The following is a 50,378-nucleotide window of genomic DNA, read 5'->3' as shown; positions in this document are numbered from 1 at the left end:
CTAACCAAAAACAAACCAACCCACACCACAACCAAAAACAATCGCAGTGCAGGATTGGCAAATCCTCAAATTACTTTCAGTGCCGACCCAACCCGACGGGGCAAAAACAGGCCGACACAACAAAAAATATAGTTACAAAACGCGAATCAAATCACGCACCATAACCAGCAAACACCACCTGCAACTAGAGGTTCACAAGCGATGCTACCGGCACACACCAACCACACAAAACGTGCAGCCAGCACAACACAGGCACGCAACCAATCCACAAACAAAAGTACATTGGCACACTATCGAGTTCTCAAACAACACACGCACATTCACCCACCACCAGGCGAATCACCCAGCAGCTGTAAAAAGCGACTTTATCGACACTACACAAACCACAATCCGAAAGTCAAATCCTTGACTTAAACCGGACCGAAGTCCATATTTTCTTATGTCGGCCAGCGATCGTTTTCCTGACCGCCATCTCACCAGCTCAACCCCCTTGCGGAGTCTGTCTGGCGGGGCGCTGTCGGTCTCGCTGACTCACATAAAGTTACACACACCCAAACACCAACACAAATCCCCAGCGTATGGGGCCTAAATCGCGCGTTAAAGGTGTCACTTAAATGCGCTTACGCAAGCGAACGCTCGATCTTGCCGCCGAGCTCGTTGATCTGCTCGACAAACTTGGGATATCCGCGGTCAATGTGGTGGACATCGTGCACGGTCGTCTGTCCATCAGCGACCAGGCCAGCGAGCACGAGTCCGGCGCCGGCCCGAATATCACTGGACCACACGTCAGTCGATGAGAGGTTTTCCACTCCCCTGATCACCACGTGGTGGCCGTCGACATTGGCGTCGGCACCCAGGCGAAGCATCTCGTCGACAAAGCGGAAGCGGGCCTCGAACACATTCTCCGTGATCACGGTGACGCCCTCGGCGATCGCGCTGATGGCGATGGCCATGGGTTGCAGATCCGTCGGGAACCCGGGGAACGGCAAGGTCTGGTAGTCCACGGCCTTGGGGCGCTGGTCCATGCGGACGCGGAACCCGTTTTCGTAGGTTTCCACGTTGGCGCCCGCGAGCTTGAGCTTGGACAGCGCAAGGTGCAGGTGGCGCGGGGCGATACCGGTCACGGTGATGTCGCCGCGGGTGATCGCGGCCGCGTATGCCCAGGTACCCGCCACGATGCGGTCACCCACTACGGAGTGCTCGGTGGGACGCAGCTCGTCCACACCGTCGATGGTGATGGTGGAGGTGCCAGCGCCGCTGATCTTCGCGCCCATGGAGTTCAGCATGTCGCAGAGGTCGACGACTTCGGGCTCGCGCGCGGCGTTGTCCAGCACCGTTTGCTCCTCCGCGAGGACGGACGCGGTGAGGATGTTCTCGGTCGCGCCGACAGACGGGAAGTCCAGACTGATCTTCGCGCCCGTGAGCTTCTCGGCGCGCGCAACGACGGCGCCGTGCTCGATGTGCGTCGTAGCCCCCAGCTTCTCCAGGCCGGATTGGTGCATATCCAGCGGTCGCGAACCGATCGCGTCGCCGCCCGGCAGCGCCACGTATGCCTCATGGCAGCGCGCCACCAACGGCCCGAGCACGGCGACGGAGGCGCGGAACTGGCGTACTGCGTCGAAGTCGGCGCGGGGCGAGACGGTGGCCGGGGTGGTAATGCGGACGGTCGAGCCGTCGATGTCGACGTCACAGCCGAGCCCGATGAGCACGTCGCGCATGAGCGGAACGTCGAGGATTTCGGGGCAGTTGTGCAGCGTCGTCGTGCCCTCCGCGAGGAGTGCCGCAGCCATCAGCTTCAGCACACTGTTTTTCGCGCCGTCGACCTTGACCACGCCTTCGAGTCGGTTACCGCCTGTTACAAGAAATCGCTCTTTCACGGGGCCTACTGTACTCAACTCGGGGTGCGGCGTGGCGTCGATAAGCAAAAAGCGTTACGGCAAGGCACCGATGCGGCGCGCGGCGTTGACCGCCTCGTAGCGGGTGTGCGCGCCGAGTTTGCGCATCACACTGCGCAGGTAGGACTTGACGGTCTCGGCGCCGATGCCCATTTCCTCTGCCGCCTCGACGTTGGTGTGGCCGAGCGCGACGCAGGACAGTACGTCCAGCTCGCGGGCCGAGAGCTTGGTCGACTGCTTGACGCGGACGGGCGAGACCATTTGGTCACACAGCTGCTCGAGCTCCTTGCGGAGTGCGTCGTCGTCGACCCGGTTGGCCAGCATGCGCAGCTTGGAGTGCGTGGAGCGGATCTGCTCCCACTCCGCGCCGTTCATCACGCGCCCCACCTTGGCCGTTCCCTTGCCGCCGTCGGCATTGCGGAGCGCGGCGTTCACGGCCAGCTCCTGTTCGAGGGTGCGCGCCGTCATCGCGACCTCCTCGATCACCTTCTCCCCCAGCCGCACCGGCGAGTGGACGCCAACATAGAGGACACCGCGAATATCGCGCAGCACGATGACCGGGACAGCGACAACGGAGTGCAGCCCCTCGTCCTGAATCTGCTTATCGTACTCGTGCGAAATGACCGCCGCACGCGTGTAGTCCGAGACGCCAACGGCGCGCCGCGTACTCACCACGCGACCGCCGACACCGGAGCCGTTGTCCAGCACGAGGTCCTGCAGCGCGGGAGTGCGCAGCCCGATCCACTGGGTGATCTGCAGCCTGTTGTCCGGCAGCAGCGTGCCGTACATGGCAACGGGGATGCCGGTCGCCGTCTTCAGCGCCGTCAGGGCTGCCCGAATCGCGTCGTCATCGTCCTTGATCCGCTGTGCGTCCATGGTCATTGCTGTTGAGCCTTCCACCCATCTGAGTGTCCCCACGGGGCCACCCGCGAGTTGAACTTGACGTTGAATCCCAACCATCATAACGCGACTTTGGGGGTAGCCAAAGTTCACCCCTCCCGCTGTATTCACACGCGCGGGTGTGGTTTTTGGGGGCGGTGGGCCTTCGCTTATCAACGCCCCCGCGCCCCCTCCCCGCACCAACCAGACTGTGCAGTCTACTCCGGTGAGACTACATAGTCTGTTTTATCCGTGTATAGTTGGCCGCACAACGGATTTGGATATGAACAGCAAGGAGCTGATCACCATGGCAAAGATCGCCAACAACGTCCTCGAGCTCATCGGCAACACCCCGCTGGTTGAACTGCACGGTGTGTCCAAGGACTCCAAGGCCCGCGTGCTGGCCAAGCTGGAGTTCTACAACCCGGCAAACTCGGTGAAGGACCGCATTGGTAAGGCCATCATTGAGGCCGCTGAGAAGTCGGGCGACCTGAAGCCGGGCGGCACCATCGTCGAGGCAACCTCCGGCAACACCGGCATCGCCCTCGCCCTGGCTGGCGCGGCCAAGGGCTACAAGGTCATCCTGACCATGCCGGAGACCATGTCCATTGAACGCCGCGTGGTCCTGCGCGCGTTCGGCGCAGAGATCGTCCTCACCCCGGGCGCGGCCGGCATGAAGGGCGCCGTGGAGAAGGCCGACGAGATCGTGGCTAATGATGAAGGCGCGATCCTGGCTCGCCAGTTTGAGAACGAGGCCAACCCGGCCATCCACTACGCCACCACCGGCCCGGAGATCTGGAACGACACCGACGGCGAGGTCGACATCCTCGTCGCGGGTGTGGGCACCGGCGGCACCATCTCCGGCGCCGGCAAGTACCTCAAGGAGCAGAAGCCGGACGTGAAGAACGTGGCCGTCGAGCCCGCTGCGTCCCCGCTGCTGTCCACCGGCGAGGCCGGCCCGCACAAGATCCAGGGTCTGGGCGCCAACTTCATCCCGGGCACCTTTGACCGTAACCAGATCGATGAGATCATCACCGTCTCCAACGAGGACGCCGTGTCCACCTCCCGCGAGCTGGCTCGCGAGGACGCCGTCCTCGCCGGCATCTCCGCCGGCGCGAACGTGAAGGCCGCACTCGAGCTGGCCGAGCGCCCGGAGAACGAGGGCAAGACCATCGTGGTCATCATCCCGGACTTCGGCGAGCGCTACGTCTCCACCATCCTCTTCGAGGACATCCGCGACTAGCGGAGGCGTTGGCCGCGGACTGCGCGGCGTCGAAAAGCACCACCCCGTGGTGCTTTTTTTATTTGCGCGGTTGTCCGAAAAGAGTAGGTAGACTACCCGTCATGCTGAGCGTAATTTCCCGCATGAGAGAAGACCTGGCCAACGCCAGGGAGCACGACCCCGCAGCGCGCGGCGATCTGGAAAACGCGGTGGTGTATTCCGGGCTGCACGCGATCTGGGTCCACCGCATCTGCCACTGGATGTGGGAGCGGGAATGGAAGGGCGCGGCGCGCATCCTCGCTCAGGCCAACCGCTTTTTTACCGGGATTGAGATTCACCCGGGCGCGACCATTGGCCGCCGATTCTTCATCGATCACGGGATGGGCATTGTCATCGGCGAGACCGCCGAGATCGGCGACGGCGTCATGCTTTACCACGGCGTCACCCTCGGCGGGCAGGTGCTGACGCAGACCAAGCGGCACCCGACGATTGGAGACAACGTCACCATTGGCGCGGGCGCGAAGGTGCTCGGTCCTGTCACGATCGGGGCGAACTCGGCCGTCGGCGCGAACGCCGTGGTGACCAAAGACATCCCCGAGAACTCCATTGCCGTGGGCATCCCAGCGAAGGCGCGCGAGCGCAAGGATACGGAGCTGCGGCGCCTGGTGGACCCGGACAGCTACTTCGACAACGGGCAGTACGTCATCTAGGGGCGCTTACTCCACCAGGTCCTTGTACTCCGGGTTCTGCACGATGTAGCGGGCGACCGCCGGGCAGGACGGGACAACGCTGAGGTTGTCCCCGCGGGCATCATCAAGCGCGAACTTGATCAGCGGCTTGGACAGGCCCTCGCCGCGAAACTTCGGGTCCACGACGGTGTGCGGCAACTCGCGCGCAGAGCCGCTGTCCTTGTAGGTGGCAAAACCGGCGAGCTCGCCGTCCACGTGGATCTCGTACTGACTCTTGTCCTCATTCTTGGACAGTTCCACGTTTGCTTGTGAAGTCTCGGGCATGATCGCTCCTTCTGAGAAGTCCGTCAGAGAGTGTTCGCTCAATCGGTGGCCCAGCCTACCGAAAGCACGAAGCCCCTCCACATTGTGGAGGGGCTGGGGTGTGGCTAGAGCCAGGATCGAACTGGCGACCCCACACTTTTCAGGCGTGTGCTCTACCGACTGAGCTATCTAGCCAGAACTGCTCAGGCAGTTCAGCGACCCTGACGGGACTTGAACCCGCGACCTCCGCCGTGACAGGGCGGCGCGCTAACCAACTGCGCCACAGGGCCATTATTGTGTTGTCTGTGCGATTCCTATCAGTGCATTCACTGTGTTCTACACTGTCGCTCGCACGAGTTGATACATTACACAGACCCCGTGCGAGCAAGCAAATCGCCTGCGCATACCCCATTTCCGGGCGGCGCGCTAGGACTCCTGCATTGCGAGGTACCGCCCGGTCTCGGACCCGGTGTGCGCATGCTTGTCGACGAGCTCCCGCACCGTTCCCGCAGCCACCACCTTGCCACCAGCAGAGCCGGCACCCGGGCCCAGGTCGATGACGTAGTCCGCGCGCGAGACCAGCGCCAGGTTGTGCTCGACGACGATGACGTCGTGGGCGTCTGCTGCGGCTACCTGGTGGTTCACACCGTGGAGTGTAGCCGTCGCAGATGCTTATCGACGCCCACGCGAGCCGCCCCTACCCGTACACCTTCTTCCCGGCGACCCAGGTCTGCCAGGTGATCGGCATGCCGGGCCGGTACGCCAGGTTGATGGCGTTGTCGGCGTCCAGGATGTGCAGGTCCGCTGCCGCGCCCGGCGCGAGCGTGCCCTTCGCGGGGCGGCCCTGCGGGTCCTTGCCTCCGCCGACGTTGTGGCGCCGCAGCGCCTTCGCGCCGCCGGTGGTGGCTGCCTCGATGGCCTCGTCCAGGGTGAGGCGCTGCTGCAGGACCGCGGTGGTCACGCAGAAGTTCATCGAGGACGTGAAGGACGTGCCCGGGTTGAGGTTGGAGGCGATGGCGACGGTGGCGCCGGCGTCGAGAAGCGCTCGGCCCGGCGCGAGCTCCTCGCGCGTAGACAGGTCGCAAGCGGGCAGCAGCGTGGCGACAGTGTCGGAACCGGCGAGGAGCTGGATGTCCTCCTCGGAGAGGTAGTTGACGTGGTCGACGCTCGCGGCGCCCTGCTCCACGGCAAGCTTCACACCGGGGCCCTCGCCGAGCTGGTTGCCGTGGACGCGCACGCCCAGGCCCGCGGCCTTGCCGGCCTCGAGGACGCGGCGGGACTGCACCTCGTCGAACGCGCCGCGCTCGCAGAAGACGTCGATCCACTGCACGTGGTCCTTCACCGCGTCCAGCATCGGGCCGACGACCTGCTCGAGGTACTCGTCGGCCTCCTCCCCCGGCGGCACGAGGTGGGCGCCGAGGAAGGTGACTTCGTCGACGTGGCGCGAGGCCACGCGCGCGGCCTCCGCCTCGGACTCGACGTTGAGGCCGTAGCCGGTCTTGGTCTCGAAGGTGGTGGTGCCCAGCGCGTGAGCGGCCGCAACGCGCTCGGCCACCAGCTGGTCCAGGCGCTCCTCGCCGGCGGAGCGGGTGGCCTCCATGGTCACTGCGATGCCGCCGGCGGCGTAGGACTCGCCGGCCATGCGGGCCTCGAACTCCTCGGCGCGGTTGCCGTCGAAGACCATGTGCGTGTGCGAGTCCACCCAGCCGGGCAGGACGGCGCGGTTGCCCACGTCCACGGTTTCGGCGTTGCTTGCCTCCGCTGGGGCTTCGGCGGCTGGGCCGACCCAGGCGACCACGCCATCGTCGATAAGCAATGCGGCGTCTTTGATGGTCCCGAGCTCGGAGACGGTGCGGAGCTCTGAAATTCCGGTGATAAGGGTGCTCATGGGTTCCTTTCTACTTGTCGCGTGCGTGGAACTCCATGGGGATGCGCACGCCGCGCTCCTTGGCCACCTCGTCGGCGCGGGAGTAGCCGGCGTCCACGTGGCGGATCACGCCCATGCCCGGGTCGTTAGTAAGCACGGCCTTGAGCTTCGCCTCGGCGAGCTCGGTGCCGTCGGCGACGGTGACCTGGCCAGTGTGGATCGAGCGGCCCATGCCCACGCCGCCGCCGTGGTGGATGGACACCCAGGTCGCGCCGCCGGAGACCGCGGTCATGGCGTTGAGCAGCGGCCAGTCAGCGACGGCGTCGGTGCCATCGAGCATGGACTCGGTCTCGCGGTATGGGGAAGCCACGGAGCCGGAGTCCAGGTGGTCGCGGCCGATGACGATCGGCGCCTTGACCTTGCCCTCCTTGACCAGGTTGTTAAAGATGACGCCGGCTTTAGCGCGCTCGCCGTAGCCGAGCCAGCAGATGCGGGCCGGCAGGCCCTCGAACTCGACGTATTCCTCGGCGGCGTCGAGCCAGCGGTGCAGGTGCTCGTTTTCCGGGAAAGCCTCCTTGATGGCCTGGTCGGTGACCTTGATGTCCTCCGGGTCGCCGGAGAGCGCGACCCAGCGGAACGGGCCGAGGCCCTCGCAGAACAGCGGGCGGATGTACGCCGGGACGAAGCCCGGGAACTCGAAGGCGCGGGTGTAGCCGGCCTTGCGCGCCTCGTCACGGATGGAGTTGCCGTAGTCAAAGACCTCGGCACCCTCGTCCTGGAATTCCACCATGGCCTGGACCTGCGTGGCCATGGCCTCGCGAGCCTTCTTGGTAAAGGTGGTCGGGTCCTCGTCCGCCTCGGCGTTCCAGCTCTCAAACGGGATCTCAGTGGGCAGGTAGGACAGCGGGTCGTGCGCGGAGGTCTGGTCCGTGACGATGTCCACGGTCAGCTCGCCCGCGCGGTGGCGGCGCAGCATCTCCGGGAAGATCTCGGCGGCGTTGCCCACCAGGCCGACGGACAGGGCGCGCTTCTCCTCCTTCGCCTCGGTGACCAGCTTGATGGCCTCCTCGAGGTCGGTCGTCACCTCGTCGAGGTAGCGCTTGCCCTGGCGACGCTTCAGGCGGGCCTCGTCGACGTCCACGATGAGGCAGGCGCCGCCGTTGAGGGTGACGGACAGCGGCTGCGCGCCGCCCATGCCGCCGCAGCCGCCGGTGAGCGTGAGGGTGCCAGCGAGGGTGCCGTCGAAACGCTTCTTCGCCACTGCCGCGAACGTCTCGTAGGTGCCCTGCAGGATGCCCTGGGTGGCAATGTAGATCCAGGAACCGGCCGTCATCTGGCCGTACATCATCAGGCCCTCGTCCTCGAGCTTGCGGAAGTGCTCCCAGTTCGCCCAGTCTCCGACCAGGTTGGAATTGGCAATGAGCACGCGCGGGGCCCACTCGTTGGTCTTCCACACGCCGACCGGCTTGCCGGACTGCACCAGCAGCGTCTCGTCGGACTCGAGGTCCTTCAGGGTTTCCACAATCGCGTCGAACGCCTTCCAGCTGCGCGCGGCGCGGCCGGTGCCGCCGTAGACGACGAGATCGTCCGGGCGCTCCGCAACCTCTGGGTCGAGGTTGTTCTGCAGCATGCGCAGCGGGGCTTCAGTCTGCCAAGACTTCGCGGTGATGTCAGTGCCTCGCGGTGCACGGACCTCGCGCGCGCCTTCAGACCAGTTCTTCGCCATGGAAATGTCCTTTCGTGTTGTCCAACCGACTTACGGTAATGAGAGTAACGGTCATCACAAGAGGACAAAAGGGTGATATACGGTGGGGTGTCTCGTATGCGAGACACCCGCGAGCCCCTACCGCAGCTCGCCGACCACGGCCTCCACGGCCGCCACGTAGTCACCGCCCTTCACCAGCTGCACGGAATGCTCCATCTCCGGGGCGAGGAAACGGTCGGTCGCGGGGGCGTCGACAAGCGCACGAAGCGCCCCAATCGCTGCCGCGGTACCGGCTGCCGGCTCGCCCTCGCGCATGTCCAGGGCGCGCGCGGCGGTGAGGATCTCCACGGCCAGCACACGCTGCAGCCCGTCGACACTGCGGCGCAGCTTGCGCCCCGCGGCCCAACCCATGGACACGTGGTCCTCCTGCATCGCGGACGACGGGATCGAATCGGCGGACGCGGGCGTGGCGATGCGCTTGAGCTCGCTGACAATGCCCGCCTGCGTGTATTGCGCGATCATGTGGCCGGAGTCCACGCCAGGGTCATCGGCGAGGAAGGCGTTGAGCCCGCGGTTGCGGGCCGGGTCAAGGAAGCGGTCGGAGCGGCGCTCGCTAATCGACGCCAAGTCGGCGACCACAATGGCCAAGAAGTCCAACGCGTAGGCCACCGGCGCGCCGTGGAAGTTGCCGTTAGAGGACACTCGGCCGTCCTTGGTCACCACCGGGTTGTCGATGGCGGAGGCGAGCTCCCGGTTCGCCACGTTGGTGACGTGCGCGAGCGTGTCGCGCAAGCCGCCGGCAACCTGCGGCGTGCAGCGCACGGAGTACGCGTCCTGCACGCGGGTGGCCTTGAACTCCTCGCGCGCCGCCGCCAAGATCGGCGAGTCTGCAGCCACGGTGCGGATGTTGTAGGCGGCGTCGGCCTGCCCCGGGTGCGGGCGCAGCTGCTGAAGGTCGTCGTCGAACACGGTGAGCGTGCCGGTGAGCCCCTCCACGGTCATGGCGGTGGCGATGTCGGACACCTTGGCAGCTTCGCGCAGGTCCGCGATGGCCAGGCACAGCATGCCGAGCATGCCGTCGGTGCCATTGATGAGCGCCAGGCCCTCCTTCTCGCGCAGGACGAGCGGCTCAATCCCCGCCTGGGACAGCGCGTCCGCCGCCGGCACGACCTCGCCGCCCCGCACGCGGACCTCGCCCTCCCCCAGCAGGGCGAGCGCGCAGTGGGCCAGCGGCGCGAGGTCGCCGGAGCAGCCGAGCGAGCCGTACTCGCGCACGACCGGGGTGATGCCCGCGTTCAGCGCCGCCGCGTACGTCTCGGCAACGACGGGGCGAACGCCGGTGCGGCCCGTGCACAGGGTGGACAGGCGTAGCAGCATGAGCGCGCGGATGACCTCTTCCTCGACCTCGGGGCCCGAGCCAGCGGCGTGGGAGCGCACGAGCGAGACCTGCAGCTGGGCGCGCAACTCCTCGGGGATGTGGCGGGTGGCAAGGGCGCCGAAGCCGGTGGAAACGCCGTAGACGGGGGTGGGGTCTGCGGCGAGTTCCTCGATACGGGTGCGGGTGGTGGCGATTTCTTCGAGAGCGGCCGGGTCGATGGCCACCTCAGCGCCGTGGCGGGCGACGGCGACGACGTCCTCGATGGTCAGCGCGCCGATTCCTAGTGAAACTGTCTGCATATCTGTCATGGGCGCGATAATAGACCATAAATGTGTCACATCTCATAACTGCCCGAAGAAATGTGCGCGCAGGTGCGCGGCTGCGTCGCCCAGCGCGGACGTCAGCTTCCGCTCGTCGGCGCTGCCCACCGGGTACGTCACCGCCAGCGCGGCCGCCGGGCGCGAGAGGTGGTCGAGCACCGCCACGGCGACCGACTCCTGCCCGCGGGAGACATCTTGGGATTCTGTGGCCCACCCTTGGCGTCGATAAGCGTGCAGCTCCTCCTTGCACTCGCGGAAGCTGCGGCGCGACCCGGAAGCATTGAACACCGCGCGCAGCTCCGGCTCCGGCAGATGCGCAAGCATGATGCGCCCCGAGGCGGTGGAGAGCGTGGGCAGGCGCACGCCGACCTCCGTGACCAGCGAGGCGGCGCCCGGCGCGCGCACCTCGTGGAGGTAGACGGTCTCGGCGCCGGCGAGCCTGGTGAGGTGTGCCGACCCGCCGGCCAGCTCCGCAATCCGGGCGAGCGGCGCGGTGGCCAGGCGCACCAGCGGCTGCTGCGTGGTGTACGCCTGCGCCATGCGGTACGAGGCCAGCCCCAACCCGTAGGTGCCCGCCTGGCTCAAATGGACCACAAAGCCGGAATCCTCCAGCTCGCGGAGCAGGTGGTACGTACTCGAGCGCGGGAGACCCAGCTCGCGCTGGATGCGGGTGGCGGAAAGCGGCACGTCCGAGGCAGACAGCAGAGCAAGGATGCGCAAGACATTGTGCGCGGCCGGGACTTGTGGTGAATTCATCCCGCCTAGTATGCAACGGCGCTAGGCTCGGGTGGCATGAATACCGTTACCGCCCCTTTGTTCTCCCCCGCATCCGAATGGTCTGGCCGCAACGACGGCCCGGGCCCCGAGCACGCGCGCTGGCACAGCACCATCGACACCGCCTCCGGCCCCACCGCAGACGCCGTCCACCTCATCGGCTTTGCGTCCGACGAGGGCGTCGAGCGCAACGGCGGCCGCCAGGGCGCCGCGCAAGGCCCCGCCGCGTTGCGCGCCGCGCTCGGCTCGCTCGCCGTGCACGAGCCGCGAAAGCTTATCGACGCCGGCACCGTCACCACCCAAGACGACGACCTCGAGACCGCACAGCGCGAGGTGTCCGACCGCGTCCGCGACCTGGTCGCCGCGCAGGGCCCCGCCGGCATGACGGTCGTGCTCGGCGGCGGACACGAGACGTCCTTTGCCACCCACCGCGGGGCGTACGAGGCGCTCGGGCCGATGCAGGTGATCAATTTCGACGCGCACTTCGACCTGCGCACCGCCGACCGGCCGACCTCCGGCACGCCATTCAGACAGATCGCGGAGCTGGTGGGGGACGACTTCGACTACTCCGTCTTCGGCATCTCGCGACCCAACAACACCAAGGTGCTCTTCGATACCGCCGAGCAGCTCGGCGTGACCACGGTGCTGGACACGGAGCTGGCGGCAATGACGGTGCGCGAGGCCGCCGAGCGCGCCCTCGCCGCCGTGGAGGGGGACCTGCCGATCCACCTGTCTATTGACCTGGACGTGCTGCCGGCCGCCGTGGCGCCCGGGGTGTCCGCGCCCGCCGGGTTCGGGGTGGACTACGCCGCGTTGCGCGCGATGGTCGCCGCGGTGGCCTCCACCGGCCGGGTTGCGCTCCTGGACGTCGTGGAGCTCAACCCGGAGTTCGACGTGGATAACCGCACCGCAAAGGCCGCGGCGCGGTTGATAGATGACGCGGTGGTGGGGGCCACGGGGCGTCGATAAGCAAAAGGCCCCTAGAACAGCAGGTGGGCCACCGGCACCGTGATCAGCACGGTGAGCACGACGCGGATGAACCAGATGGCGATCATCTTCCCGATGTTGAGCGGGATGTCCGTGGCCAGCACCGCGGGCACCATCGCGGAGAAGAAGAAGATCTGGCTCACGCACACCACGGCGATGGTGAACTTGAGCACCATGTCGTCCGTGCCCGCGGTGAGCGTGGCCGGCAGGAACATCTCTGCAAGGCCCGTGGCGAGCGCGCCCGAGGTGGCCCACGGGTCCGGCAAGCGCAGTAGCCACACGATGGGGAAGAACACGACGCCCAGCGCCTTGAACACCGGCGTGTAAGTGGCCAGGACCAAGCCGATTGCGCCGACGGACATGATGCCCGGGGTGACCTGCACGGCCATGATGAGGCCGTCACGGAAGTTCACCCACAAGACCTTGTGCAGCGGCTCGGCGCGGTTGAGCTCCTTCTTCGCCTCGCGCCACGCGGCCTTGAATCGGTTGCCGGTAATTGGCTTCTCCGGGTGCGGGGTGGCGCCCGGCGCGTACTCCTCGGGGATGCGGGTAATCGGTGGGATGCGCACCACGATCGCGGTGACGATGAACGTGATGATGAAGGTGATGAAGAAGTACGCGTTCCAGTGCTCCATCATGTCCAGCGTCTTGGCCACGATGACCATGAAGGTCGCGGACACAGTGGAGAAGCCAGACGCGACGATCGCGGCCTCGCGGCCGTTGTAGCTGCCGTTTTTGTACATGCGGTCCGTGATGAGCAGGCCCAGCGAGTAGGAGCCGAGGAAGGACGCCACCGCGTCCACCGCGGACTTGCCGGGCGTGTGAAACACCGGGCGCATGATCGGCTGGACGAGCACGCCGATAAATTCCATCAGGCCGAATCCGACGAGCAGGCCGAGGAAGATCGCGCCGACCGGGATGAGCAGACCGACCGCGATGACGAGCTTGTCCAAGATGAACGGGCCGATGTCCGGGTTGAACAGCCAGGAGGGACCGAACCCGAAGGTGAGCATCGCGCACAGCACGATCGCCAGCACCGAAAGGAGGGCAAAGGCTGTGCGGGCGAAGTCCTCCTTCCACCTTCCCGTCACGAACTGGTAGACCGTGCCCACGATGATGGCCAGCAGCGCCAGGTAGTGGGTGCCATCGCCGAGGGTGCTGGTGATCCAGGTGACGATGTGGTCCAGCAGGATCGTCGACTTCGAGCCGCCCACGGAAAACGGGATGAAGAACGCGAACAGGCCGATCGCGCTATATACAAAGAAGCGCCAGACCGCCTTGGGCTTCGGGTCCGCGTCTGGGGCGCCGGCCGCTTCCGGTCCGTTTGGTCCGTCGTCGCTCAGTCCCTGGATGAGCACGCTCGAGCCGGCGGGCAAGTCCTTGACCGGCCAGGCGGGGCTAAACCGGCGCCGCGAGTGCGGCTGCGGTGGGGTTGTCTCCATTGAAGTCCTTTCACGTTCTTCGAGATCGCACGGCGGGCCCACCTCCGCGTGGTTTTCTACACCACAGATGACGCCCCGGAGTGATTGGCAATAATTTTTTCACGAAAGTGACCCACGGCACAACTCGATGGTTTAGATTCATGTGTACCGCACATTTACCCCAGGTCAACCCTGTAAGGAGGGCTCCATGGAAGGCTTTATTGACACCGTCAATAGCGTCATATGGTCCAACTGGCTCGTCTATCTCTGCCTCGGCGCGGGTGCCTATTTCACGCTCGCGACACTGTTTTTGCAGATCCGCTGCTTCCCCGACATGATCCGGCAGCTCAAGTCCGGCGAGAGCTCGGACCAGGGCATTTCGTCGTTCCAGTCACTCATGATCTCCCTGGCCGGCCGCGTCGGCGTGGGCAACATCGCCGGCGTCGCCACCGCCATCGCGTTCGGCGGCCCGGGCGCTGTCTTCTGGATGTGGCTGGTGGCGCTTTTGGGCTCGGCGACCTCATTCATCGAGTGCTGCCTGGCGCAGATTTACAAGGAGACCGACCGGGACACCGGCGAGTACCGGGGCGGCCCGGCGTACTACATCGAGAAGACGTACAAGCACACTGCTGCGAAGCCGTTCATGCTGGTCTACGCCATCATCTTCGCGGTCTGCATGCTGCTGGCAACCTCCTACTTCCTGCCGGGCATCCAGGCCAACGGTGTCGCGGCCGCCGTGGACAACGCCTGGGGCGTCAACGTGTGGATCTCCGCGACCATCATGGCCGTGCTCCTCGCGTTCATCATCATCGGTGGCGTGAAGCGCATCGCCAACTTCGCATCCATGGTCGTGCCGTTCATGGCGGGTATCTACATCATCGTCGCCATCGTGGTGCTCTTTGCCAACGCGTCGCAGATCCCCGAGGTCTTCGGCACCATCGTCCGTGCGGCCTTTGACAAGGAAGCGGCGTTCTCCGGCATGCTGGGCGCGGCCATTATGTGGGGCGTGAAGCGTGGCATCTACTCCAACGAGGCTGGCCAGGGCACCGGCCCGCAATCCGCGGCAGCCGCCGAGGTCTCGCACCCCGCCAAGCAGGGCTTCGTCCAGGCCTTCGCCGTCTACGTGGACACGCTGTTCGTCTGCTCGGCCACTGCATTCATCATCATTTCCACCGACATGTACAAGGTCTTCGAGGGACAGTCCGAGGATGGGGCCGTGCTTTACGACGGCTCCCTGCCCGACGGCGTCGCTGTCGGCCCCGGCTTCGTCCAGGAAGGCCTGAACTCCATCGCGTCCGGGCTGGGGCCAGCGTTCATCGCCCTTGCCATCATGTTCTTCGCCTTCACCACGGTGCTGGCCTACTACTACATGGCGGAGACAAACTTCACGTACCTGAACCGCTGGGTGAAGAACGAGGCGGCCCGCAAGGCCATCATCTGGTTGCTGCGCGCCCTCATCATCATCGCCGTCTTCGTCGGGGCCACCACCACCCCGGGCACCGCCTGGGCGCTTGGCGACATCGGCGTCGGCGCCACCGCGTGGCTGAACATTGTGGCCATCATCTTCCTCCAGGTCCCCGCCCTGAAGTGCCTGTGGGACTACCGCCGCCAGAAGAAGGCCGGGCTGGACCCGCAGTTCGACCCCGAGGCGCTGGGCATTCAGAACGCCGACTTCTGGGTGGAGCGCAAGCAGCGCATGATCGAAGCCGGCACCTGGCCGGGTGTCGAGGGCAAGGTGGTCACCTCCACCGAGTCCACGACCACCCGCTAGCTGGGTTCCCTACTGGCAGTTGCCCTACTGCCAGTTGCCTCGCTGCTTGCGGACGAGAACAACAACGACCGCGGCGATGATGAGCAGGAGGAGCAGCACCCCGCCGAGCAGCATCGGCACGAGTCCGATACCGCCGGACTCCGCGTCATCGTTAGCGGCGTTCACGTCCTCGCCGTCACCCGCGCCGTCTGTGGCAGTGGACTCATCGGCGTTCTTCTCGCTCGCCCCGTCCGTGGCGTCAAACTTGATCGGCTCGTCCGAGGGCTCCGGCCCGTTCTCGTGCGTCGGCGTCCAATCCGGGCCGCCGTTGGCTGGTTCACCGTCCATGACAACCTCGAACTCGTACGGCTGATCCACGCCCGCAATGTCGTAGCCATCGCTTACCCAGCCCATGCCGAACCAGACGTAGTAGTCGCCTTGGTACGGCGTGTGGCTGTCGTACCACACGTATTGGTTCAAGGTTTCCGGGTCGGACTCCTCCGCGTCATCGAAGAAGATGAGCTTGCCGCCCGCAACCTCGTTGCGCAGCGGGTCGAAAATTCCAAAGCCGATGTCGTCTGCGTTGCGCGCCACAGACGGCGGCGTCTTCGCCCTGAGGACGGGCCGCTGTCCGTAGGTCACCGGGATCTTGAAGAACTTAAACTCGCCCGGGATGATTGTGTCGGAGTACGAGCCCTCGGAGATCTCCACCGCATCGTTGAACCCGGTGCCGCCGGAAATGGGCTGCGGGTTGTCAATCGGCATCTCCCCGAGGTAGTCGCCGGCGCTGGTGATGCGGCGATCCTTCCACTCAGTCGCTTGCTCGTCCGAGGGGATCGGCTCGTAGAACACGTTGACCTCGAGCGCGATGTCGTCGCTCACCTCGTCGCCGTCGTTGGAAATCTGCATCTTCACCAGAATGTCGCTCATGTCGCATTCCATGTCGTCCTCGTCGTTGCGCTCGATCGAGGCGCGCGCGGAATCAATGCCAAAGCCCGGCCCACCGGAGTCGAACTCAGTGTGCGTGGTGGGGATCCAGCCGCACTCCGGGTCGCCCTGGTTGGTCACCTCGGCGGGGTCGATCTTCAGGTGGGAGTCCTCATAGATTCCTTCGGTCTGCCGAATCGGCGTGAACACCATGCGTGCGTGATGGCGCGGCGGCACGGAGATGCGGAAGTAACGGTCGGTCAGGGAGACGCGGTCCGGCGTCACCGTGGTCTGGTACTGCCCCTCCCCCAGCCATTTCGCGTCTTCAGGCGTGTCCGAGAATTCGAAGTGCGTGCCCGCCGTCTGGTACTTGGTTACCGAGCGCTGGGAGAGGAACTTCAACGACTCCGCCAAGCTCGTCGAGTCCGCTGCCTCGAGGAACTGCCCGCCGCCGGCCTCGGCAATGCACTCGAGTTCCGCGCGGGCATCCTCATCGGCCTTGAATCCAACGGTGTGAATGGTCAAGTCCACGCCCTGCCCCGCGAGCTCCTTGGCCACATCGCACACCTCAGGCGGCGCGCATGTATCAATGCCGTCGGAGACCAGGATGATCGAGCGCTCACCATCGTTGCCCAGTTCGTCCGCGGCCTTGCGCAACGCATTGCCCATCGGGGTGTAGCCCTTCGGCGTCAGCCCGTCGATAGCGGACTTAAATTCCGCCTTGTCCACCGTGTCCACGGGGACGAGCCGCTGGATGTCCTTGCAGCCCCGCTCCCTGTTGTCGGGCGCATTCGATTCCTGCGCGCCGTACGTGAATAGGCCCATTTTCGCCGTGTCCGGCAGGGAATCAACCAGCTCGTTCGTGGCCTTCTTCGCGGCGTCGATACGCGGCCCATCCGCGTCCTCCTCGAGCATGGAGAAGGACGCATCGAGGATGAGCGCCGCTTTCGCGTCGGCGGAGCCAGTGCTTGCCGACGCCCCCTCGCCCTCCTTCACCCGCGTCGTCGAGCTCGACAACGTCTTCGTTTCGGTGCTGACCGCCGTGCTCGATTCGGTGGCGAACGCTGGCGCCATCCACATTGCGGCGCACGCGATGGTCAGCAGCAACGCCACCACTGCCCGCGTGCGCCCAAACCGTATTGTGTGAGACATTCCCAAACTCCCATCCAGGTTATGACAAGTATCACAGACAACAGTAAAGGACTAGTCGTAGTGGTGCAACAGGTGTCAGAGACTTCTTTGGGTGACTAAACCAGGACCTCTGAAACGCAAAAAAGCCAGCTCCCCTGCTTGGGAACTGGCTTGATATTTGGCGACCCTGACGGGACTTGAACCCGCGACCTCCGCCGTGACAGGGCGGCGCGCTAACCAACTGCGCCACAGGGCCATCGCACTGCAACCCCCACCGTAACGGGGATCACTGGTACCCCCAACGGGATTCGAACCCGTGTTGCCGCCGTGAAAGGGCGGAGTCCTAGGCCTCTAGACGATGGGGGCTAGCGACTTGATCCAATCTAGTTCATCGCCTGTGACAATGGCAAAACGGCTGCGCACGCCATGTTTCTTACGGGCCGGTCGGTCGGTTAAGATGACCGCATGCAAGAAGACTCGTGCCAGCACGGCTACTTTGAAGAGAAGTCCCGCTACCTCGCCCGCCTCAAGCGCATCGAGGGACAGGTGCGCGGCATTCACCGGATGGTGGATGAGGACCAGTACTGCATTGACATCCTCACCCAAATCGCGGCGATCGACTCCGCCCTGGAAAACCTCGGCCTCGCCCTGTTGGAGGACCACCTCAACCACTGCGTGAAGGGCGCGCTCGCCGCGGGCGACGACCAGGCCGACGAGAAGGTCGCCGAAGCCATGCTGGCCATCAAGCGGATGGTGAAGTCCTAAGAGGCAGTCGCTTTTCGACGCCCACGCTGCCCTTCCGTGCCGGCCCGAGCCACGCCTGCGCGGGCCCGAGCCCACCCAAACGCTAGATACCGTTAGTAAGACCCCGACAATGCGCCCCTGGAGCTGCATCCTCGTCATCCTGGTATCGGTATCTGTGGCCAGAGCGCGGGCCTGCTCCACGAACTGCTCGCGCTGGACCTCGCTCATCGGCCGTCGAGGTCCCCAACATAAACCTGCTCCCCACCAGCCTGGGGCTGATTTCTCAGTCCAACCGGTGGGGAGCAGTTCATTCCCGGGCGAGTGCCCGGGTTTTGCCGCGCGACTTACTTCTCGGTCTTGCCGTCCTTCGAGGAAGAACCGCCGAAGGATGACGCCTCATCCGCGCCCTCCGGTCGCACGGTGGTCATCCGGCTATCGCCCTTGGACGAGCTGGTCCAGCCGTCGAAGCCTTCCGGCTTACATGCCTGGTTGATCAGCGCGATGCCGACGGCTGCCGCACCGATGACAGCCAGGCCGATACCCAGCGGGCGCAGCTGCTCGCCTACACCGGCGTACTGCTGCTGGAGGCCAGCAAACTGCTGGTTTACGGCATTCGCCTGTGCTTCGAGCTCGCGGTACCACTCGGGCTTGTTGTTGCCACCCATGCCCACGTCCGGCAGGTCCGGCGTGTTCTCGCGAATCTTCTGGTTGATCTGGCCGTTGATCTCGCCAAACGCCTGGTTGATCTGCGGGCCGAACTGCTGGGACAGCGGGCCGCCAACGGCAGCCAGCAGGCCGATCGGCACCAGCCACAGCAGCGGGCTGTTCGCAGCGAACGCGTTTGCCACGCAGCGCTGGAAATCCTCAGACGAGCCGGTTGTCCCCGGTACCGGGGTCGGCTTCGTCGTCGGCTCGGAAGGCTCCGTCGTCGGCTCCGAGGTCGGCTCAGTCGGCTTCGTCGGCTCCGAGGTCGGCTCCGTCGTTGGCTCCGAAGGCTTCGTCGTCGGCTCCGCCGGCTCGGCCTGCTTCCCGGAGACGCCAACCTTGACAAAGGTCTCGAGGACGCTGCCGTCCGCACGGGTCACCTTCACCGGGATGGTTGCGATGGTGCCCGGCTCGACGTCGTCCGGCGTGGTCACGGAGACCTCGCCGGTCGTTTCGTCGATCGTCACGTCCCAGCCTTCGGGGACGTCGCCGATCTCGTAGGAGTCGCCGTCGACGTGGCCGTGCTCCAGCTCGACGCGCTTGGTTGCGCCCTTGCCCAGAACGACCGGCGGGAAGTAGGGGCGATCTTCCGGCTTCGCCTGCTCGCCCGTGTGGGGCGTACCGGTGCCGACGCGCAGGATGCGGTTGGTCGGCTCCGTGATGGTCTCGGTGGAGACGGTCGGGTCGCCGGTGACGTGGCCGTCGACAAGCTTCCAAGTGCGCGTGGTGCGCTGCGAGCCTTGCTGACCGTTCTGCTCGGTGAAGACGGCGCCTGCCGGCAGGGTCGGATCCTCGATGATCTCGGTCTCGAACGGCAGCGCCGACTCGTTGACCTCGGTGATCTCGGATGCTTCGCCGCCGGTGCCGACCTCGATGACGTGGTCGGTGGCCGGGGTAATGACCTCGGTGAACTCCTTCGGCACGAGCTTGCCGTCGACGATCTCGTAGCGCACGCCACGCTTCTGCGTGCCGTTCTTGCCCTGCGTGATTTCCTCGACGGATCCGCGCGGCTTGTCCGGGTTTTGCTTCACAATCACCTTGAACGGCAGCGGCTCCTCCCAGGACACCTCCTCCGGGATCTCGGAGGTGCTGTCGGACGGCTTGGTGCCGATGCGCACGACCTCGTCCTTCGGCTCGACGCGCTCGACGTCAGTGCCGGTGACAGTCACGCGGCCCGGCACGCCCTCGGTCACGGTCGCCTTCTCGCCCGCTTCGAGCGTCGGGTCGAAGATGACCTTGGTACCAAACGGCAGGTCCGTAGTCACCGACTTGACCTCGGGTGTCTCGGCCGGCTTGGTACCCACGCGCATGACGCGGTTTTCCGGCTCCACCAGCACGGTCGAGGTGCTGGTCGGCTCGCCCGTCGGCTTGCCGTCCTTGTACTTCTGGGTGGTCACGGTCTGCTGCTTGCCGGGAGCACCAGGCTTTTCGACGATCACCTGCCCGGCCTCCAGCGCCGGGTCCTCAATGACCTCCGTGTCAAACGGCAGGCGCTCGATGGTCACGACCGACTGCTCGGTCTCCTGCGGCTCGCCCGGCTGCGTTGGCTCAGTCGAGGTGTCACCCTTAGTGCCGATCTCCACGATCTTGTTGACCGGCTCCTTGGTCACCTCGGTCGTTTCCTGCGGTGCGTACACGCCGTCCTTGAGCTCGAAGTGGACGGTGTGCGTCTCTTCGCCGCGCTCGCCGTCTTGGACAACGCGCTTTTCACCCTTCGGCAGATCGGGGTTCTCACGGATTTCCACGTCAAAGGCGGTGGACTCAGTCCAGGAGTAGTCCTTCGGCGCCTGAGTCTCCGGGTCCGTCACCATCTTCGTGCCGACGACGATGACGCGCGGCGTCGGCTCCTCGGTGATCTTCAGCTCGCCGTTTTCCACGACGCCCTTGCCGTCCTTGCCGGCCTGCTTCTCCTTTTGCTCGCCGGCCGGGAGGGTGTCGTCGAACTCGACGATCGTGGTAAACGGCACGCTTACCGACGCCGACGTTTGCGGCTGCTCGGGCTGCTTCGTGCCGACGCGCATGACGCGGTTTTCCGGCTCCACCAGCACGGTCGAGGTGGTGGTCGGCTCGCCCGTGGGCTTGCCGTCCTTGTACTTCTGGGTGGTCACGGTCTGCTGCTTGCCGGGAGCACCAGGCTTTTCGACGATCACCTGCCCGGCCTCCAGCGCCGGGTCCTCAATGACCTCCGTGTCAAACGGCAGGCGCTCGATGGTCACGACCGACTGCTCGGTCTCCTGCGGCTCGCCCGGCTGCGTTGGCTCAGTCGAGGTGTCACCCTTAGTGCCGATCTCCACGATCTTGTTGACCGGCTCCTTGGTCACCTCGGTCGTTTCCTGCGGTGCGTACACGCCGTCCTTGAGCTCGAAGTGGACGGTGTGGGTCTCCTCACCGCGTTCGCCGTCGCGGACAACTCGCTTTTCCCCCTTCGGCAGATCGGGGTTCTCGCGAATCTCCACGTCAAAGGCGGTGGACTCAGTCCAGGAGTAGTCCTTCGGCGCCTGAGTCTCCGGGTCGGTTCCCGGGTCAGTTGCCGGGTCCGTGGCTTGCTTCGTGCCGACGACGATGATGCGCGGCGTCGGCTCCTCGGTGATCTTCAGCTCGCCGTTTTCCACGACGCCCTTGCCGTCCTTGCCGGCCTGCTTCTCCTTTTGCTCGCCGGCCGGGAGGGTGTCATCGAACTCGACCTGCGTGGTGAAGGGCACGCTTACCGACGCCAACGGGGCCGACTGCTTCGTGCCGACGCGGATGATCTGCGTCTCCGGCTCCTTCGTGCGCTCGGTGCTGACGACTGGGTCGCCGGAGGGCTTGCCGTCGACAAGCTTCTGCGTCGACGTCTCCGTCTCCTCACCGAGCACGCCGGCCTTTTCAACTTCGGTCTTGCCGGCATCGAGGTTCGGATCGGCCTTGACCTCGGTGTCGAACGGCAGCTGCTTGGTGGTCTTGGTCACCAGCTCGGTCTCGCCAAGCTGGGGGCCGTACTCCACGATCCGCTCCACTGGGTCCGTCCGCTTCGTCGACTCCACGTGGCTGGCATGGTCGCCCTCAGCGTCAAACGTGGCGGTGTAGGTTTCCTCGCCGTTTGCGCCTTCCTGGATGACCTTGGTCTCGCCAGGCTGCAGGTCGGGGTTCGGGCGCATCGTTGTCGGGAACGGCAGCGGAACGGTCCAGGTCACCTCGTCGGTGGCCTTCGACTGCAGGGTGCCAACAAGCACGACCTCGTTCGTCGGCTCCTGAGTCCGCGTCCAGGTTCCGTCCTCGTTCTGCTTCTCCGCGCCAGCGGTACCTTCCTTCTCCACCTTGTACTGGCCCGCGGGGAGCGTGTTGTCGTACTTGTACTCGACCTTGAATGGCACCTCGCGGGTCGGCTGGTCCACCACGGTGATCGGTGCGGAGACCCTGTCCACGGAGCCGTCGGCGTACTTCACGGAGACCGGGACGTTAATCGCATCGCCCGGCTTCGCGGTTGCAGGGGACTCTGCGAGGACGTTGCCGTCCTTGTCCAGGCTGACAAGCCAGTCGCCGTTGGCGGTCTTGACCTTGTACACCGGGTTACCAAACGCGTTGACGTTGCCGGTGTCGGTGTAGTTCTTCGCGGGGCGGATCTTGTATGGATCCTGCGCCGCGACCTCAACGCCGTTCGGGTTGTCCAGCGTCAGCGGCAGCGAGGTCTTCGTGCCCGGGTACACGCTCTCGGCCGGGTAGGTCGGCTCGACCTCGAAGTTTTGGGTCAGGCTGACAATGGTGGTCACCGGCGCCTCGTCGGTCGAGCCGTCCGGGTAGGTCACCGTTGCGTTTTTCGTCTGCTTGGCGCCCGGCTTCGCATCGGCCGGCGGGGTGACGGTGATGTCACCGGTCTTCGGGTCGACGGAGTACTTCCAGCCGTTCTCCTCAGTCTGAGTGATCGGCGTGTCGCCGTCCATGCCGAAGGAGAAGGTGCTGCCTTCAGGCAGGTCCTTCGGCGTGATGCTGCGGGTGACTTCCTTGCCCGGCGTGGTCGACTCCGCGGGGTAGCCCGGGTCGTACAGTTCCGCCTGCTTATCGCGCACGACGAACGGGGCGTAGACGACGTCCTTGCTCCCGTCGTAGTACGTCACCGTCACCGGCACGTCAACATGGTCGCCGGCGCGGGCTCCCTCCGGAGCCGTCGCGTGGACGGTTCCGTCGTAGTCGACCGTGAACGTCCACCCGTCCATTTCCGCGGGGACCGAGTAGCGGTCGTCCACATTATCGGCGAGGTCGCGCCACGGGACGTCCGAGGCCTCCGTCGGCTTCGACGTCTGCGTGCCACCCGGAGACGTCCACGCCTGCAGGTAGTCCGGGTTGTAGATCTGGCGGGCCTCGGCGTCAACGATGAACGTACCGCTGGTCACGTCGGAGCTGCCGTCGTTGTAGGTCACCCGCACAGGCACCTGCGCGGAGGTACCCGGCTTTGCGTTCGGGCTGATCTTCATCGTGATCTCGCCCGTATCGGGATTAATCGTCAGGTCGTCCCAGGACAGGTTGCGCGGCAGCGGAATGTAGGAAGGATCGTTGGGATCCGTGATGAACTCGTACTTCGGCTCGTACGCCGGGTTCACGTAGGTGGTGTCGACTGGGCTCTTGACCTCGTCGCCCGGCTGGCCGTGCACCGTCTTGTAGTTCGGGTTGTTGGCACCAGATGCGGTGGACACCACGCTGAACTCGGCCGGAACCGTGGCGCTCGAGCCGTCCGGGTAGATCACGGTCACCGGGAGGTCTGCGGTTGCGCCATCCGGCAGGGACGCATCCGGTGTTGCGGTGACCGTGCCGTTTTCATCAATGTCGAAGGTCCAGCCCTTCGGCCGGTATTTCGGGTCCGGAAGCTTGTACTCAGCCTTGGTGGGATCCTGGAGCTGCGTGGAGATGTTCGAGGTAACGGCAACGCCCGGCTTAGTCTGGCGCGGTGGGTAGCTGGCCGCGTCTGCTCCCTGCTTGTCACCAACAACGTTGATGGTGCCGGTGGTGACCTGCGGAGTCGCGCCACTGGTGTAGTGCGCCTGGACAGGGAACGTCAGGCTTGCCCCCGGGAGCGCGTCGGCCGGGATCTCTGAGGTGACCTCGCCCGTCTCCGGGTCAATGGTCAGGAACCACTCGCCCTGCTGCAGGGTCGTCCCGCCGTCCGGGAAAGAGTAGCTCGACGGGGCCTCATCATCCTCCTCGCCACCGATGCCAATGTTGGGAATGGTCGGGGTCAGCGAAACCTTATCCTGTGCCTTGCCGGTCACGGCCTGGTAGTCCGGAACCTTCACGCTCGCGGCGACCTTAAAGTCGACGTTCGTCTCGTCCGTGGTTCCGTCCGGGTAGGTCGCGAGCACCTTGACGTTTGCGTGCGAGTTGTTCGGGGCATCGCTTGGCGACGTCGCCGTGACGGTTCCGTCCTCGTCGACCTTCACGTCCCAGCCCTCCGGAACGGAGGCAGGGTCGATTTCGAATTTCGCCGGCTTCACGGCGTCGTAGCCGCTCATCGTTGGCCGGTAGCCCACCTTTGACGTCAGCGGTTTACCCTGCACGCCGCTGACGGTCTCCGGGTCGGGGGCCAGCTCCGTGACCTGGGTGTTGTTGGGGTCCACCAGCACCAGGAGCGGGATCATGTCGGTGGAACCATTGGAGTAGGTGACAACCACACGGGGCTGCGCGAATGTGCCCGGCTTCGGGTTCGCCGGCGCAGTCACCGTGACGTTGTTCGTCTCCGGGTCCAGCGTTGCCTTCCAGCCTTCGTAGACGTAGCGGGTGTTCAGCTCCACCGTGGCGTTGTTACCACCGTCGGCCTTCTTCTTTATGAGTTCCGAGATCCGCGCACCGGTCTGCTCGAAGGTCACTTGCTGCGGCTCATTGGTGACCGGTCCGTTCTCGGATTCGGTGCCGGAGATGATCGCCTTATCGGCGGCGTCGTACTCGGGATCGTGGAACTTCGTGTCGTCCAGCGTGATCGTGGAGGTGCTCACCATATTCGGTGTGCTGTAGCGAGGCAGGCTGTTGGATTCCTCGCTGACCTTCGCGTATTCGGCGTTTTGCGCGCCTGCCTCTTGAAGTTGCCCCACGGTACGGGGGTTGGCAACAACGGTGAACGTGACGTTTTGGTCCCCGCTAATTGCCTTGTTACCCACGTACTTCGGGGAGGTGTACTTCACAGTCCCATCGTCCTCAACGACGAGTTTGGGTTCGTCACCATCGGTCGAACCAAGCAGGTTGCCCTGCTGGTCGTGAGCCTCCACGACGATGCGCTTAAGCGTGTTCGGCTGCGCGTTTATCTTGCCAACCGTGACTTGCTCGCCGGGCTCGATGACCATTTGCTTGATGGACTTCCAGTCCACCGTGATCGGCGAGCAGTCGTCGTTCTCACTCGGCCATGGGTTCACCGTCGCCTCAAAATACGTTTTGTTAAAAATCTGTGAGCCTTTATCGGTGTTGTCCCGCGTATACTGGTCCGTCCACGCGTACCTGACCGGATTCCCCGCAGTCGCAGTCGCGTACTGCGCGATCTTGGCCCCGTTCAGGTCCGCCACAATCATGGCGGTGAGAGGACCCCGAGATCCCTGCCTGCCAATATTCATAACCTCGTCGGCCTTCGCAGTCGGCACCAAATCGTCAATGGGGAATGTGTCTGACGGCTCCGCGGCACCAACCTTGTGCACAGTAACCGGGGCAGTATTGTTTGTCCCTCGGACCAGCCAATCGTTGAAGGTGCGCTGCTTGTCCCCGGTAAACTGAACTGCCACACCGAAGGCACGCCTGTCGGGACTACCGATCGAGGGCTCGAATGCCTCCGCCTTGAACCCTGCCTGCTCCAACGACTGCCCTTCGGCAGCCACCGTGCAGCTTTCGGCACCAAGGTCTGACGCAATGAGCTCCGAGCCCTGCATCACGCCCTTGCCGTCGGCACCGAAAACGCCACCTGTGTACTTGGCGGACGAGCCGGAGCCTTCCGCAGCCGCTGCCTCGGCTGCGCGGGCCGGGCCCGGGAGGTGCGCAGCCGACCCGAGGGCCAGCGAGATGACAGAGAGCATCGCAACACCTGTGCGGGCGCCGCGCTTTCCTGGCTTGCGGATCTGAAAAACACTCTTTGCCACGTGGATTCTCCTTAAAAACCACTTTGATGCCATGCAGTGCACACCGCCCGTCGGCCCGGGTGAGGTGCAATGTTTCTGCAACTCAACTGGCCAACAAGTGTACTCGGCTTGTACAGGGGTTTACAAGCAATTAGTCATACCTAATAAGTTTGGCATGTATGGGTGATGGCGGGATGGGATTACGGGGGCGTCGATAAGCACCTTGCCCCCTACATACGCGCAAACCCCCGGTCCAGGAAAGACCGAGGGTATTTACGGTGGGCCCTGCGGGGATCGAACCCGCGACCTGCGGATTAAAAGTCCGTAGCTCTACCAGCTGAGCTAAAGGCCCATGCGAGATATAGTAGCGGGCCACATACGCGGGGCGGAAATTGACCGACGCACGCAACCAAACGCCCGCGCTACCAGCATGAACCAAACGGGGGTAGCGCGGGCAAAAGGGTTCACCTTACTTCTGCATCGTGCCCGTCTCCATGATGCGGTTGTGGAAGTCGAAGGCATGGCGCAGGTCGTGCGGGGTGGCCTGGTACTTGCACTTGGCAGCCTGCTCCACGTACTCCTCAAGCAGCGGGCGGTACGACGGGTGGGCGATGGAGATCATCTTGGCCACACGGTCGCGCGGGGCCAGGCCACGCAGGTCGGCCACGCCGTACTCGGTGATGAAGACCATGGCGTCGTGCTCCGTGTGGTCCACGTGCGAGACCATCGGCACGATCGCGGAGATCGCGCCGTCCTTGGCCACCGACGGGGAGATGAAGGAGGAGATGTAGGCGTTGCGGGTGAAGTCGCCGGAGCCGCCCAGCGCGTTCATCAGGCGGGAGCCGTTGATGTGCGTGGAGTTCGCGTTGCCGTAGATGTCAGCCTCGATCATGCCGTTGGAGGCAATCAGGCCCGTGCGGCGAATGACCTCCGGGTGGTTGGAGATGGACTGCGGGCGCAGAATGATGGACTCGCGGTACCGCGCGGCCTCCTCGTTCATCTTGTGCGCGTAGTCCGGGGAGAGGGAGAACGAGGTCGCGGAGGCGACGGTCATCTTGCCCGCGTCGATCAGGTCGACCATGCCGTCCTGGATCACCTCGGTGTAGGCCTGGATGTTTTCAAACTTGGAGTCCATCAGGCCTGCCATCACGGCGTTCGGGACGTTGCCCACGCCGGACTGCATGACGTAGCCGTCGTACGCCAGGCGGCCGGCCTTGACCTCGTTCTCCAGGAAGTCCAGGAAGTTGCCGGCGATCTGCTCGGAGGTCTCGTCCGGGGCCTTGAACGGGGCGTTGCGGTCCGGGTCGTTGGTGTGGATCACGGCGACGACCTTTTCCGGGTCGATCTCGATGAAGGAGGTGCCGATGCGGTCGCCACACTTGGTAATCGGGATCGGGATGCGGTTCGGCAGCGGCGGCACAGTCCAGATGTCGTGCATGCCCTCAAGTTCCTCGGACTGCCACTCGTTGACCTCAATGATGATCTTCTTCGCGGCGTTGAGGAACTCCACGGAGTTACCCACGGAGGAAGACGGCACAATGTTGCCCTCCTCCGTAATACGGACTGCCTCGACGATGGCCAGGTCAACCTCGCCGAAGAAGCCCTGCTCCACCATCATGCCGGAGTGCGACAGGTGGATGTCCTGGAACTTCATCTCGCCGGCGTTGATCTTGCCGCGCATGGTCGGGTCCGACTGGTACGGCATGCGGTAGCGCAGCGCGCCCGCCTCCGCCATCACGCCGTCGCACTCCGGTGCCGTGGACGCGCCCGTGTAGACGTCAATACTGAAGTCCTGCCCCTTGTCGTGCGCGGCCTTCGCCTTCTCTGCGATGACGCCCGGCATGGCCTTGGGGTAGCCGGCGCCGGTGAAGCCGGACATGCCAACCTTGTCGCCGTGGTTGACAAACTGGCCCGCCTCCTCGGCGGTCATGACCTTGTCACGAAGCTTTGCGTTGGCGATACGGTCGCCCATGTTCATCCCTCACTTGTGTTCGTCGGTACGGAATAACAACTCCACTGTATTGTGACCTAGCCCGCATTGCCAGCACGTGAGCGCGCACACCTCTCCACTTCACATCACCCCAAAAATTGGTATTACCAGCAGCTTCGCAGGTCGCGGGGGCTTCAGGACGCTTATCGACGCCACACCACCCCCACAAACCAGACCCCTCATCCCCCGACGTCACCCCCAAAGGGGGTGGAACAGTACGCACTGCGACCCCTCTCGCCTCCACGCCACAGGGCCACCAACGAATTGCACTTATCCCCTCCCAACAGGAACAATAGAGAACCATGACAGCACCGACGACCAGCGCAGGCCCCGCGCTACGCATCGGCGGGATGGACCTGGACTCCCCCGTCATCCTGGCCCCCATGGCCGGGGTGACCAACATGCCATTTCGCGTCCTGTGTCGCGAGATCGAGCAGGAGCTCACCGGAACCAGCTCCGGGCTCTACGTCTGCGAAATGATCACCGCGCGCGCCATGGTGGCCCGCAACCCGAAGACACTGCACATGACCACCTTCGCGGACGTGGAGACGCCGCGCTCGATGCAGCTCTACACCGTGGACCCCAAGTTCACGTATGACGCGGTGCGCATGATCGTGGAGGAAAACATCGCCGACCACGTCGACATGAACTTCGGCTGCCCCGTCCCCAAGGTCACCCGCAAGGGCGGCGGCTCCGCTATCCCCTACAAGCGCCGCCTGTTTGGCAACATCGTCGCCGCCGCCGTGCGCGCCACCGAGGGGACCGACATCCCCGTCACCGTGAAGTTCCGCGTGGGCATTGATGCTGAGCACCACACCCACCTCGATTCTGGCCGCATTGCCGCCGAGGAGGGCGCGGCCGCCGTCGCCCTGCACGCCCGCACCGCGGCGGAGCGCTACTCCGGCACCGCGCACTGGGACGAGATCGCCCGGCTGGTCGAGCACATGGACGGCACCGGGGTGCCCGTCATTGGTAACGGCGACATCTTTGCTGCCGGCGACGCGCAGCGGATGATGCAGGAGACCGGCTGCCACGGCGTCGAGGTCGGCCGCGGGTGCCTCGGAAGACCGTGGCTGTTCGCCCAACTCGGCGCGCAGCTGCGCGGCGAGGAAGTTCCGGAGGAGCCGACGCTGGGCAAGGTCGCCCGGATCCTCTACCGGCACGCCGAACTGCTCGCGGACCACGACGGCGAGGAGCACGCCTGCCGCGACATCCGCAAGCACACCGGCTGGTACCTGCGCGGATTCCCCGTGGGCGGTGAGTTCCGCAAGGAGCTCGCGCAGGTGACGTCACTCGGCCAGCTGTGGGACCGGCTGGCACCGATTGCAGATTCTGATGCGAAGGCGGAGCAAGCTGACAGCGCGCGCGGCCGCCAGGGCGGGTCCTCCAAAGTCGCGCTGCCAGAAGGATGGTTGGATGATCCCGAAGATGACGCGGTCCCACAGGGCGCGGAAATTGAAAACAACGGCGGGTAGCCCGGAGGCACCGAACGCACGCGAGCCCGAGGAGCCCTCGGAGCACGCCGCGCCTGCCCACGCAGGCGAGGCGGGTGACGCTGGTGACAGTGGTGACGGGGGCACGAATAAGCAAGACGGCCCGACGCAGCTGCGGACCGCGTACCGCGAGCACCTCGAGGCGTTCAACACGGATTTGCTCGAAATGTGTGACCGGGTGCGGGCGGCGATGGCGCAGGCCTCAGAGGCCTTGCTGCGCCAGTCGCTCGAGGGCGCGGAGGACGCGCTGTCGCAGGTCGACGCACTGCGCGAGCTCAAGACCCGGTGCGAGGAGCGCGGCATGAGCCTGCTTGCGCTCGAGAGCCCCGTGGCCTCTGACCTGCGGCAGGTGCTGTCGTCGATCTACATTGTGGAAAACCTGTCGCGCATGAGCTCCCTCGCCATGCACGTGGCCACGCTCACGCGCGCACGCCACCCGGATGCCGTAGTGCCCGGCCCGCTCGCCGGCTTCATGGAGGAGATGGCGCGGCTCTCCGACGCCATGGTGGCCCAGACCCGCGAGCTCCTCCTCCACCCCGACGCGGAGTGCGCGGCGCAGCTGCACACGATCGACGAGGACATGGACGACATGAAGGCGTACCTGCTCAACCTGGTCACCGCCCCGGAGTGGGAGTACAGCAACCGAGAGGCCGTGGATGTGGCCATGGTGGTGCGGTACTACGAGCGCTTCGCCGACCGATGCGTCAACGTGGGCAACCGCATTGTCTTCCTGGTCACGGGGCTGCAGCCGGAGCAGTACCGAGAGCAGCGCGACGGCGACTACGACTTGAAGGAAAAGTTCGCCACGATCGAGCGTCGCTTTACCCGCAAGTAGTACCGAGACATGCGACGGCGCCCCGGATTGCTCCGGGGCGCCGTACTTTGTGAGGGGACTGTCGGCCCTTAGCCGAAGCGGCCGGCGATGTAGTCCTCGGTCTCTTTCTTCTCCGGGTTCTCGAAGATGGTGGTCGTGTCGTTGAACTCGACCAGGTTACCCGGCTTGCCGGTTGCCTCGAGGGAGAAGAACGCGGTCTTGTCGGACACACGGGCTGCCTGCTGCATGTTGTGGGTCACGATGACGATTGTGTAGTCGGCCTTCAGCTCGTGGATGAGGTCCTCCACCGCGAGGGTGGAGATCGGGTCGAGCGCGGAGCAGGGCTCGTCCATGAGCAGGACCTCGGGGCGCACGGCGATCGCGCGGGCGATGCAGAGACGCTGCTGCTGGCCGCCGGAGAGGCCGCCGCCCGGCTTGTCCAGGCGGTCCTTGACCTCGTCCCACAGGTTCGCGCCGCGGAGGGACTCCTCGGCGACCTCCTTGAGCTTCTTCTTGTTCTTCTCGCCGGAGAGCTTCAGGCCGGCGACGACGTTGTCCTCGATGGACATGGTCGGGAACGGGTTCGCCTTCTGGAACACCATGCCGATGGTGTTGCGGACGGACACCGGGTCCACGTTCTTGCCGTAGATGTTGTGGCCGTCGAGCAGGATCTCGCCCTTGACGCTGGCCTTGGGGATGACCTCGTGCATGCGGTTCAGGGTGCGCAGCACGGTGGACTTGCCGCAGCCGGACGGGCCGATGAAGGCGGTGACGGCCTGTGCGGGGATCTTCATGTTGACGTCGCGGACGGCGTGGAAGTCGTCGTAGTAGATGTTGACGTCGTTGAGTTCGAGCTTAGACATCGGGGATTCTCCTCAGATGATGGTTGTGTGGGGCGGTTACTTCTTCACGGAGTACTTCTTGGCAATCGCGCGTGCGAGCAAGTTGAGCACGACGACGATGACTACCAGGGTGAGGGCGGCGCCCCACAGGCGGTCGGCGGCAAAGCCGGTTGCACCGGACTTCCACATTTCGAGCATGAACAGCGGCAGCGACGACTGCGGCTGGCCGAACAGGCCGAACCAGTTGAGCGCCGGGGTGGAGCCGACGAGGATCAAAACCGGGGCGGACTCGCCCATGACGCGGGCCACGGCGAGCATGATGCCGGTGACGATGCCGGACAGGGCGGTCGGCAACACGATGCGCAGGATGGTCTTCCACTTGGGCACACCGAGTGCGTAGGACGCTTCGCGCAGGTCCATGGGCACGACGCGCAGCATCTCCTCGGTGTTACGCACCACCAGCGGGACCATCAGCAGGATGAGTGAGAGCGAGACGGCGAAGCCGGAGCGGTCCATGCCCAGGATGGTGATCCAGAGGGCGTAGACGAACAGCGCGGCGACGATGGACGGCACGCCGGAGAGGATGTCCACCATGAAGGTGGTGAGCTTGCCCAGCCTGTTGCCGTTGGAGTATTCGACCAGGTAGACAGCGGTGAACACGCCGATCGGGATGGAGATCAGCGACGCGATGAGCGTCTGCATCAGCGTACCGGCGATGGCGTGGAGGGCGCCGCCGCCTTCCTTGGAAATGCGCACGCCGATCATGTCGCTGGTCCACCAGCCGAGGTCGAACACGGCTGGCGCGCCGCGCACGATCACGGTGATCAGCAGCCAGAGCAGCGGGATGAGCGCGAGAATCATGCACGCCCACATGAGGCCGCCCATGAGGGAATTCATGGTCTTACGGCCCGAGGAGATGTCGGTGAAGGGGTTGTCTTTCGCGGAGCGAGTGCTTTTCGACGCCACGTTGGCCGTCGCGTTGCCCGCGCCCTGAGCACCGGCGTTGTTGGGAACTGCTGTAGACATTCGCTTGCCTGCCTTACTTCTTGTTGACGATCGCGCGGGCGATCGAGTTGACAACAAAGGTCAGCACGAACAGGACAAGGCCTGCCGCGATGTAGGCACCAGCAGAGATTGGGTTGTTGAACTCTGCGGATGCGTTCGCGATGGCGGTAGCGAAGGTGGTGCCACCGTCAAAGAGCGAACCACGGAAGTCATTGGCCGGCGCGACCACCATGTAGAGCGCCATCGTCTCACCAAGCGCGCGGCCGAGGCCGAGCATGGAGCCGGCGATGAAGCCGGAGAGGCCGAACGGGATGACGGTCATGCGGATGACTTCCCAGCGCGTTGCGCCGAGCGCCAGTGCGGACTCGATCTGCCCCGGAGGGGTCTGGACGAAGATCTCGCGGGCGGTGGCCGCGATGATCGGCAGGATCATGATGGCCAGGACGATGCCACCGGTGAGCATGTTGCGGGCCGTGGAGAACGGCGGGGAATTCTGGTAGGTGGCGAACAGGAAGAAGCCACCGGCCCAGGAGTTGATCCACTCGTAGAACTTGCCCAGGGCCGGGCCGAGCACCTGCGCGCCCCAGAGGCCGTACACGATGGAGGGGACCGCGGCGAGCATGTCCACGAGGGTGCCCAGTGGGCGCACCAGGTTCTTCGGCGCGTAGTTGGAGAGGAAGAGCGCGATGCCGAGTGCGACCGGCATGGCGAGGATCAGCGCGATGAGGGAGATCATCACGGTGGAGAAGAACAGGTTCGGGATACCGAACTGCATTGCGTCCAGGTTGGCAGTCTGCCAGTTGCCGCCGTAGGTGAAGAAGCCACCGACGCCGCCTTCGTTTCGGCTCAGCGGCGGGATCGCCTGGAGCACCAAGAACAGGCCGATCGCGATAATGATCACGGTGATCAGCGTTGCCGAGGCGGTCGAGAGGAATTCAAATACGCGGTCGCCCGGGCGCTTCACGCCCGCGCCGGAGGTCGTTTCCACCGGGGCCGCCTGGGTGGTTTGTACCGGCGTACCGGTAGCGGACTGGACCTCGGGCTGCGCAGGCGCAGCCGTCGACCCCGCTCGGCGGTCGTCCGCCGGAGTCAGTTCGTTGTCAGCCATGGTTACTGGTCCTTATATGGTTGAAAAGAGGGGGAGCCAAGCTCCGAATGTTCAATTTTTTGGTAACGGTTTGCACACTTGGTGTTAACCGTGCCCTCACATGGGCGTGCCCCCCGCAACGGCATTCGCCGCGTTGGGGGGCACCACACCGCCAAGTGGCTTACTGGATGGCGTTGACTGCCTCGCGCAGGCGCTCAGCGTGTGCGCCGGCGACCGGGATGAAGCCCTCAGCTGCGAGCTCGTCATCCTGGGAGTCCAGAGCAACGTTCAGGAAGTCCTTCACCATCTTGGAGGTGGACTCGTCGTAACCAGCGGAGCAGACGATCTCGTAGGTGGTCAGCACCAGCGGGTATGCGCCCTCTGCGTCGGTCTTGAACAGCTTGTCAGCGTCGACGACCATGTTGTGACCCTCGGTCTTGAACTCCAGGGTGTCCAGGGTCTTCTCAATGGACTCGTCGGTCAGCTCGACCGGGCCGGAGCCGAAGTCGATGTTGGCCTTCTTGTCAGCGAAGCCAGCCTCGACGTAGGTGATTGCGCCCGGGGTGTTGTTGACCTCGGTAGCAACGCCGGAGGAGCCGTTCGCACCGGTACCGACCTCGCCTGGGAAGGACTTGCCGGAGCCGGTCCACTTGCCGTCCGAAGCAGCAGCCAGGAACTTCTGGAAGTTGTCGGAGGTGCCGGACTCGTCAGAGCGGTAGAACGGCTTGATCTCCTGGTCCGGCAGTTCAGCGTCCGGGTTGGACTCGGCCAGAGCCGGGTCGTTCCAGTTGGTGATGTTGCCCTGGAAAATGTCAACAACGTTGTCGACGGTGAGGTTCAGCTCGTCAACGCCGTCCAGGTTGTACGCGATGGCAACCGGGCCGATGACGAACGGCAGGTGCCATGCCTCGTTGCCACCGCAACGCTCAGCGGCAGCCTCAACCTGGTCGTCCTTCAGCGGGGAGTCGGAGCCAGCGAACGCAGCCTGGTTAGCAATGAAGTTCTTCTGGCCGGAGCCGGAACCGGTGGCGTTGTATGCCAGGGTCGCGCCCGGAACTTCCTCGGCGTAGCGAGCTGCGAAGTAGTCCATTGCGTTCTGCTGAGAGGTAGCACCCTCGCCGACCAGCTGGCCCGTCTGGCCGGAGAGCTCTGCGCCGGCACCCTCGGATTCGGAACCCTCAGCGGCGGAGGAAGCCTCGGAGGAGGTGTCGGTGGAGTCAGAGTCAGAGGAATCGCCACAAGCGACGAGGGCTGCGGAGGAGACTGCGACGGCGCCGATGATGGCGGCGGTGCGCTTAAAGTTGCGGTTCACGGGATACCTTTCCGGTGCTTAGTTAGTTACCACTCGAGCATCGGTGCCACTCTCGGCCGGTTTTGCCCACAGCGAGGTGGACGAAACTCTTTCCGATTACTCACGGTTACTCAACCTAGAAGTCAGCGGTTAACCCCAAGTGTCTGGTTTGGTGAACAATCGGTGAACTTCGCCAACACGCCAGAAAAAGCCTGATAAAACGCTGCGGATGCGATGAATGTCACACAATCAGCGGTTGACTCGCGTCACCGCAGTCCCACCAACAACAGCGGTTACGCGCTTTCCGACGCCCCGCCGTACACCACGTGCCGCTCCGCCACAGCAAAGCCGAGGCCCTCGTACCGCGCCACAGCCGGCGCGTTATCCGCCTCCACGTACAGGATGACGCGATCCTTCCCCTCCCCCACCAAATGGGAGAGCGCAAGCTGCATCAGCGGGGCGCCGAGCCCGCGGCCACGGTAATCATTGGCCAGGCCGACGACGTACAGCTCGCCCGTACCGTCCGGGTGCACCTTGGTCCAGCTGAAGCCAGCGAGCTCGTCCCCGCAGGAGAGGAACCAGACCCCCTCCGGGTCAAACCACTCCACCCGCATCGCGCGGTGGAGACGCTCCAGGTCCCACCCGCCCTGCTCGGGGTGCCAGGAAAATGCCTCGTTGTTGACGCGCAGCCACTCGCGCTCGAGCGCGTCCTGCTCGCCCGCCGCTTTCGCGCTAGCAAGGGTGCGCGCTTGGTAGCCATCCGGGAGCGTGAGCTGCGCTGCGTCCCGCAGATCGTCCCCCTCGCACGCCATGACCAGGAGCTCGCGCGTGGGCTCCAGCCCCAGCGACTCCGCCAGGGCGCGCGCCCCCGGCAGATTGCCGTGCGCCCACAAGCCGGCGTCGGGACGCTGCTCGAGCACCCTGCGCGCCAGCTCGGCACCGATTCCGCGACGGCGGGCCTCCGGGTGCACCACCAGCTCCGCGGAGCCGTCCGGGGCGATGGAGGCCAGGCCCGCGAGCCCACCGGGGACGTCGGTGGAAGGGGTGGTGAGGAGGGAGTGGTTCAGGGTGGCGTCGCTAAGCGCCTGCTCGAACGCCTCGGAGAATGGGGCGACCCCGTCGGCGTCGGTGGCTGCGTGGAGGATGGTGCTGTAATCGTGCATGGACCCAGGCTACGGTACAAGTATGCAATTGAAGCGAAGTGCGGCTGTCGGGGTCGCGGCGATCGCGCTGCTGGGCTACCTCGCGGACACGGCGGCGGGGATGCGGGCCGAGCACGCGCTCTCCGCACGCGCCGCTGAGCTGGGCGAGCTGTCCACCGCCCCGGCCGCGTACGTCGGCGGCCTGCCTTTCGGCCGCACCGTCCCCCGCATCACCGTCGACGCCCTGGACGTGCCCGTCGCCGGCGTCGGCGTGGGCAACGTGGGCATCAAGCTTGTCGACGTCACCCTGCCCCACCCCCGCACCGCGCACCTCGTGGACGACCTGCCCGGCGCGAAGGCGAGCCTCGTGCGCCGCATCGTCCGGCTCGACGGCGTGGCCTTCGGGCAGTTGCTGGGCATGACGAACTTGGACATCGCGAGCCCCTACGACATCTCCCCGTCCGGTGGCGGCGCGAGCGAAGCGCGGCTGACCGGCACCATTCCGGGCACGGAGGACCCCGTGACGGTGGTGGTGACGCTGCGAATCGACGGCACGAAGTTTGTCATGCGCCCGAGCGAGCTCGTGGACGTCCCCCTGGAGCTCACCGACCGCGCCGTGCAGGCGTTCAGCCTGGAGCGCGATACCCGGGACCTGCCGCTCGGTGGCCCCGCCGACTGCGTGCAGCTCACCGGCGGATCGATCGAGTTTTCGCGGGACCGTATTAATACCGTCGTGGAGGAGACGGACCTTACCCCGCTCCTGCGGGACCCGTCGACGGACGAGGGCGCCCGGCAGGCCGAGGATTCGCCGCTGGCGTCGGACGCGGAGGATGCGTCGGCAGGCTAGGCAAGCTCGGCAAGCGATGCAAGCGAGGCAGAGTGCGGTCGCGGCACGCCAGCGACTACCCTGGCTGGCATGGCTGATACAGAGAACACCACTCCCGAGAACACCGGCTCGCTCAACGGCAACGACGCCGTCAACCTGGCCGCGGAGCAGTCGAAGAACACGGCGCACCGAAACATCCCGGCGCTGGGCTTTGAAGACTTCCCGCTGGAGGAGGACACGGCGAACCTGCGTCAGGGGCCGAGCCTGCACGACGGGCTGCTGGCGCTGTTGCCGCTGGTCGGCGTGTGGACCGGCACCGGCCAGGCCAACGACAACGGCGAGGAGTACGCCTTTGGCCAGCGCCTGGTGGTCTCTCATGACGGCGAGAACTACCTGCGCTTCGAGTCGCGCATCTGGCGCATCGACGAGGACGGCAACGCCACCGGCGCCGACCAGCGCGAGGTGGGATTCTGGCGCATCTCGCTGAAGGACGAGATCGAGGTGACCCTCACTAACTCCCGCGGCCTCGTCGAGGTGATGTACGGCGAGCCGGTCAACGAGCGCGCCTGGCAGCTGCAGAGCGCCACCACCCTGGCCACCGAGTCCGGCCCGAAGCAGCACGGCGCGGGCAAGCGCCTCTACGGGCTCATGCCCAACAACAACCTGGGCTGGGTCGACGAGCGCGCCGTCGGCGGCGAGATGGTTCCCTACATGTCCGCCGAGCTCAAGCGCATCGCCGGCTAAGCCCTATCCAGCGCGGCGACGATCAGCTTTTGCACCTCCGCCGCGTTGTCCGGCGCCGGCAGCTTCTTCCCGTTCAGCTTGCGCACCCGCGCGTACATGCGCGTGGAACTGACCAGCCAGACGGATTCCGCCTTGAGCAGCTCACTGAGGTACATGTCCTTCTGCTTACACTTCCACCCCTTCTTCTCCGCGTGCGCGAACAGCGCCGCCTGGGTGGTGCCGGGCAGGATCCCCGGCCCCGGCTTCGGGGTGCGCAACCGCCCGCCCTTCTTCACAATCACCACCGTCGAGGTCGCGCCCTCCAGGACACGGTCCGTCTCCGGATCGATATAGATGACATCGTCGTACCCCTCTCCGCGGGCCCACCGCAGCGCCGCCATGGACGCCGCGTAGTTCAGTGTCTTTGCACCCACCCGCATCCAGGGGACCTCCGCCTCCCCGCCTTCGCCGCGGTTGATGGTGTAGCCGCGCGGGGTGGTCACCACGCTCACCCCGTTCTTGCGCTCCTCCAGCACCGAGTCCGGAATCGGCCGGATGGTCAGCCACGCAGTGGGCACGCCGGTAGTCTCGCGCCCGCGCGACATGGTCCAGACGCACTTCGCATCCACGTCCTCCGCAGCAAGCCCACGTTCACGCACGTAGTCGGCCACCGCCTCCCGGGTCGCCTTGATCCAGTGCTCCCTGCCGGGGTCGGGCAAGTCGAGGGTGGCGGCGGAGCGCCGGAACCGCTCCACGTGCTGCTCCAGGTTCGCGGGCTCGCCCTTGCGGATGAGGATCGTTTCAAAGATCCCGTCGCCGCGCGTCACAGCCGCGTCATCCCAGAAGATGTGGGGCGTGTTCGCGTTTTGTCTGCGCACGGAGCCGCCGAAGGGCTCGACGAGGTAAATGACCGGAGCGGGTGGGAGCATCGATGCCATACTGTCCCATTATGCCCGTATGATCGGGGTCTATGTCGTATTCGTCCGATCTTTTACAGCTGCCAGGCGCCACCCCCATCGAGTCCAACCCGCTCGCCGAGGGAGTGGCCTGGCACTACGGCAATCCGCTCGCGGAACAGCAGGGCTTACGCCTCATCGACCGCTCGCACCGCCGCGTCATCGCCGTCTCCGGCCCCGACGCCGCCGAGTTCCTGAACAACCTGCTTTCGCAGAAGCTTATCGACGCCACACCGTCCCTCACCGCCGCCGCCCTCGACCTGGACATCCAGGGCCACATCCTGCACCACGCCGACCTCGCACTCGTGGATGGCACGTTCTACCTCGACGTCCCGCCCGCGCAGTTCGACTCCTTCGTGGACTACCTGCGCAAAATGGTGTTCTGGTCCGACGTGACCGTGGAGGAGGCCGACTTGGCCATCCTCACCCTGCTTGCAGACGACGCCGAGTTCCCCGCCATCGACGAGGCCGTCTTCACCCGCCGCGTCAGCGACTTCTCCCCCGCCCGTCTGGACGTGGCGGTACCGCGTGGGGAAGCGCTTGGCGTGTCCAAGCGCCTCCACGAGCAGGGGGTGGCCTACGCCGGCATGATGGCGTTTACGGCCGCGCGGGTGCGCAACGTCGAGCCCGAGCTGGGCGTGGACCTGGACGAAAAATCCATCCCGCACGAGGCACCGCGCCTGATCAACCGCGGCGAGCACATCGGGGCCGTCCACCTGAACAAAGGCTGCTACCGCGGGCAGGAGACCGTCGCGCGCGTGGAAAACCTCGGCCGCTCCCCTCGCCTGCTGGTCATGCTGCAGCTCGACGGCTCAGCCCCGCACGACCCGCAGCCGGGCGAGACCATCACCTCCAACGGGCGCAAGGTAGGCCGACTGGGCACCGTCGTCCAGGACGCCGACTACGGCCCGGTCGCGCTCGGACTGGTCAAGCGCTCCGCCCTCACCGCCCCGCTGGACATCGAGGGGGTCGCTGCGAGCGTGGACCCGGACTCGCTGCCTACAGACGAAGGCGAGAAGCTTGGCCGCCTCGCGGTGGACAAACTGCGCCGCGGACGTTAATCCCAGCTCAGGGGCCGGGTGAGCATTTTCGTGGCGTACAGGCTATTATGTCCCCCAGGACAATAACTATCGAAAGTATGAGGCCGCCTTCTTAGGCCGCCCTAGAACCACCTCAAGGGGGTCACGCCATGGGCCGCGGACGCGCCAAAGCAAAGCAGACCAAGGTTGCTCGCCAACTCAAGTACAACACTCCTGAAATGGACCTCGACTCTCTGCAGCGTGAGCTTGCAGGCAAGGCACCGCAGCGGCGTTGGGACGAGGACGGTGACGAGGTGGATGACCAGTACGCCGAGTACGCGGACTGGGACGATGATGACGAGGACCGGAAGTAAGTCCGCCCGGCCCCACAACGCCACCATTCACACCGTTTGAGCACAAGCACCCGGCAACCCCGGGTGCTTTGTTCATGTGCGGGGTGCGCCGGGCTAGTACTGCGGGCGCCTAGTACTGCGGGTGCTCGCCCACCAGCACTGCGCGCTCGGTCTCGCCGTTGTCCGCAGCGCGGACCTCGCCAAGCACCCAGGAGTCCACGTGGCGGGCGGCCAGGATCGCCAGCGCGCGGTCACGGTCCTCCGGCGCGACGACGGCGACCATGCCGACGCCCATGTTGAAGGTCTTCTCCATCTCCTCGTCCGGCACCTGGCCGACCGACTTGATCGTGCGGAAGATCTGCCCCGGCGTCCAGGTGGCGCGGCGCATCTCCGCAACCAGGCCCTCCGGGATGATGCGGACCATGTTGCCCGCCAGCCCACCACCGGTGACGTGGCAGAAGGTGCGGACCTCGCACTCGGAGGCCAGCTCGAGGCAGTCGCGGGCGTAGATGCGCGTCGGCTCCAGCAGCTCCTCGCCGAGGGTGCGGTCGAACTCCTCAATGTGGCCGTCAAGCGGCAGTCCGGCCTTTTCCAGCAGGACGTGGCGCGCCAGGGAGTAGCCGTTGGAGTGCAAGCCGGACGAGGCCATGGCGATAATCGTGTCGCCCTCGCGCACGCGGTCTGGGCCGAGCAGCTCATCCGCCTCCACGACGCCGACGGCGGTGGCGGAGACGTCGTAGTCGTCGGCCTCCATCACGCCGGGGTGCTCGGCGGTCTCGCCGCCGAGGAGTGCGCAGCCGGCCTGGACGCAGCCTTCGGCGATACCGCCGACGATGTCCGCGATCTTCTCCGGCACGACCTTGCCGGTGGCGATGTAGTCCTGCAGGAACAGCGGCTCGGCGCCGCAGACGACCAAGTCGTCGACGCACATGGCGACCAGGTCGATGCCGATGGTGTCGTGCTTGTCCATCGCCTGGGCGACGGCCAGCTTGGTGCCCACGCCGTCGGAGCCGGCCGCGAGCAACGGCTCGCGGTACTTGCCCAGGGCGAACAGACCGGCGAACCCGCCGATGCCGCCCTTGACCTCCGGGCGGGACGCGCGCTTCGCGTGGCCCTTCAGCAGCTCGACGGCGCGGTCGCCGGCCTCGATGTCAACGCCCGCGGCGGCGTAGGAGACGGAGGGGTCGGAGTTCTGGTTAGTCATGTCGGGTGTCACCTTTCTGGATGCGCCGGACAAGGTCGGCGTTCGGGTTGCCGTCGGGAAGCCCGAGCGGGTAGTTGCCGTCGAAGCAGGCGGCGCAGAGGTTTTCTGCGGGGTGGTTGGTGGCGGCGATCATGTCGTCGATAGGCACGAAGGCCAAAGAGTCAGCGCCGATCATGGTGCGGATGGACTCGGCGACCTCCGCATCGGTGCCGCCGCGGCCGTGGTTGGCAATGAGCTCGCCGGGGCTGGCGAAGTCGATGCCGTAGAAGCACGGCCACTTCACCGGCGGCGACGCGATGCGCACGTGTACCTCGGCGGCGCCCGCCTCGTGCAGCATGCGGATCAGCTTGCGCTGGGTGTTGCCGCGCACGATCGAGTCGTCCACCACCACGAGCCGCTTGCCCTCGATGACGGCGCGCACCGGGTTCAGCTTCAGCCGCAGCCCGAGCTGCCGCAGCGTATCGGACGGCTGGATAAACGTGCGACCCACGTACGCGTTCTTCATCAACCCCTGCTTGAAGGGGATCCCGGACTCCTCGGCGTAGCCGATCGCCGCGGGGGTGCCCGACTCAGGCACCGGCATGACCAGGTCGGCCTCCACCGGGGCGACTCGCGCTAATCGACGCCCAATCTCAACGCGGCTGGCATTCACCGTCTGGCCGTCCAGCACCGAATCCGGGCGCGCCACGTAGACGTACTCGAATACGCAGCGTGCCTGGCGCGGCGCCTCGGCGAAGCGCTCGGAGCGGATGCCGGTGGCGTCGATGGCCACGAGCTCCCCCGGCTCGATGTCGCGCACGAAGGAGGCGCCGACGATGTCCAGGGCGCACGTCTCGGAGGCGACAACCCAGCCGCGCTCCAACCGGCCCAGGGAGAGCGGGCGCACGCCGTGCGGGTCGCGGGCGGCGTAGAGGGTGTCGCCGTCGGTGACCATGAAGCAGAAGGCGCCCTTGAGGCGTGGGAGGAGGTCGAGGGCGGCGTCGATAAGCGTGTGCTCCCCGCGGATCCGGTCGGCGAGCAGCGCGGAAACGACCGCGGTATCGGAGGACGAGCCCTGGCCCTGCACGCCGTCGGCCGGGATGAGCTTGCGCTCGATCGCCTCGGCCTGCAGCTCCTGGTAATTGGTCAGGTTGCCGTTGTGCGCGAGCGCGACGTCCGTGCCGTTTGGCGAGGTACGGAACATCGGCTGCACGTTATCCCAGGAATTGCCGCCCGCCGTGGAGTAGCGCGTGTGCCCGATGGCCACATCGCCCTGGAGGGCATCGAGGACGGACTCGTCGAAGACCTGGCTGACCAGGCCCGTGTCCTTAAACACGACGATGTTGGAGTGATCGCCCACCGCAATGCCCGCGCCCTCCTGGCCGCGGTGCTGGAGGGCGAACAAGCCGAAATAGGACAGTTTGGAGACGTCTTCACCAGGCGCCCACACGCCGAACACGCCGCACTCATCGCGCGGTGTGTCGTCGAGCTGCGCCCGGGAGTCCCCGTCATTTTCCATGCTCACGGTATGCACGGCCCTTACTTTAACGGACCGCGCCTACGAAAGGGCAATTACGGGCAACCCCCGCGCGATCTCGCCCGCACGGGAGCCGGAGGCGTCGATCCTGCCCGCGGCCACCTCATCCTCAAACGTGCTGCGACCGGTGGCGATGCGCAGCCAGGTCTCCGGAGCCATCTCCACCACGTTCGGCGGGGTGCCGCGGGTGTGCCGCGGGCCCTCAACGCACTGCACCGCCACGAACGGGGGCACGCGCAGCTCCACCGACTTGCCCGGGAGTTCTTCGGCGAGGGTGCGGGCGGTGCGGCGGGTGGCGTCGGCAAGCAATGCCCTGCCGGGTGTCTCCCCTTGACCATCGAGCCACGCGGCAACCGCCGCCACCGCCTCGCGCGTTGCCGCCGGGTCCTGCTTCGAGCTTCTGCTGGATGCCATGCGCTCCATACTAAGATGCCTAGCCATGACGAACACAGCAGTCCCCATGAACAGGTCGGCGTCCATCACTCTGCGGTTCATGGCATCGCCTACCGACGTCCTCATCGCCGGCGCCCAAGGCGTCTCGGGCGGCCGCGTCCTCGAATGGATTGATAAGGCCGCTTACGCCTGCGCCGCGCAATGGTCCGCCACCTACTGCGTGACCGCCTACGTGGGGCACATCCACTTCACCCGGCCAATCCCGTCCGGCCACATCGTGGAGGTGCGCTCCACGATCGCCATGACCGGGCGCAGCTCAATGCACATTGTCAACGAGGTGCTCTCCGCCGACCCCCGCGAAGGCAAGTTCACCCGTGCCTGCGACTGCCTCGTCATCTTCGTGGCCAAGGACCCGGAGACCGGCAAGTCCATGCCCGTGCCGACGTTCGTGCCGATTACCGACGAGCAGCGCCGCGTCGAGAAGGCCGCGAAGTCGCGCGTGGACCTGCGCAAGGCCATCGAGGCGTCCATGGAAGAGCAGACCTACACCGACGACGGCACCGCGCCGCGCCTGACCCACCGGTTCATGGCCAAGCCCACCGACGTGAACTGGGGCGGCAACGTCCACGGCGGCACCGCGATGGAATGGATCGACGAGGCCGGCCTCGCCTGCTCCATGGAATGGTCCGGCGAGCGCACCGTCGCCGTCTACGCCGGCGGCATCCGGTTTTACAAACCCATCCACATCGGCGACCTCATCGAGGTGGAGGCGCGCATCACGCGCACCGACTCCCGTTCCATCCACGTCTCCACCTTCGTCCGGGCCGGCGACCCGCGCGGCGGGCGCGACGAGCTGGGGACCGCCATCCACGCCTCGTTTACCTACATCGGCATCGACGTCGACGGCAACCCGCTGCCGGCGCGTCAATTCGTGCCGGTAACTGACGAGGACCAGCGCCTCTGGGAGCACACCCAGACACTCAAGGACCTGCGCGGCCAGTACGAGCCAGAACCGCTGGTCGAGCGGCCGGGTCCCACGCAGCGGGTGGACTAGGGCTGGGTTGTTGGCTGGGTAGCTGGGGTTGTTGGGGGTGCGCCGCTGGGTTTTTCGCTGCGTAACTCCGTCGTCTAAATGGAGCTAGCTCCGTTTAGGGTTTACGGGTCCGTGCGACCTGGGGTTTTACCGGCGGGGCAGGTCCAAATGGAGCTAGCTCCATTTAGGGTTCACGATTCTGCGCGACCTGGAGTTTTACCGGCGGGGCAGGTCTAAATGGAGCTAGCTCCATTTAGGGTTCACGGTCCCGCACGACCTGGGGTTTTACCGGCCGGGCAGGTCCAAATGGAGCTAGCTCCATTTACGCCGCGCTCCCGAAGCCGTAACGAACCCCAGCAACGTCGCAGAAACGACAAAGCCCGCCGCGCCGGCACCTGTGGCACCGGCGACGACGGACATGCCGAAGATAGCGGCGAGCGTCAGCAGTAGCGCAACCACGTGACGCCCGCCTAGGCGCTACACCGCCGCGTTCGGCGCGTGCGCTGCGGCGAAGTGCGACGGAAGGGTGTCGGCCCAGGCGTCGCGAAGCTGGGCAATCTCCAGCTGCTCGGAGCCGAAGTGCAGTTCGCCGTCCGCACGCGTGCTGCCGATCACCGCGGCCGGCACGCCTGCGGCACCGGCGCGCTCCACCAGCGCGTCCGCGCGGTCGGCGGTCACGGCGACCAGGACGCGGGACGCGGACTCCGAGAACAGCGCGGTGAACGCGTCCTCATGCACGGCCGCGAGGTCCAGGTCAGCGCCCTTTCCGGAGGCCTGCAGCATCTCGAACACGGCCTGCGACAGGCCACCCTCGGACAGGTCGTGGGCGGCGGTCACGCCACCGTTGCCCGCGGCATCGGCGAAGAACTTCGCCAGCCGCTCCTCGTTTGCCAGGTCCACCTTCGGCGGCACGCCGCCCAGGCCCGCGCCAGAGATGTCCTGCCACACGGAGCCGCCGAACTCGTCGGAGGTCTCGCCGAGCAGGACCAGGGAGAACTCCTCCTCCGTCGAAGGCACGGCGTGCGGATTGGCCTTGGCCACGTCGTCGATGACGCCGAGCACGCCGACGACCGGGGTCGGCAGGATCGGGGTCTCGCCGGTCTGGTTGTAGAAGGACACGTTGCCGCCGGAGACCGGGATGTTCAGCTCGGCGGCGCCGTCGGCAAGCCCGTGCACTGCTTCGCGGAACTGCCACATCACGTCCGGGTTCTCGGGCGAGCCGAAGTTGAGGCAGTTGGTCACCGCGACCGGGGTCGCGCCGGTAACCGCGACGTTGCGGTAGGCCTCGGCGAGCGCCAGGCGAGCGCCCTGGTTCGGGTCGAGGTAGGTGTAGCGGCCGGAGGCGTCGGTAGCGATGGCGACGCCGCGGTTGGTCTCCTCGTTAATGCGCAGCACGCCGGAGTCTGCGCCGTGGGCCTGCACGGTGTTGCCGCGTACGTAGCGGTCGTACTGCTGCACGATGTAGTCGCGCGAGCACAGCGCAGGCGAGGCCACCATCTTCAGCCATGCGGCGGACGGCGCCTCCTGCTTGTTCACTTCGCCGCGTTCAGCGACCTCGTCAATCCAGTCCGGGCGGGCGTAGGGCCGCTCGTACACCGGGCCTTCGTCGATCGACGACGGCGGCGCGTCCAGCACGACCTCGCCACCGTGGGTGACCACGTAGCGGTCCTTCTCGTCGGTGACCTCGCCGATGACGGCGGCGCCCACCTCCCACTTCGCGCAGATCTCCATGAAGCGGTCCACGTTCTCCGGGGTGACCACGGCGCACATGCGCTCCTGGGATTCGGAGGCGAGGATCTCGGCGGCCGACATGTTCTCGGCGCGCAGCGGGACGTTGTCCAGGTTGACGCGCATGCCGCCGTCGCCAGCCGCGGCCAGCTCGGAGGTGGCGCAGGCCAGACCACCGCCACCGAGGTCCTGGATGCCCACGACCACGCCGGCGTGGTAGAGCTCCAGGCAGCACTCGATGAGCACCTTCTCCGCGAACGGGTCGCCGACCTGCACGGCCGGCAGCTTGCGCTCCTCGCCCTCCTCGAAGGTGGCGGAGCCCAGCACGGAGACGCCGCCGATGCCGTCGAGGCCAGTGCGCGAGCCGAAGAGCACCACTTTGTTGCCGGTGCCGGAAGCGAAGGCGAGCTTCAGGTCCTCTACCTTCAGCGTGCCCACGCACAGGGCGTTGACCAGCGGGTTGCCAGCGTAGGCGGCGTCGAAGACGGTCTCACCGCCGATGTTGGGCAGGCCGAGAGAGTTGCCGTAGCCGCCGACGCCGTGGACCACGCCGGGCAGGACGCGCTTGGTGTCCTCGGCATCAGCAGGACCGAAGCGCAGTTGGTCCATGACGGCGATCGGGCGCGCACCCATAGCCATAATGTCGCGGACGATACCGCCCACGCCGGTCGCGGCGCCCTGGTAGGGCTCCACGAACGACGGGTGGTTGTGGCTCTCCACGCGGAAGGTCACCGCGTCGCCGTCGCCGATGTCCACCACGCCAGCGTTCTCGCCAATGCCGGCGAGGATCTTGGAGGCCATCTCCTCAGTCATCGTCTCGCCGAAGTAGCGCAGGTGTACCTTGGAGGACTTGTACGAGCAGTGCTCGGACCACATCACGGAGTACACGGTCAGCTCCGCGTCCGTGGGGCGGCGTCCCAGGATGGACTTGATCTTGTCGTATTCCTCGTCGCGCAGGCCCAGCTCCGCGTACGGCTGGTCAAGGTCCGGGGTTGCTTGCGCGTTCTCGACGGTGTCATCGTGCACGGTCATAATCGTTTACGCTCCGATCTTCGAGATAGCGTCGATGGCGGATTCGAACAGGCCCAGACCATCAGTGGACGGGCCGGTGAGCAGCTCAATCGCGTGCTCCGGGTGCGGCATGAGGCCGACGACGCGGCCCGACTCATTGGTCACGCCCGCGATCGAATTGGCGGAGCCGTTGAAGTTGTCGGTGTAGCGGAAGACCACGCGCCCCTCCTGCTCCAGCTGGTGCACCGTTTCCTTGTCCGCCTGGAAGCGGCCCTCGCCGTGCTTCGCCGGCACCAGGATCTTCTGGCCAGCCTCGAAGCGGGAGGTCCACGCGGTGTCCGCGTTGGCGATCTCCAGGTAGGTGTCCACGCAGTGGAAATCCAGGTGCTGGTTGCGGGTGAGCGCGCCCGGCAGCAGGCCGGCCTCGGTGAGGATCTGGAAGCCGTTGCAAATGCCCAGCACCGGCATGCCCTTCTTCGCGGCTTCTACCACAGCGCCCATCATCGGTGCCTGCGCGGCGATCGCGCCGGAGCGCAGGTAGTCGCCGTAGGAGAACCCGCCCGGGACGACGACGGCGTCCACGCCGGTCAGGTCGTCGTCGGCGTGCCACAACTGCTTCGGCTCGGCTCCTGCGAGGCGGACGGCGCGGAGCGCGTCGACGTCGTCAAGCGTGCCTGGAAACGTGATAACCCCGATGGTTGCCGTCATCGAACAACCTCGAAATCCTCGATCACGGTGTTGGACAGGAGGGTCTCCGCGACGCGAGCAAGCTCCTCATCCGTGACGGAGTCATCCACCTCGATCTCGAAGCGCTTGCCCTGGCGGACATCCTGGACCCCGTTCACCCCGATTCGCCCAAGTGCGCGCTGGACAGCCTGGCCCTGCGGATCCAGGATTTCAGCCTTCGGCATGACATTTACCACGACACGTGCCATGAGATTCCTTCATTAGTCAGAGGTCAGCAGACGTGGGCAAGTATATCCGACGCCACCGGGGAACCAATAGCGGTCCAACAGATGAACAATGCCTGAACTTTAAGTTTTTACTGAGTTTATACCCAGCGCAGCCTAGCGACCGGCGTTATTTTAACTGGGAAATTACTCCATCCTCTCAGCAAAGGGTTCCACATGCGTTTCAACCACCGCCACGGGTTCTCCGCAGCGTTCATCGTCGCGCTCGCCGCCGGCACCATCACCGTCCCCACCGCGCACGCGGCGACCGACGGCTCCAACGTGGTCATCAACGAGGTCTACGGAGGCGGCGGCAACTCCGGCTCCACCATCTCCAACGACTTTGTCGAGCTGTACAACCCCACCGACAAGGACATCGACCTTGCCGGATGGGTCCTCGACCAGCAGTCCGCGAAGGGCAACACGGTCAACACGACCAAGCTTTCCGGATCCGTGCCTGCGGGCGGGTACTTCCTGATCAAGGGCGCCGCGGGCGACGACACGTCTCACCCGATCGAAAATGCCGACTACGAAAGCTCCTTCAACTTCAGCAGCACGAAAGCGAGCGCAGTGCTTACCGACGCCTCCGGCAACCAAGTCGACCTCGTCGGCTGGGGCGGGGCGAAAAACTTTGAGGGCAAAGCCGCCGAGGTGACCTCGAACACGACTGCCATCCAGCGCAAAGAGGCGGGCGTAGACACCGACGACAACGCCGCTGACTTCCACGCAGCCGCGCCGACCCCGCAGGGCTCGGGCAGCGATCCGGTCGTGCCGTCTGAGCCGACCGACCCCGCTGACCCGTCCGACCCCGCGCAGCCAGCCCCGGAGCCCGGCGCGATCACCCCGATCGCTGAGATCCAGGGCACCGGCGCCGCTTCCCCGCTCGAGGGCAAGACCGTGACCACTGAGGGCGTGGTCACCGCCGTGTACGACGAGGGCGGCAAGAACGGCTTCTTCCTGCAGACCGCGGGCACCGGCGGCGCAGAGAAGAAGGCCGGCGACGCCTCCGACGGCATCTTCGTCTACATGGGCGGGAACAACGACTTCCCGCAGCGCGGCGACTCTCTCCAGGTGACCGGCAAGGTCTCGGAGTTTAAAAACCAGACCCAGATCACCGTTTCCTCCAAGCAGGAGCTGGACGAGGCGCTCGAGGCACCGAAGGCAGTGGGGCTCACCGAGCTCCCGGCCGGCGACGACGCCCGCGAGCCCTACGAGGGCATGCTGGTCCGCCCCGGCACTTACACGGTGACCAACAACTACAACCTGAACAACACGGGTGACCTCGGCCTGGTGGCGGGCACCGAGCCGATCTACAACTTCACCGACAAGAACAAACCGAGCGTCGATGGCTACCGCAAGTACGAGGCCGAGCAGTCCGCCCGCGAGGTGTACCTGGACGACGGCCGCACCAAGAACTATTTCCGCACGGATAAGAACACCCCGCTGCCGTACCTGGTCACCTCGGATAAGGGCGTGAAGTCCATCCGCACCACCGACCAGGTGGAGTTCCAGACCGACGTGGTTGTGGACTACTCCTTCGACCAGTGGCGCTTCCAGCCGCTGCAGCCGATCACCGGTAAGAACACCGCGGAAGAACTGCCGATCACGTGGGAGGACTCCCGCGCGAAGTCCATCGACGTGCCGGGCACCGTGAAGGGCGACTTCTCCCTCGGCTTCTTCAACGTCCTCAACTACTTCAACTCCCTGGGCAAGGATGAGGACAACTGCAAGGCTTACAAGGACATGAACGGCACCCCTGTCGGGTCCAACTACTGCAAGGTGCGCGGCGCGTACACCGAGGACGCGTTCAAGGACCAGCAGGCCAAGATCGTCACCGCGATTAACACGCTCGACGTCGACGTGCTCGGCCTCTCCGAGATTGAGAACACGGCGACCGTCACCGGTGACGTGTCCAAGCGCGACGAGACCCTGCAGAACCTGGTCGACGCGCTGAACAAGGCCGCGGGCGAGGAGAAGTGGGACCTGGTGAAGTCCCCGACCGAGCTCGGCACCGACGAGGACTACATCCGCGTCGCGTTCATTTACCAGAAGGACAAGGTCCGCCCGGTCGGCGAGTCCAAGATCTTCGACGACTCGGCCTTCACTGGCACCGCCCGCCAGCCGCTGGCCCAGGAGTTTGAGCCGGCCGAGGGCGGCGACAACTTCGTGGCCGTGGTCAACCACTTCAAGTCCAAGGGGTCCGTTGCTAACAACGACAAGGATTCCGGCGACGGCCAGGGCAACAACCCCGCCGTTCGTAAGGCCCAGGCACAGGCGCTCATTGATCACCTGAGCAAGGAAGACAAATGGACCGACCTGCCGACCTTCATTCTCGGTGACCTGAACTCCTACACCAAGGAGGAAGCCATCACCGCCATCGAGGGTGGCGGCTTCTCCCTGGTCCACCACGAGAAGAACTTTGACCAGGCTTCCTACCAGTTCGGCGGCCGACTCGGCACCCTCGACCACGTGCTGGCCAACGTGTCCGCAAAAGACCTGGTCCAGGACTCCGCAGTGTGGAACATCAACGGCGACGAGTCGGTCGCGTTCGAGTACTCCCGCCGCAACTACAACGCGCAGGATTTCTTCGGCAGCGGCGACGACAAGCTCTACGGCTACGGCAACCCGTTCCGCTCCTCCGACCACGACCCGGTCAAGGTCGGCTTCAACATCAAGGTCGATCCGAAGCTGCTTGACGACGACTCCGCCACCGAAGAACCCACCCCCGCCGAAGAACCCACCGCCGGCCGCTCCATTATCAAGGCCGAGGTGCGTGACGACGGCCACCTCTGGGTGACCTACTCCGACGACAAGGACAACCCGGTCGACCTGGGCAAGGTCACCGGCGAGGACGGCGCCGCAGGCAAAGACGGCCAAGACGGCAAGGACGGCCAGGATGGCAAGGACGGCGAGCCGGGCGCCGCTGGTAAGGACGGCGTTGACGGCGCTAACGGTAAGGACGGCGCCAAGGGCGAGAAGGGCGACAAGGGTGACCCCGGCGAGCCTGGCAAGGACGGTACCGACGGCGTTGACGGCGCTAACGGTAAGGACGGCGCCAAGGGCGAGAAGGGCGACAAGGGTGACCCCGGCGCCGCAGGCAAAGACGGTGCCGACGGCGTTGACGGCGCTAACGGTAAGGACGGCGCCAAGGGCGAGAAGGGCGACAAGGGTGACCCCGGCGAGCCTGGCAAGGACGGTACCGACGGCGTTGACGGCGCTAACGGTAAGGACGGCGCCA

At 65.5% G+C, this 50,378-nt stretch carries 37 protein-coding genes and 5 tRNA genes; 13 read left to right on the top strand and 29 right to left on the bottom strand.

The features are described from left to right. Window positions 1–620 precede the first annotated feature (620 nt). On the bottom strand, window positions 621–1,877 hold the full coding sequence (gene murA, locus OVO38_RS09955; protein ID WP_267208388.1) for a UDP-N-acetylglucosamine 1-carboxyvinyltransferase: 1,257 nt from the start codon (window positions 1,875–1,877) through the stop codon (window positions 621–623). A 54-nt stretch (window positions 1,878–1,931) separates the two neighbouring features. Continuing rightward, a complete protein-coding gene (gene ramA / locus OVO38_RS09950; protein WP_095279018.1) occupies window positions 1,932–2,771 on the bottom strand; it encodes an acetate metabolism transcriptional regulator RamA in 840 nt (279 codons plus the stop codon). A gap of 310 nt (window positions 2,772–3,081) precedes the next feature. On the opposite strand from ramA, the gene cysK reads away from it, so the two are divergent. Further along, window positions 3,082–4,017, top strand: coding sequence for a cysteine synthase A (gene cysK / locus OVO38_RS09945; protein WP_095279019.1), 936 nt, complete (start codon window positions 3,082–3,084; stop codon window positions 4,015–4,017). Window positions 4,018–4,118: 101 nt separating this feature from the next. Then, entirely contained in the window at window positions 4,119–4,706 is a 588-nt protein-coding gene (gene epsC, locus OVO38_RS09940) for a serine O-acetyltransferase EpsC (protein WP_095279006.1), read from the top strand. Between the two features lie 6 nt (window positions 4,707–4,712). Here epsC and OVO38_RS09935 read toward each other — a convergent pair whose 3' ends face one another. The 8 genes from OVO38_RS09935 to OVO38_RS09900 all read right to left on the bottom strand — a co-directional run bounded on the left by OVO38_RS09935 (window position 4,713) and on the right by OVO38_RS09900 (window position 11,014). Beyond that, on the bottom strand, window positions 4,713–5,009 hold the full coding sequence (locus OVO38_RS09935) for a GNAT family N-acetyltransferase (protein ID WP_095546444.1): 297 nt from the start codon (window positions 5,007–5,009) through the stop codon (window positions 4,713–4,715). A gap of 101 nt (window positions 5,010–5,110) precedes the next feature. Beyond that, a tRNA-Phe gene (locus OVO38_RS09930) sits at window positions 5,111–5,183 on the bottom strand. Between the two features lie 21 nt (window positions 5,184–5,204). Continuing rightward, window positions 5,205–5,278 (bottom strand) — tRNA-Asp (locus tag OVO38_RS09925). A gap of 136 nt (window positions 5,279–5,414) precedes the next feature. Next, window positions 5,415–5,633: a hypothetical protein gene (locus OVO38_RS09920; RefSeq protein WP_267208387.1), complete on the bottom strand. Its 219-nt coding sequence runs from the start codon at window positions 5,631–5,633 to the stop codon at window positions 5,415–5,417. 52 nt (window positions 5,634–5,685) lie between these two features. Further along, a complete protein-coding gene (gene hutI, locus OVO38_RS09915) occupies window positions 5,686–6,876 on the bottom strand; it encodes an imidazolonepropionase (RefSeq protein WP_267208386.1) in 1,191 nt (396 codons plus the stop codon). A gap of 10 nt (window positions 6,877–6,886) precedes the next feature. Beyond that, the gene (hutU, locus tag OVO38_RS09910) at window positions 6,887–8,581 is read right to left on the bottom strand and encodes a urocanate hydratase (RefSeq protein WP_267208385.1); all 1,695 of its coding nucleotides are present in this window, start codon (window positions 8,579–8,581) and stop codon (window positions 6,887–6,889) included. 117 nt (window positions 8,582–8,698) lie between these two features. Then, complete coding sequence (gene hutH, locus OVO38_RS09905; RefSeq protein ID WP_267208384.1) at window positions 8,699–10,246, bottom strand: histidine ammonia-lyase; 1,548 nt, start codon at window positions 10,244–10,246, stop codon at window positions 8,699–8,701. Between the two features lie 33 nt (window positions 10,247–10,279). Beyond that, a complete protein-coding gene (locus OVO38_RS09900; RefSeq protein WP_095547761.1) occupies window positions 10,280–11,014 on the bottom strand; it encodes an IclR family transcriptional regulator in 735 nt (244 codons plus the stop codon). 36 nt (window positions 11,015–11,050) lie between these two features. On the opposite strand from OVO38_RS09900, the gene hutG reads away from it, so the two are divergent. Then, a complete protein-coding gene (hutG, locus tag OVO38_RS09895; RefSeq protein WP_267208383.1) occupies window positions 11,051–12,001 on the top strand; it encodes a formimidoylglutamase in 951 nt (316 codons plus the stop codon). 11 nt (window positions 12,002–12,012) lie between these two features. Here the strand turns inward: hutG and OVO38_RS09890 are convergent, their stop codons facing one another. Then, window positions 12,013–13,461 carry a YjiH family protein gene (locus OVO38_RS09890; RefSeq protein ID WP_267208382.1) on the bottom strand — a complete coding sequence of 483 codons (1,449 nt, stop codon included), beginning with the start codon at window positions 13,459–13,461 and terminating at the stop codon, window positions 12,013–12,015. A gap of 187 nt (window positions 13,462–13,648) precedes the next feature. On the opposite strand from OVO38_RS09890, the gene OVO38_RS09885 reads away from it, so the two are divergent. Further along, complete coding sequence (locus OVO38_RS09885) at window positions 13,649–15,211, top strand: alanine/glycine:cation symporter family protein (RefSeq protein WP_267208381.1); 1,563 nt, start codon at window positions 13,649–13,651, stop codon at window positions 15,209–15,211. A gap of 24 nt (window positions 15,212–15,235) precedes the next feature. Here the strand turns inward: OVO38_RS09885 and OVO38_RS09880 are convergent, their stop codons facing one another. The 3 genes from OVO38_RS09880 to OVO38_RS09870 all read right to left on the bottom strand — a co-directional run bounded on the left by OVO38_RS09880 (window position 15,236) and on the right by OVO38_RS09870 (window position 17,614). Next, a complete protein-coding gene (locus OVO38_RS09880; protein WP_267208380.1) occupies window positions 15,236–17,269 on the bottom strand; it encodes a vWA domain-containing protein in 2,034 nt (677 codons plus the stop codon). Window positions 17,270–17,427: 158 nt separating this feature from the next. After that, a tRNA-Asp gene (locus OVO38_RS09875) sits at window positions 17,428–17,504 on the bottom strand. A gap of 34 nt (window positions 17,505–17,538) precedes the next feature. Continuing rightward, window positions 17,539–17,614: transfer RNA gene (locus OVO38_RS09870), tRNA-Glu, on the bottom strand. A gap of 99 nt (window positions 17,615–17,713) precedes the next feature. Between OVO38_RS09870 and OVO38_RS09865 the strand changes: the two genes are divergently transcribed. After that, window positions 17,714–18,013, top strand: a complete 300-nt coding sequence (locus OVO38_RS09865) for a metal-sensitive transcriptional regulator (protein ID WP_267208379.1) — start codon at window positions 17,714–17,716, stop codon at window positions 18,011–18,013. A gap of 323 nt (window positions 18,014–18,336) precedes the next feature. Here OVO38_RS09865 and OVO38_RS09860 read toward each other — a convergent pair whose 3' ends face one another. The 3 genes from OVO38_RS09860 to OVO38_RS09850 all read right to left on the bottom strand — a co-directional run bounded on the left by OVO38_RS09860 (window position 18,337) and on the right by OVO38_RS09850 (window position 27,736). Further along, window positions 18,337–25,785, bottom strand: coding sequence for a G5 domain-containing protein (locus OVO38_RS09860; protein ID WP_267208378.1), 7,449 nt, complete (start codon window positions 25,783–25,785; stop codon window positions 18,337–18,339). Between the two features lie 258 nt (window positions 25,786–26,043). Further along, a tRNA-Lys gene (locus tag OVO38_RS09855) sits at window positions 26,044–26,116 on the bottom strand. A gap of 117 nt (window positions 26,117–26,233) precedes the next feature. Then, window positions 26,234–27,736: an acetyl-CoA hydrolase/transferase family protein gene (locus OVO38_RS09850; protein WP_095547924.1), complete on the bottom strand. Its 1,503-nt coding sequence runs from the start codon at window positions 27,734–27,736 to the stop codon at window positions 26,234–26,236. Window positions 27,737–28,056: 320 nt separating this feature from the next. On the opposite strand from OVO38_RS09850, the gene dusB reads away from it, so the two are divergent. Together dusB and OVO38_RS09840 are read left to right on the top strand one after the other, a co-directional pair. Next, window positions 28,057–29,229 (top strand): tRNA dihydrouridine synthase DusB, encoded by a 1,173-nt coding sequence (dusB, locus tag OVO38_RS09845; protein WP_095547765.1) that lies wholly within the window; start codon window positions 28,057–28,059, stop codon window positions 29,227–29,229. A gap of 130 nt (window positions 29,230–29,359) precedes the next feature. Next, window positions 29,360–30,082, top strand: coding sequence for a phosphate signaling complex PhoU family protein (locus OVO38_RS09840; RefSeq protein WP_267208392.1), 723 nt, complete (start codon window positions 29,360–29,362; stop codon window positions 30,080–30,082). Between the two features lie 68 nt (window positions 30,083–30,150). Here OVO38_RS09840 and pstB read toward each other — a convergent pair whose 3' ends face one another. The 5 genes from pstB to mshD all read right to left on the bottom strand — a co-directional run bounded on the left by pstB (window position 30,151) and on the right by mshD (window position 35,449). After that, window positions 30,151–30,924, bottom strand: coding sequence for a phosphate ABC transporter ATP-binding protein PstB (gene pstB / locus OVO38_RS09835; RefSeq protein ID WP_095278685.1), 774 nt, complete (start codon window positions 30,922–30,924; stop codon window positions 30,151–30,153). Between the two features lie 36 nt (window positions 30,925–30,960). Next, entirely contained in the window at window positions 30,961–31,800 is an 840-nt protein-coding gene (gene pstA / locus OVO38_RS09830; protein ID WP_267208391.1) for a phosphate ABC transporter permease PstA, read from the bottom strand. A gap of 142 nt (window positions 31,801–31,942) precedes the next feature. After that, entirely contained in the window at window positions 31,943–33,016 is a 1,074-nt protein-coding gene (gene pstC / locus OVO38_RS09825; protein ID WP_267208377.1) for a phosphate ABC transporter permease subunit PstC, read from the bottom strand. A 160-nt stretch (window positions 33,017–33,176) separates the two neighbouring features. Continuing rightward, entirely contained in the window at window positions 33,177–34,307 is a 1,131-nt protein-coding gene (pstS, locus tag OVO38_RS09820; protein WP_095278687.1) for a phosphate ABC transporter substrate-binding protein PstS, read from the bottom strand. Window positions 34,308–34,579: 272 nt separating this feature from the next. Further along, a complete protein-coding gene (gene mshD, locus OVO38_RS09815) occupies window positions 34,580–35,449 on the bottom strand; it encodes a mycothiol synthase (protein ID WP_267208376.1) in 870 nt (289 codons plus the stop codon). Between the two features lie 22 nt (window positions 35,450–35,471). On the opposite strand from mshD, the gene OVO38_RS09810 reads away from it, so the two are divergent. Continuing rightward, entirely contained in the window at window positions 35,472–36,275 is an 804-nt protein-coding gene (locus tag OVO38_RS09810; RefSeq protein ID WP_267208375.1) for an LmeA family phospholipid-binding protein, read from the top strand. A 69-nt stretch (window positions 36,276–36,344) separates the two neighbouring features. After that, the gene (locus tag OVO38_RS09805) at window positions 36,345–36,998 is read left to right on the top strand and encodes an FABP family protein (protein WP_095554208.1); all 654 of its coding nucleotides are present in this window, start codon (window positions 36,345–36,347) and stop codon (window positions 36,996–36,998) included. On the opposite strand, the gene OVO38_RS09800 is transcribed toward OVO38_RS09805, so the two are convergent. Next, entirely contained in the window at window positions 36,995–37,906 is a 912-nt protein-coding gene (locus OVO38_RS09800; protein WP_369801180.1) for an aminodeoxychorismate lyase, read from the bottom strand. The two genes, OVO38_RS09805 and OVO38_RS09800, sit on opposite strands and share 4 nt — an antisense overlap. Window positions 37,907–37,947: 41 nt before the next feature. Between OVO38_RS09800 and OVO38_RS09795 the strand changes: the two genes are divergently transcribed. Both OVO38_RS09795 and OVO38_RS09790 read left to right on the top strand, forming a co-directional pair. After that, complete coding sequence (locus tag OVO38_RS09795; protein ID WP_267208374.1) at window positions 37,948–38,994, top strand: YgfZ/GcvT domain-containing protein; 1,047 nt, start codon at window positions 37,948–37,950, stop codon at window positions 38,992–38,994. Between the two features lie 128 nt (window positions 38,995–39,122). Then, window positions 39,123–39,326, top strand: coding sequence for a DUF3073 domain-containing protein (locus OVO38_RS09790; RefSeq protein WP_095537883.1), 204 nt, complete (start codon window positions 39,123–39,125; stop codon window positions 39,324–39,326). 109 nt (window positions 39,327–39,435) lie between these two features. Here the strand turns inward: OVO38_RS09790 and purM are convergent, their stop codons facing one another. Genes purM through OVO38_RS09775 form a run of 3 tightly spaced genes read right to left on the bottom strand, consistent with a single transcriptional unit; the run spans window position 39,436 to window position 42,466 of the window. Next, window positions 39,436–40,509 (bottom strand): phosphoribosylformylglycinamidine cyclo-ligase, encoded by a 1,074-nt coding sequence (gene purM / locus OVO38_RS09785; protein WP_095546738.1) that lies wholly within the window; start codon window positions 40,507–40,509, stop codon window positions 39,436–39,438. Then, window positions 40,502–42,007: an amidophosphoribosyltransferase gene (purF, locus tag OVO38_RS09780; RefSeq protein WP_267208390.1), complete on the bottom strand. Its 1,506-nt coding sequence runs from the start codon at window positions 42,005–42,007 to the stop codon at window positions 40,502–40,504. The genes purM and purF overlap by 8 nt, the downstream gene beginning before the upstream one ends. Before the next feature lie 39 nt (window positions 42,008–42,046). Next, window positions 42,047–42,466 (bottom strand): sterol carrier family protein, encoded by a 420-nt coding sequence (locus OVO38_RS09775; RefSeq protein ID WP_165765837.1) that lies wholly within the window; start codon window positions 42,464–42,466, stop codon window positions 42,047–42,049. On the opposite strand from OVO38_RS09775, the gene OVO38_RS09770 reads away from it, so the two are divergent. Beyond that, window positions 42,465–43,472 carry an acyl-CoA thioesterase gene (locus OVO38_RS09770; protein WP_267208373.1) on the top strand — a complete coding sequence of 336 codons (1,008 nt, stop codon included), beginning with the start codon at window positions 42,465–42,467 and terminating at the stop codon, window positions 43,470–43,472. The genes OVO38_RS09775 and OVO38_RS09770 overlap by 2 nt on opposite strands. A gap of 456 nt (window positions 43,473–43,928) precedes the next feature. Here OVO38_RS09770 and purL read toward each other — a convergent pair whose 3' ends face one another. From purL to purS, 3 genes are read right to left on the bottom strand one after another with little or no spacing between them, the layout of a single operon-like run. Beyond that, window positions 43,929–46,211 (bottom strand): phosphoribosylformylglycinamidine synthase subunit PurL, encoded by a 2,283-nt coding sequence (purL, locus tag OVO38_RS09765; RefSeq protein ID WP_416358588.1) that lies wholly within the window; start codon window positions 46,209–46,211, stop codon window positions 43,929–43,931. Between the two features lie 6 nt (window positions 46,212–46,217). Next, a complete protein-coding gene (gene purQ, locus OVO38_RS09760) occupies window positions 46,218–46,898 on the bottom strand; it encodes a phosphoribosylformylglycinamidine synthase subunit PurQ (RefSeq protein ID WP_095555447.1) in 681 nt (226 codons plus the stop codon). Next, entirely contained in the window at window positions 46,895–47,125 is a 231-nt protein-coding gene (gene purS, locus OVO38_RS09755) for a phosphoribosylformylglycinamidine synthase subunit PurS (protein ID WP_095278703.1), read from the bottom strand. The genes purQ and purS overlap by 4 nt, the downstream gene beginning before the upstream one ends. A gap of 192 nt (window positions 47,126–47,317) precedes the next feature. Between purS and OVO38_RS09750 the strand changes: the two genes are divergently transcribed. Beyond that, a partial coding sequence (locus OVO38_RS09750; RefSeq protein ID WP_267208372.1) for an ExeM/NucH family extracellular endonuclease occupies window positions 47,318–50,378 on the top strand: 3,061 nt, incomplete at its 3' end.

It is taken from the genome of Corynebacterium sp. Marseille-P8863 (genome assembly GCF_946902955.1).
Classification (GTDB): Bacteria; Actinomycetota; Actinomycetes; order Mycobacteriales; family Mycobacteriaceae; genus Corynebacterium; species Corynebacterium gottingense.
This window is presented reverse-complemented; position numbering and strand designations above follow the sequence as displayed.

What these genes read in the sequence shown, in the direction of transcription:
- OVO38_RS09810 (WP_267208375.1), top strand. Translation starts at nt 35,472, where the DNA reads ATGCAATTGAAGCGAAGTGCGGCTGTCGGGGTCGCGGCGATCGCGCTG.
- OVO38_RS09770 (WP_267208373.1), top strand. Translation starts at nt 42,465, where the DNA reads ATGACGAACACAGCAGTCCCCATGAACAGGTCGGCGTCCATCACTCTG.
- OVO38_RS09795 (WP_267208374.1), top strand. Translation starts at nt 37,948, where the DNA reads ATGTCGTATTCGTCCGATCTTTTACAGCTGCCAGGCGCCACCCCCATC.
- OVO38_RS09805 (WP_095554208.1), top strand. Translation starts at nt 36,345, where the DNA reads ATGGCTGATACAGAGAACACCACTCCCGAGAACACCGGCTCGCTCAAC.
- OVO38_RS09935 (WP_095546444.1), bottom strand. Translation starts at nt 5,009, where the DNA reads ATGCCCGAGACTTCACAAGCAAACGTGGAACTGTCCAAGAATGAGGAC.
- dusB (WP_095547765.1), top strand. Translation starts at nt 28,057, where the DNA reads ATGACAGCACCGACGACCAGCGCAGGCCCCGCGCTACGCATCGGCGGG.
- purM (WP_095546738.1), bottom strand. Translation starts at nt 40,509, where the DNA reads ATGACTAACCAGAACTCCGACCCCTCCGTCTCCTACGCCGCCGCGGGC.
- hutU (WP_267208385.1), bottom strand. Translation starts at nt 8,581, where the DNA reads ATGGCGAAGAACTGGTCTGAAGGCGCGCGCGAGGTCCGTGCACCGCGA.
- purF (WP_267208390.1), bottom strand. Translation starts at nt 42,007, where the DNA reads ATGGAAAATGACGGGGACTCCCGGGCGCAGCTCGACGACACACCGCGC.
- cysK (WP_095279019.1), top strand. Translation starts at nt 3,082, where the DNA reads ATGGCAAAGATCGCCAACAACGTCCTCGAGCTCATCGGCAACACCCCG.
- OVO38_RS09900 (WP_095547761.1), bottom strand. Translation starts at nt 11,014, where the DNA reads ATGAATTCACCACAAGTCCCGGCCGCGCACAATGTCTTGCGCATCCTT.
- pstB (WP_095278685.1), bottom strand. Translation starts at nt 30,924, where the DNA reads ATGTCTAAGCTCGAACTCAACGACGTCAACATCTACTACGACGACTTC.
- OVO38_RS09790 (WP_095537883.1), top strand. Translation starts at nt 39,123, where the DNA reads ATGGGCCGCGGACGCGCCAAAGCAAAGCAGACCAAGGTTGCTCGCCAA.
- ramA (WP_095279018.1), bottom strand. Translation starts at nt 2,771, where the DNA reads ATGGACGCACAGCGGATCAAGGACGATGACGACGCGATTCGGGCAGCC.
- OVO38_RS09775 (WP_165765837.1), bottom strand. Translation starts at nt 42,466, where the DNA reads ATGGCTAGGCATCTTAGTATGGAGCGCATGGCATCCAGCAGAAGCTCG.
- hutI (WP_267208386.1), bottom strand. Translation starts at nt 6,876, where the DNA reads ATGAGCACCCTTATCACCGGAATTTCAGAGCTCCGCACCGTCTCCGAG.
- hutH (WP_267208384.1), bottom strand. Translation starts at nt 10,246, where the DNA reads ATGACAGATATGCAGACAGTTTCACTAGGAATCGGCGCGCTGACCATC.
- purL (WP_416358588.1), bottom strand. Translation starts at nt 46,211, where the DNA reads ATGACCGTGCACGATGACACCGTCGAGAACGCGCAAGCAACCCCGGAC.
- pstC (WP_267208377.1), bottom strand. Translation starts at nt 33,016, where the DNA reads ATGGCTGACAACGAACTGACTCCGGCGGACGACCGCCGAGCGGGGTCG.
- OVO38_RS09890 (WP_267208382.1), bottom strand. Translation starts at nt 13,461, where the DNA reads ATGGAGACAACCCCACCGCAGCCGCACTCGCGGCGCCGGTTTAGCCCC.
- epsC (WP_095279006.1), top strand. Translation starts at nt 4,119, where the DNA reads ATGCTGAGCGTAATTTCCCGCATGAGAGAAGACCTGGCCAACGCCAGG.
- pstA (WP_267208391.1), bottom strand. Translation starts at nt 31,800, where the DNA reads ATGAATTCCCTCATGGGCGGCCTCATGTGGGCGTGCATGATTCTCGCG.
- OVO38_RS09850 (WP_095547924.1), bottom strand. Translation starts at nt 27,736, where the DNA reads ATGGGCGACCGTATCGCCAACGCAAAGCTTCGTGACAAGGTCATGACC.
- OVO38_RS09865 (WP_267208379.1), top strand. Translation starts at nt 17,714, where the DNA reads ATGCAAGAAGACTCGTGCCAGCACGGCTACTTTGAAGAGAAGTCCCGC.
- purS (WP_095278703.1), bottom strand. Translation starts at nt 47,125, where the DNA reads ATGGCACGTGTCGTGGTAAATGTCATGCCGAAGGCTGAAATCCTGGAT.
- OVO38_RS09880 (WP_267208380.1), bottom strand. Translation starts at nt 17,269, where the DNA reads ATGTCTCACACAATACGGTTTGGGCGCACGCGGGCAGTGGTGGCGTTG.
- purQ (WP_095555447.1), bottom strand. Translation starts at nt 46,898, where the DNA reads ATGACGGCAACCATCGGGGTTATCACGTTTCCAGGCACGCTTGACGAC.
- hutG (WP_267208383.1), top strand. Translation starts at nt 11,051, where the DNA reads ATGAATACCGTTACCGCCCCTTTGTTCTCCCCCGCATCCGAATGGTCT.
- mshD (WP_267208376.1), bottom strand. Translation starts at nt 35,449, where the DNA reads ATGCACGATTACAGCACCATCCTCCACGCAGCCACCGACGCCGACGGG.
- OVO38_RS09885 (WP_267208381.1), top strand. Translation starts at nt 13,649, where the DNA reads ATGGAAGGCTTTATTGACACCGTCAATAGCGTCATATGGTCCAACTGG.
- OVO38_RS09800 (WP_369801180.1), bottom strand. Translation starts at nt 37,906, where the DNA reads ATGCTCCCACCCGCTCCGGTCATTTACCTCGTCGAGCCCTTCGGCGGC.